This window comes from Nonomuraea cavernae (assembly GCF_040655715.1).
Taxonomy (GTDB): domain Bacteria; phylum Actinomycetota; class Actinomycetes; order Streptosporangiales; family Streptosporangiaceae; genus Nonomuraea; species Nonomuraea cavernae_A.
In genome coordinates this window covers 57672-115342 of sequence record NZ_JBFAKL010000004.1, presented here as the reverse complement: position 1 = coordinate 115342, position 57671 = coordinate 57672, and the positions used below count along the sequence as shown (strand labels likewise).

The window sequence follows — 57671 nt, the reverse complement described above, 5'->3', positions numbered from 1 at the left end:
GCTGATCGGCACCTTCACGGTGCTGGAGGCCTTTTCCGTGATCAGCGACCCGGCGATGTTCGCTGCGGTGGCGATCGTGGCGATCGTGCTCGTGACGGTCGGCTACCCGGTGCTCTTCGAGTCGCTCAGCGGCGGGCGCAGCCTGGGCAAGCTCGCGCTGGGGCTGCGGGTGGTCAGCGACGACGGCAGTCCCGAGCGGTTCAGGCAGGCGTTGTTCCGAGGGCTGGCCGGGCTGATGGAGTTCTGGATGTTCTCCGGGGCGCCCGCGCTGATCTCGTCACTCGTCTCGCAGCGGGGCAAGCGGCTGGGTGACATCTTCGCGGGCACGATCGTGATCTCCGACCGGGGGCCGCGTGACACTGGTCAGGTCATCTGGATGCCGCCGCAGCTGGCCGCCTGGGCCACGACTCTGGAGCTGTCGCAGCTGCCCGAGGGGCTGGTGACAGCCGCCCGGCAGTACATCATCCGCTGGCACCAGCTGTCGCCGCAGGTCCAGCACGAGATGGGCGTGCGGATCGCGACGCAGGTCGCCGCGTTCGTCTCGCCCGCCGCGCCATCGGGGGTGCCGCCGCACGCCTACCTGAGCGCCGTCCTGGCCGAGCGCCGCAGGCGCGACCAGGTACGTCTCGCGCAGCGCGCGGGCAACGGCCTGACGCCTCCCCCACCTGACCCCTCAGCAGGCCGGCCACACCCCGGTCCTTCGGCAGGCTGGCCGCACCCCGGTCCTTCGGCAGGCCGGCCACACCCCGGTCCTTCCGCGGGCCGGCCGGAGCCGGCGTCCGCGGCGGGCCTGCCGTCGGCCGCCCCGCACCCGCAGGCCGGGCAAGGGGTGCCGGATCACCGTTACGACGGGCGGCCCGCCCCGGAGCCGCCTCGGACGACTCCGGGCGGGTTCGCGCCACCCCAGTAACGGCCGCCCGCTCAGTAGGCGTACTGCGTCTGGGCGTTGAGCGCCTTCATGCGCACCTTGGCCGCGGAGCCGAGGCGCTTGTCCGAGATGCGCAGCACGTCCAGGCCCTTCTGGATGTCGCTGCTGTAGATGTAACCGTTGTAGTAGTACGCCGACCAGGAGCCGCCGAGGTTGATCGGCTTGAGCGGGGCCGGGTCGAAGTAGCCGATCTCCGCCGGATTGGCCGAATCGGTGAAGTCCCAGATCGACACGCCGCCCTGGTACCACGCCTGGACCATGATGTCCTTGCCCTTGACCGGGATCAGCGAGCCGTTGTGGGCCACGCAGTTCTCCGCGCTGGTCTGGACCCGGGAGATCTTGAAGTAGGACTTGTGGACCAGTTCGCCACCCTCGATGTCGTAGACGGCGTCCGCGCCACGCTCGGGGTTGAATCCCTTGGTGCAGGTCGCGGCGATGCCGCCACCGAGCTCGTCGGTGAAGACGACCTTGTCACCGGCGTTGTTGAACGTGGCCGAGTGCCAGAACGCGAAGTTCGCGTCGGTGACCCTGGTGGTGACCTTGGGCCGTTCGCGGTCGGAGATGTCCATCAGGATGCCGTCGCCCATGCAGGCGCCCGCGGCGAGGTCCTTCTTGGGGAACACCGTGATGTCGTGGCAGCCGCTGGTCGGCACCAGCAGACCGGGCTGGGTCTCGTTGCCGCCGTCAGGGAAGAGCACCGGCCTGGAGACCACCTTCGCCGCCGTGGGCTTCTTCAGCGGCACCTTGATGATCGAGATCTGGTCATGCGGCGGCTTGCAGCTGGGGTACCTGGCGCCCGGATCGTACGAGGACACGTACAGGTAGACAGACTTGCCCTTCTTGTCCGGCACGAGGGTGTGCGTGTGCGAGCCGCAGGCGGTCTTGATCGACTTGATGTACTTCGGGCGCGACTTGTTGGAGATGTCGAAGATCCGGATGCCCTCCCACGCCTTCTTGGACGTCTCCGAGCTCCCAGTGGCCCTGCAGGAGTCGTTGCTCAGCGGTTCGTCCACCGACAGGAAGAGCAGGTCGCCCTGGACCGAGATGTCGTTCTGCGCGCCAGCACAGGTGACGCGGCTCACGGCTTTCGGCTTGGCCGGGTTCCTGATGTCGTAGACGGTGAAGCCATGGAAGTTGCCCTGGTAGGCGTAGTTTCCCTGGAACGCCAGGTCGCTGCCGTACGCCTCGGGCCCGTCGAACGGCGCCTGTTGGGGGACGTTGGCCACGCGTTTGACGTTGGGGCTCGTCTTGAAACCGTCCGAGGCGTGGACCGGCGACGCCGCGAGGGCCAGCACCGCTCCGATCACCGCCAGAGCACGGCCGAATCTGAACGCCACCGAGGACCTCCTGCAGGGGGTTGGAAGAATGAGCGGCACCCACTATGACAGGAAAAGTCGCTATAAAAACCGAGCATCCCGTACGGCAGAGCCGCGCCAGCTCCGCCGTACGGGAGGTCAGGATGGGTCAGTCGCGGTGGCCCCGGCCTCCGTCGCCGTAGGACTCCTGGGTCTGCACGTTCAGCAGGTCACTGCGGACCCGGCTCGCGCCGTTGGTCAGCGGATCGTTGATCTTGATCACGTCGAGCCCCTCGTGGAAGTCGGACGCGTAGATGTGGCCGTTGTAGTAGTAGGCCGACCACACGCCGCCGCCGCTGTTGTCGGCCCTGGGGCCGCGCTCGAAGTAGCCGATCTCCCTGGGACGCGCCGAGTGGGTGAAGTCCCAGATCGAGACGCCGCCCATGTACCAGGCCTGGACCATGATGTCCTTGCCCTTGACCGGGATCAGCGAGCCGTTGTGGGCCACGCAGTTCTCGCTGTCGGCCTGGTGACGCGGGATCTTGAAGTAGCTCTTGAACACCAGCCCGCCGCGGGCGATGTCGTAGATCGCGTTCGCGCCGCGGTTCGGCCCGATCGCCTCGTTGCAGGTGGCCGCGCCGCCGCCGCCGAGCTCGTCGGTGAAGACCACCTTGCGGGCGTCGTTGCTGAAGGTCGCCGAGTGCCAGAACGCGAAGTTCGCGTCGGTCACCCTGGCCGTGATCCTCGGGTTCAGCCGGTCACGGATGTCGAACAGGACACCGTCACCCATGCACGCGCCGGCCGCGATGTCCTTCTCCGCGTAGACGGTGATGTCGTGGCAACCGGTGGTGGCGGACTTGCCGTCGGGGTAGGGGCCCGGAACGCCGGGAAAACCACCGTCGGGGAAGACGACCGGGGCGGTGGCGACCGCGGCGGCCGTCGGGTCCCGCAGCGGGACCTTGATGATCGAGATCAGGTCGTGCGGCGGCTGACAGTCAGGGAAGGCCTCGTTCGGGGCGTAGGAGGAGACGTAGACGTAGACGTTCTTCTTGCGGTCCTGACCCTTGCCCGGCACCAGCGTCAGGGTGTGCGAGCCGCAGTTGGTCTCGACGGACTTGATGTACCTGGGCGCGGCCTTGTCGCTGACATCGAAGATCCGGACGCCTTCCCAGGCCTCCTTGCGGTCCGCCGGCAGTCCGGTGCTGTTGCAGGAGTCGTCACTGCGCGAGCTGTCGACGGCGGCGAAGAGCAGGTTCCCGTAGACGGACACGTCCATCTGGCCGCCGGGACAGACGACGGAGCTGACCGCCCTGGCCTTCTTCGGGTTCCTGATGTCGTAGATCGAGAAGCCGTTGTAGTTGCCGACGTAGGCGTAGTCACCCTGGAAGGCCATATCGGTGTTGATGGCCCCGGCGATCGGGGCCGGCTTGGGGACGTTCAGCACGTGGGTCACGTTCGGGCTGGTGACCACGGTATCGGCCGGCGGGATGTCGGCGGAGAGGGCAGGAGTCGCGGGCAGGGCTAACGCGATGGCCGCCCCGAGCACGACGAGAGCACGGCTCGGTTTGAACACTGATGGGCCTCCTTGATCACATATGTCCCGGATAAAGAAGACATAAGTGATCAAGTGTCAACCGAATTCCATCTGGCTAGCCAGATGTCATGTTGTCAAGAAATATCCAGAACTGACGTCTTGCTGGGGAGGTGTCAGGAACGTAAGATCCGGCGTCATGCCGATGCGGCGGGAATCGGAACCCCCGCCGCACCTGGCTCATCAGTGACCGTGGCCGCCGGGGCCGCCCGGGCTGCCCTTGCCGTGCTCGGCGTAGGAAGCCTGGGTCTGCGCGTTCAACGAGTCCATCTTGACGCTGTTGGCCTGGTTGGTACGCGGGTCGTTGATCTTCAGCACATCGAGGCCCAGGTTGAAGTCCGAGCCGTAGATGTAGCCGTTGTAGTAGTAAGCGGACCAGAAGCCACCGCTGAGCGCGGGCGCGGTGTTGTCCGGGCCCCGCTCGAAGTAGCCGATCTCCTGCGGGTTGGCCGAGTCGGTGAAGTCCACCACCGAGATGCCGCCCTGGTACCACGCCTGGACCATGATGTCCTTGTTCTTGACCGGGATCAGCGAGCCGTTGTGGGCCACGCAGTTCTCGGTGTCGGCCTGGTGCCGCGCGATCTTGAAGTAGCTCTTGAACGCGAGCTGACCGCCCACGATGTCGTAGTAGGCGTTGGCGCCCTTGTCAGGACCGATCGCCGCGTTGCAGGTCGCCCGGCTGCCGCCACCGAGTTCGTCGGTGAAGATGACCTTCGTACCCTTGTTGTTGAACGTGGCCGAGTGCCAGAAGGCGAAGTTGACCTCGTCGCGCACGGTGGCCGTGACCTTCGGCTGCTCGGGGTCGGAGATGTCGAGCAGGATGCCCTCACCCATGCAGGCGCCGGCCGCGATGCCCTTCTCCGGGAAGGCGGTGATGTCGTGGCAGCCGCTGGTGGCGGACTTGCCGTTCGGGTAGGAGCCCGGGATGCCGGGGAAACCACCGTCGGGGAACAGGACCGGCGTCGAGATGACCTCGGCCGCCGTCGGGTTCTTCAGCGGGACCTTGATGATCGTAATCAGGTCGTGCGGCGGCTGGCAGTCGGGGAAGCTCGCACTGGGCGAGTAGGACGAGACGTAGATGTAGACGTTCTTGCCGCGCTTGTCCGGCACGAGCGTGTGGGTGTGCGACCCACAGTTCGTCTCGACGGACTTGATGTAGGTCGGGTTGCGCTTGTTGGAGATGTCGAAGATGCGCATCCCCTCCCACGAGTCCTTGTTCGCAGCCGACTGGCCGGTGCTGTTGCACGAGTCGTCGTTGCGGGAGGAGTCGACGGACCCGAACAGCAGGTTGCCGTAGACGGAGATGTCCATCTGGCCGCCGGGGCAGACGACCGAGCTCACCAGCGACGTCTTCTTCGGGTGCTTGATGTCGTAGATGGAGAAGCCCGCATAGTTGCCGACATAGGCGTAGTCGCCCTGGAAGGCCATGTCGGTGTGGATGTCGTTCAGCGCTTCAGGCTTGGGGACGTTCGTCACGTGCTGGATGTTGGAGCTCATGACGATCTCGCCGGGAGCCGGGATGTCCATCGCTGCCTGAGCCGGCAACGCGCCACCCACGAGAGCGACGGCGGCCCCGACCAGGACGAGGGTCCTGCGGAGAGTTAACACTCAGAAACCTCCTACAAACGGTACAAATCAACCAAATGGTCACGGTTCGGAGGTGCGTGATGCCAGAGTGCAACCTGTCAAATCTTGTACTACTTTGCAGTCTTTCGCCGATGGGCGTTTTCGCCTAGAGTGCCCACTCTCGACCGAGTTCATAGAGGAGGCCGGGTGCGCGCCGCGCTCATCGTCATCGCGGGCACGGTGATTGCCCTCACGAGCTGCTCCAGCACACCTCCGCCCGCCCCACACGCCGACTCGACCGTTCCGGTGATCGCGCCCGGCAGGCCCGGCGAGGAGGCGAAGACCCTCTCCCCCGGCGAGGCCGCCACCGCGGTCCCCTCGGCCACCGCGAACGCCGCCGACATCACCTACGTCCAGGACATGGTCATCCACCACCGCCAGGCCCTCGACATGGCGATCCTTGCTCCCAACAGGGCCGAGTCCACCAAGCTCAAGGGCCTGGCCTCGCGGATCAAGGACGCCCAGGGGCCGGAGATCCAGTACATGACCAACTGGCTGCAGGACCTCGGCCAGAAGGTGCCGGGCCATCACGCGGCCCACGAGGGGATGCCCGGCATGGTCACCCCCGAGCAGATGGAGGCCCTCAAGGCGGCCAAGGGCAAGGCGTTCGACGCGCTGTTCCTGCAGCTCATGATCGCCCACCACGAGGGCGCCATCAAGATGTCGACAGAGGTGCTGACCCACGGCTCGCACATCCGGATCGAGGAGCTGGCCAGCGACGTCAGCGTCACCCAGACGGCCGAGATCCGCCGCATGCAGGAGATGCAGGCCGCAGCCTGAGCCGGACGCGAAAAGATCCGGGCAGCCCGAACCGGACACATGCGAGCGGCCCGAACCGGACACATCGAGATGCGAGCGGCCTGTGCCGGACGCATCGAGATGCGAGCGGCCCGAGCCGGACGCTTGGAGATGCGAGCTGCCCGAACCCGGTCAGGAGCCGACTCGCCAGGAGTGCAGGTAGTCCTCCTGGTCGCCGGTGAGGGTGTCGATGCCGATGCCCGCCGCGGCCAGCTTGAGCCGGGCCACCTCGTGGTCGATCTCCTCGGGCACGTCGTAGACGCCCGGCGCCAGCCGGGCCCGCTCCCCGGCCAGCCAGGCGACGGCCAGCGCCTGGGCCGAGAACGACATGTCCATGACCGCGGCCGGATGCCCCTCGGCGGCCGTTAGGTTCACCAGGCGGCCCTCAGCCAGCAGGAGCAGCCGCCGGCCGTCGGCCAGAACGTACTCGTCGGTGTTGGGCCGCACGCCACGGTGCACCTCCACCGCCAGCTCGTCCAGCGCCCGCACGTCGATCTCCACGTCGAAGTGCCCGGCGTTGGCCAGGATCGCGCCGTCCCGCATCGCCGCCAGGTGCTCTCCCCGCACCACGTCACGGTTGCCCGTCACCGTGATGAACAGGTCGCCCAGCGCCGCCGCCTCCGCCATCGGCCGCACCTCGTAGCCCTGCAGGGTGGCGTCGAGCGCCTTGACCGCGTCGATCTCGGTCACCACCACCCGGGCGCCGAGCCCCTTGGCCCGCTCGGCCACGCCCTGGCCGCAGAACCCGAACCCGGCCACCACCACGGTCCGCCCCGCCAGCATCGTGTTGGTGGCCCGCATGATCCCGTCGAGCGTCGACTGCCCCGTGCCGTAGCGGTTGTCGAACATCCGCTTGGTCCGCGTGTCGTTGACCGCGACGACCGGAAAGCGCAGCGCCTCCTCGGAGGCCATCTGCCGCAGCCGGATGATGCCGGTCGTGGTCTCCTCGCACCCGCCGGACACGCCCGCCAGCAGGTCGGTCCGCTCTGTGTGCAGGATGTTGACCAGGTCGCACCCGTCATCGAGCACCAGATCGGGCCCGAGATCGAGCGCCTGGTGGATGTGCCGGTAGTAGGTGGCCCGATCGACTCCGGCCCGCGCGTGCACCGCGACGCCGTAACCACGCAGCGCCTCGGCCACGTCGTCCTGGGTGGACAGCGGATTGGACGCGGCCAGCGCGATCTCGGCGCCCCCGGCCTTGAGCGCCCCCATCAGCACCGCGGTCTCCGCCGTCACGTGCAGGCACGCGGAGATCCGCAGCCCGTCGAGCGGCCGATCGGCGGCGAAGCGCTCGCCGATTGCCGTCAACACCGGCATCGACCGGGCCGCCCAGTTGATCTGCCGCTCGCCGCTCTCCGAAAGCTCCAACGCCCTTCCCCCCACGATCGCCGAAGGCCACGGCCCACCGGGATCCGTTGCGGCGCTCAGCCCCGCTCACTGGAACCCGACGATCCGCGGGACCCGGCCACGCACGGCGGGCGGCGCCGGCCGTGCGTGGCCGTGAGAACTGGTCGTACGGCGGCTCCGGAGGAGCCGCCACGCGCACGGCCTCCGCGCCCTCTCCGTGGACCGGCCTCCAAAAACCCCAAAAGCCCCGAAAGAGCTTCGAAGAACTCAGTACCGGTAGTGATCGGACTTGTACGGGCCCTCGATGTGCACGCCGATGTACTCGGCCTGCTCCTTGGTCAGCTCGGTGAGCTTGACGCCGAGCGCGTCGAGGTGCAGCCGGGCGACCTTCTCGTCGAGGTGCTTGGGCAGCGTGTAGACGCCGATCGGGTACTCGTCGGTCTTGGTGAACAGCTCGATCTGCGCGATCACCTGGTTGGTGAACGAGTTGGACATCACGAAGCTCGGGTGACCGGTGGCGCAGCCGAGGTTCATCAGGCGGCCCTCGGCGAGCACGAGGATCGAGTGGCCGTCGGCGAAGACCCACTCGTCGACCTGCGGCTTGATGTTGCGCTTCTCGATGCCGGGCAGCTTGGCCAGGCCGGCCATGTCGATCTCGTTGTCGAAGTGGCCGATGTTGGAGACGATCGCCTGGTGCTTCATCCGCGCCATGTGGTCGGCGGTGATGATGTCGAAGTTGCCGGTCGAGGTGACGAAGATGTCGGCGATGCCGACGACCTCCTCGAGCGTGGTGACCTGGAAGCCGTCCATCGCCGCCTGGAGCGCGCAGATCGGGTCGATCTCGGTCACGATGACGCGGGCGCCCTGGCCGCGCAGCGCGTCGGCGCAGCCCTTGCCGACGTCGCCGTAGCCGCAGACCACGGCCACCTTGCCGCCGATCAGCACGTCGGTGGCGCGGTTGAGGCCGTCGATGACCGAGTGGCGGCAGCCGTACTTGTTGTCGAACTTGGACTTGGTGACCGAGTCGTTGACGTTGATCGCCGGGAACAGCAGCTGGCCGTTCTTGTGCATCTCGTAGAGGCGGTGCACGCCGGTGGTGGTCTCCTCGGTGACGCCCTTGATGGCCTCGGCGATCGTGGTCCACCGCTTGTCGTCGCCGACCGTGCGGTTGAGCAGGTCGATGATGACGTGCCACTCCTCCGGGTCGTCGGCGGTGGCGGGGGGAACGGCCCCGGCCTTCTCGTATTCGGCGCCCTTGTGGACGAGCAGGGTGGCGTCGCCGCCGTCGTCGAGGATCATGTTGGGGGCGTCGCCGCCGGGCCAGGTGAGCGCCTGCTCGGTGCACCACCAGTATTCCTCGAGCGTCTCGCCCTTCCAGGCGAAGACCGGCACGCCGCGCGGGTCGTCGGCGGTGCCGTCAGGGCCCACCACGACCGCCGCGGCGGCGTGGTCCTGGGTGGAGAAGATGTTGCAGCTGACCCAGCGCACCTCGGCGCCGAGAGCGACCAGCGTCTCGATGAGGACGGCCGTCTGGATCGTCATGTGCAGGGAGCCCATGATCTTCGCGCCGCGAAGGGGCTGTGCGGCCGCGTACTCCTTGCGAATCGCCATGAGGCCGGGCATCTCGTGCTCGGCGAGCCGGATCTCCTTGCGGCCGAAGTCGGCAAGTGACAGGTCGGCGACCTTGAAGTCCATCTGTTACCCCTCGCGTGACGATGTGTGTCGTGCACGAGTTTAGGCGGCACCCGAACGCCCTCGCATCTCACAAGGCCGGAATCTGACGCAATAATGTAAGGATGCGCATCACCGAAGCCGCCCGGCGACTGGGCATGTCCCCCCGAATGCTCCGATATCGCGAGGCCCTGGGCCTGCTGCCACCCGTGCGCGAGCAGGGAGCGCACCGAAGGTTCGGCCCCGAGGAGCTGTCGGCGGTGGCGCAGGGCGTGGAGCTGGAGAAGCGGTTCGACGTCTCCCCCGCCGAGCTGGCCTTCGCGGTGCGCGTGCTGAGCGATCCCGCCGTGGCCACCGCCGTGCGCGACCTCGGCGTACGGATCGGCCGCATCCAGGCGCCCCGCCGGGCCCTCGACTTCGAGAAGGAGAAGGCGCTGCGCCTGCTGCGAACTTCCGCTTCCCGGCGGACGTCATAGAGGTCATGAAAGAGCTGCTGATCGCCACAGTGCTCGCCGTCTCGCCGCTCCAGGCGACCGACGTCAAGGTCTACTTCTCCAAGGGACACGACATTCCCGGCAAGGTGGTCGCGGTCACCCGGACGGCGCCCGATCAGGGCGTCGCCAGGTTCGCCGTCGAGCAACTGATCGCCGGGCCCACCAAGGCCGAGCGGCGCAGGGGGCTGCACTCGGAGCTGACCGGGCGACTGCGCGGCACCTCCACCTGCGGCGGGGCCGACTTCACCATCAAGATCAAAAACAACCGGGCCACACTGCGGTTCTGCCGTACGGTCCTGGGCAACGGGATCGGCTCCGACGCCCGGGTGCTGCACATGATCGACACCACGCTGAAGCAGTTCAAAACCGTACGGAAGGTCGTCACCCTCGACAAGGACGGCCGCTGCCTGTTCGACCAGACCGATGCCGGCACGTCCTGCCTGACCGGGCACGAGTGACTCCCCGGCCCTGGCGGGGGATCACTCTGTGCCCGCGTCGGTCAGGCGGTCGTGGCGCGTGAGCGGTCGAGGTCGGGCTCCAGATAGATGACCCGGGCGATCGGCACGGCCTCGCGGACGCGGCGCTCGGCCTCGTCGATGCCGCGGGCGACGTCGGCCGCGGTGTCGTCGCGCGTCACCGCGATCTTGGCGGCCACCAGCAGCTCCTCCGGGCCCAGGTGCAACGTGCGCATGTGGATCACGCGGTCGACCTCGTCGGCGGCTTCGAGCGCGGTGCGGATGTCGGCCTCCATCTGCGGGGTGGCGCCCTCACCGACCAGCAGCGACTTGGTCTCGATGGCCAGCACGACCGCGATCACCGCGAGCAGCACACCGATCATCAGGGTGCCGATGCCGTCCCAGACGCCGTTGCCGGTGACGACGGCCATCGTCACGCCGAACAGCGCGAAGACCAGACCCAGCAGGGCGCCCAGGTCCTCCAGCAGGATGACCGGCAGCTCCGGCGCCTTGGAGCGGCGGATGAAGGAGGTCCACGACTGCGTGCCGCGCACCGCGTTGGCCTCCTTGATCGCCGTACGGAACGAGAACACCTCGGCGATGATCGCGAAGATCAGCACCCCGAACGCCCAGATCGGCGCCTCCACCTGGTGCGGGTCGGAGATCTTGTGCACACCCTCGTAGAGCGAGAAGGCCGCGCCGATCGTGAACAGCACGACGGCCACCACGAAGGCGTAGAAATAGCGCTCACGGCCGTAGCCGAACGGGTGCTCCTTGGTGCGCGCCCGCTGGGCCCGCTTGCCACCGATCAGCAGCAGCAACTGGTTGCCTGAGTCGGCGACGGAGTGAATGCCCTCCGCCAGCATCGACGACGACCCGGTGAAGAACGCCGCCACGAACTTGGCCACCGCGATGGACGTATTCGCGATCAGGGCCGCGATGATCGCTTTGGTACCGCCGCTCGCACTCACCGGTGCACTCCACTCATAAGCATTAATGGCATGAAAAAGGATCCTATTGCGAAATGCGGGCCTTCAGTTCCGTGATCGCCGCCACTGGCGTCGGGTCGATTCCATAGCCGAGCGCGAGGTAGGTGCTCGCGTAGTCGCCGAGCCCGATCAGCGTCGCCACGCGCTGCAACGGGTGCTGCCCCTCGCCCGCCAGCTCGGTGACCGGCACGTCACGGTCACGCGCGAGACGTAGGCAGACCTCGCGCTGCCGGGTCACCCGCGGATGCTCGTCGGCGTCGCGCAGCATCACGAGCCGCAGCGTCCGGGACGGGGTGTCGGCGAAGCGGTCGCGCTGGGAGAGCGGCCCGTCGAAGGCCACCAGCTGGTTGTGGCCGGCCTCGGGCAACTCACCGAAGACGGCCGGATACTTGGCGTTCTCGCCGAGCTGGCAGGCCAGCCGGTAGCCGGCGGCGGCGGCGAGCGGCGAGGTGCCCCAGATCATCGGCAGGCTCTCGGCCAGCTCCATGGCCAGCGTCTTGCCGGGATTGACGAACGACTCGCTGGACGGGCGGCACTGGTGGGCGACGTTCTCGAGCGCCGTGGCCACGTCCTCGAACAACGCGGCATCGGCCTGGACCAAACCGAGCGAGGCGGCGGCCACGATCAGCGGCACCGTCAGCAGCCAGAGGTTGGCCCTCGGCGGGCCGCTCGCGGGGATGGGGACGTAGAGGGCCGAGGACTGCGTGGCCACCGCCTCCAGCGGCGAACCCGCGCTGCCCACGGCGAGCAGCGAGCAGCCACGCCGGACGGCCTCGGCCGCCACGGAGAGCGTCTCCTCGGTGCGACCCGAGCAGGAGACCGCGACGACCAGGTCGGTCGCGCCGACCCAGCCGGGCAGTTGGTAGGAGCGCAGGGTCACGATCGGCATCGGGGCGCCCCGGCCGCAGACCGCGGCCATGATGTCGCCGGCGATCGCCGATCCGCCCATACCGGCGACCACGATCGCGCGCGGCCGGCCCTGCGCCGCCAACCGGTCGATGCCCGCCTCGATCGCGGTCCGGTAGCCGGTGCGCACCTGGGCCGCCGAGGCGGCCACCGCGAGCAGCATGCCACCGGGGTCGCCGTCGGTCAGGTGCTGTTGGTCGTCGAGCCGCTCGGGCTCCCAGATCACGGCTTCCTGGCCTCATCGACGAGCAGGACGGGGATGTCATCCCTGACCGGATAGATCAGGCCACAGCCCGTGCAGGCCAGCTCCTCGGCCTCCGCGCGCAGCGGCGACTTGCACGCCGGACAGGCCAGGATCTCCAGAAGCCAGTCGTCGATCTTCACACTGACACCTTTCTGACGATGGCGAGGACTTCGTCCCTGATCGCCGTCATCGTGGTCTGGTCGGCCGCCTCGGCATTCAGCCGGAGCAGCGGCTCGGTGTTGGACGCGCGCAGGTTGAACCACCAGCCGGACCCGGTCACGGTCAGGCCGTCGAGCTCGTCGAACCGGGCCCGGGACTCGAAGGCCTCGCGCACCTGGCGTAGCGCCTTGTCCTGGTCGTCGACGGTGCTGTTGATCTCACCCGAGGCGTGGTAGCGGGAGTAGGCCGCCACCACCTGCGACAGCGGGCCGTCCTGCTCGCCGAGCGCGGCCAGCACGTGCATCGCGGCCAGCATGCCCGAGTCGGCGAACCAGAAGTCACGGAAGTAGTAGTGGGCGGAATGCTCCCCGCCGAAGACCGCGCCCGTGCGGGCCATCTCGGCCTTGATGAACGAGTGGCCGACCCGGGTGCGCACCGGCTCGCCGCCGTGCTCGCGGACGATCTCGGGGACCCCGAGCGAGGTGATCAGGTTGTGGATGATCGTCGAACCCGGGTGCTTGGCCAGCTCACGGGCCGCCACCAGCGCGGTGACGGTGGACGGCGAGACAGACCCGCCGCGCTCGTCGATCACCCAGCAGCGGTCGGCGTCACCGTCGAAGGCGAGGCCGAGGTCGGCGCCGTTCTCGACGACGGCCCGCTGCAGGTCGATCAGGTTGGCGGGCTCGATCGGGTTGGCCTCGTGGTTGGGGAAGGAGCCGTCGAGCTCGAAGTAGAGCGGCACCAGCTCGATCGGCAGCCCGTCGAAGACGGCGGGCACGGTGTGGCCGGCCATGCCGTTGCCCGCGTCGACGACCACCTTGAGCGGCCGGACGGCGGACAGGTCGACCAGGCCGCGCAGGTGGTCGGCGTAGCCCTGGAGCAGGTCTCTCTCGACGAGATCGCCGAGGTCACCGACGGGAGGCGCGGTGACGCCGACCAGTTCGGCGGCCCGATCGCGGATCTCGGTGAGGCCCGAGTCGCCGCCGATCGGCACCGCGCCCGGGCGGCACATCTTCATGCCGTTGTAGCGGGCGGGATTGTGGCTGGCGGTGAACATCACTCCTGGCAGGCCGAGGCTGCCGCTGGCGTAGTAGAGCAGGTCGGTCGAGCCGAGCCCGGCGTGCACGATGTCGGCTCCGCGCGAGCGGGCGCCCCGGATGAACGCGGCGGCCAGCGGCCCGGAGGACTCCCGCATGTCGTGCGCGACCACGGCCGCGCCGGCCCCCGTCACCTCCACGAAGGCCGCTCCCACGGCCTCGGCGGCCGCCTCGTCGAATTCGTCGGGCACCACACCGCGAACGTCGTAGGCCTTGAAGATCTTGGCGAGGTCGCCCACTCTCCAGCTCCGCCCCTAGGTCGTCTACGTCAGGACGAGCCTACCGGTCACGATGTTGCTGGGCGGACCGGAGAACCCGCAGGTGACCCCGGCGACCGACCTCGACCCCCTGTCCGACCGGCTCCGCGCCGCCGGTGGGGGTCGGCCTGGCGGCCTCTCTGACGGCGTTGGCCAGCGCCTCCAGATCGTCGGAACTCGGGGAGCCGCCGTCGGTGGGGAGGCGGACCACCTCCCAGCCACGGGGGGCGGTCAGCCGCTCGGCGTGTTCGGCGCACAGGTCGTAGCAGTGTGGCTCGGCGTACGTCGCCAGAGGGCCTAGGACAGCGGTCGAGTCGGCGTATACGTACGTGAGCGTGAAGACGGCAGGCTGGCTGCAAGCGGTGCGGGAACAGCGGCGGACGGGGCTCACGGAGGGACCGTATCTGGTAAGAGTGCGAGGCGCCACTATCTGAGCGCTCTTAACGAGCGTGTCGCCACAATTCGGACACCTGTCGCAGCCTTTCCACCCACATGCACCGATGGGTGTCCCCTTAGACTTGGCAGGTGACTGAGAAGCGCGGGCCGAGGCGTCGTGACCGGCACGGCCGCGGCCTGCGGGGCCCGCTCGCCCCCTCTCACGTCCCGCTCGCCCGGTCGCGCAGCGAGCGGTTCGACGACCTGGTGCTCGACGCCGTCGACCGGCTCCGGCCGCAGTGGGGCAGGCAGCTGTCGGTGGTGGAGTTCGCGGTGGAGGAGGTGCCGCCGCTGAGCGAGCTGGGCGACGGCCCGCGCATCGGCACCGAGCCCATCCCGTTCGGCCGCGCCGCCGCCGCCACGGGCGCCGAGCCCGCCTCGGTCGTGATCTACCGCCGGCCGCTCGAAGCCCGCGCCCGCGACCGCGAGACGTTGGGGGCGCTGGTCCACGACACGGTGGTCGAGCAGGTGGCCGCGCTGCTGGGCCTGTCACCCGAGACGGTCGACCCCGGCTACGACGACCGGCGCTAGGGGCGCCTCCGCACCTCCGCTGCTTCCGCTGCTTCCGCTGCTTCCGCTGCTTCCGCGGCTTCCGCGGCTTCCGCGGCTTCCGCGGCTTCCTGCTGATGATCGGGCAAGTCAGCCGTACCTGCGAAAAGGGTCACGCGGCAGTCCGCGTGACCCCTTCGCAGATATCCCTAAACGGCCTGGCGCTTGATCCTTCTGCGCTCCCGCTCGGACAACCCACCCCAGATGCCGAACCGCTCGTCGTGCTCGAGTGCGTATTCAAGACACTCGGCACGAACCTCGCACGATCGGCAGACCTTCTTGGCCTCTCGGGTGGAGCCGCCCTTCTCCGGGAAGAACGCTTCCGGATCAGTCTGCGCGCACAGTGCGCGCTCCTGCCATCCGAGTTCTTCAGCGTCAAGCTGATCTTGTGCGATGACCAGATCGGTCACTGCACACCTCCCTGCCGCCCGCCCGCAATGGAGCCCCCCATGGACGCCTTCCTTATTACCCACCCACAGGAAGGCGTAACAACATGGTTGTAATTACACGCGCGTGCCGTGCGCGGCGTCAAGCGGCATGCCGGTATCCGGGGAAAGGCCTGCCCTCGCCCCGGTGTGCTTGGCATGTGATGTTCGCACCCGGCCTCAGCCCCGAATCTGGCATCGGCCTGGCGTGTTCATTCGCTGTCAGCGGTCGGAACCGTACCAGGGCGGTATAGACGCCCGCCCGTGGCCCACCTTCTCTCTAGCCGTGCTTTGCGGGTCCGTTACCTGCGAGGCTCGTTGGGGGTGTATATGGCTGTGGGGTCGATCGGGTCGTCTCCGTGCCTGGACCGCTCGCCGAGCGCGTCGCCGCCCAGTTGCTGGTCCAGCCTGATCGTGGAGTCCGCCGGCACCGGGCCCGACTGGTGCTGCGGCCGGTAGGTCTGCGGCTCGTACTGGCCCTGCTGGCCCTGCTGGCCCTGCTGGCCCTGCTGGCCCTGCTGGCCCTGCTGGCCCTGCTGCGGGTGGCCGAACGGGTCGTCGTACGGCCTCGGCGGCTGCCCCTCGTCGTACGGCCTGGGCGGCTGGCCCGAGTAGTCGGGCACCCGCAGGTCGGGCTGCGCGCCCGACAGGGAGTGCTGGTAGGTCTCGGCCTGCTGGTAGGCGTCCAGGAGCTGCTGGGAGCGCGGGTCCACCGGCGGATCAGGCTCCTGGTACGCCGGTGTCGAGTACTCCTGTCCCGAGTAGCCGGTGAAGGGCTGGCCGCCCTGCGCGGGAGCCGGCGGGTACGGCACGCTCGGCGCCGTCTCGGCGGCCGGGTAGACCGGGTCGGCGGGCGCGTTGAAGGCGTTGGGCTGCTGCCCGGCCGGCGCCCCGAACCCGCCGCCGTCCTGGGACGGCGCGGAGGAGTGTGCCGCCGGGGGGTAGGCGTTGGGCTGGCTGTCGGCGGGAACGTAGGGGGCCGGCTGGTAGCCGCTGTTGGGAAGCGTCTCCAACGGGGTGTACACCTGGGTCTGGTTGGTCGGCCCGTAGCCCTGGTCGGGCTGCCCGAACGACGCCCCTTGCGGGCCGTGCCCCGAGGACGGGCCGGTCTGGCCGTAGCCGAGCTGGTCCGGCCGGCCCGCCGACGAGCCGTGCTGACCGAGCGGAGCCCCGGACTGGCCGTAGCCCTGCTGGTCCGCCCGGCCGGACGAGGAATCGGTCTGGCCGTAGCCGCGCTGGTCAGGCTGGCCGAACGCGTCCGGCCGGCCTGCCGAGGAACCGGCCGCCTGGCCGAACGAGGAGTCCAGTTGACCGGCCGGCGAGCCGTGCTGGGCCGGCGCGGCGTGGTGCTGGCCGGACGAGGAATCGGTCTGGCCGTAACCGCGCTGGTCAGGCTGGCCGAACGCGTCCGGCCGACCCGCCGAAGGATCGGCCTGCCCATAACCAGGCTGACCGGACGGCAGATGGTGCTGGCCCGGAGAGGTGTCACCGGACCCCGGATCCGGCTGACCGTAGCCCGGCGGATCGGACTGGCCATAGGCGGACCCATGCTGCCCGTACCCCTGCGAAGGGTCGGCTTGACCATAACCGCGCTGGTCCGGCTGGCCGAACGCGTCCGGCCGACCCGCCGAAGGATCGGCCTGCCCATAACCAGACTGGCCGGACGGCAAGTGATGCTGAGCGGGCGACGTGTCACCGGACCCCGGATCCAGCTGACCGTAGCCCTGCGGATCGGACTGGCCATAGGCGGACCCATGCTGCCCGTACCCCTGCGAAGGATCGGCCTGCCCGTACCCCTGCGACGGGTCGGCCTGGCCGTACCCCTGCGACGGGTCGGCTTGACCATAACCGCGCTGGTCCGGCTGGCCGAACGCGTCCGGCCGACCCGCCGAAGGATCGGCCTGCCCATAACCAGACTGACCGGACGGCACATGGTGCTGGCCCGGAGAGGTGTCACCGGACCCCGGATCCGGCTGACCGTAGCCCTGGGGGTCGGGTCCGAACGAGGGATCCTGCGGGGGGTTGTGCTGGTCGGCAGGGGCCGCGGGCAACGCGGCCCTGGGCTGGGGCTGGGGCTGGGGCGCGGGCTGCTGGTAGGACTCCTGCTGCCCGTAGCCGGCCGGACCGGCCTGGACGTAGGGCTGCTGGCCGGGCGCGGGGCCGTCGGGCTGCCCGCCGAAGCTCGGCGGCTGCGGACTGTAACCGGACTGCTGGCCGTACGGGACGGGACCCTGACCGGGGGGCTGGTCGTAGCCCGGCTGGTCGTAGCCCGGCTGGTCATATCCGGGCTGTCCATAACCGGACTGCTGGCCATAGGGCGGCGGGCCCTGACTGGGCGGCTGCTGGCCATAGCCGGACTGCTGGCCGTACGCGGGGGCGGCGTGAGGCGGCTGGCCGTGGCTCTGCGGGTAGGCGGGCCGTTCGGGCAGGACCTGCGGCAGCAGGTAGACCAGGGCGACGGCGGTCAGCGCGAGCAGGGGCACCCCGGTGAGCAGGAACTCCACTAGCGACCGGGCACCGTCGCCGGAGAAGAGGCCGAGGAGCAGCGTCAGAGCGCCGAACGCCGTGGCGAGGCCGAGCGCCCCGGCCGCGATGAAGGTGATGGGCCTGGCCTTGGACGAGGGTGGCCCGACCTTGGTGATCAGGAGCACCGATCCCAGGAGGAGCGCGGTCGTGACCGGGCTGGTGAAGCCACCGAAGTAGATGGCGGCCCGGTCGGTGATGGACAGGTCGACGCCGACCGTGCCGGATGAGCCGATCAGCACTTTGCCGATCGCCTCCAGCACGTTCAGTCCGCCGGCCGCGAGCATCAGCCAGGCGGCCGGCTCTCTCAGCCGGGCAACGTCAAGTTTGCTCACAACTACCCCCATCGACCCTTTAGCCCGAAGGGAGTTTGCCACATCGCTGACTGTCACGGCGGAAGTCCCCAGAACCTCTTCAACCTCAAAAGCCGCACTTCGACCACTATGACGGGTTTTTTGGCGGTAAAGCTGACTCCCCAGACAGGCGTGTCGGAGGCCGGTGGAAGACTGGGCCGCATGCACATCGTCTCCCTCGCAGGGGGCATCGGCGGCGCCCGCTTCCTGCGTGGTCTGCGCGCGACCGCCCCTGATGCCCAGATAACCGTGATCGGCAACACCGGCGACGACATCACCCTGTTCGGCCTGCGGGTCTGTCCCGACCTCGACACGGTCATGTACACCCTCGGCCACGGCATCGACGAGGAGCAGGGCTGGGGCCGCGCCAAGGAGTCCCACGTGGTCAAGGAGGAGCTGGCGGCCTACGGGGTCGAGCCGCAGTGGTTCGGGCTGGGCGACCGCGACTTCGCCACGCACATCGTCCGCTCGCAGATGCTGGAGGCGGGCTACCCGCTGTCGCAGATCACGCGGGCGTTGTGCGTCCGCTGGCAGCCTGGCGTCCGCCTGCTGCCGATGTCCGACGACCGCTGCGAGACCCACGTGGTGATCAGCGACGAGCAGGGCCGCCGCGCGATCCACTTCCAGGAGTGGTGGGTACGCCTGCGCGCCTCGGTCCCCGCCGAGTCGATCGCCCTGGTGGGCGCCGACACGGCCAGGCCCGCTCCTGGCGTGCTGGAGGCGATCGAGGAGGCCGACGTGGTGATCCTGCCGCCGTCCAACCCGGTGGTGAGCATCGGCACGATCCTGCAGGTCCCGGGCATCCGCGACGCGCTGCTGCCGAAGACCGTGGTGGGCGTCTCCCCCATCGTCGGCGGCGCCCCGGTGCGCGGCATGGCCGACGCCTGCCTCACGGCCATCGGCGTCGAGACCACGGCCCAGGCGGTGCTCGACCTCTACGGCGCCGACCTGATCGACGGCTGGCTGGTGGCGCCCGAGGACGACGGCGTCGCCCTCGACGGCGTCCGCGTGCCGGCCAGGCCCATCATCATGCACGACGTCGACGCGGCCACCGACATCGCCCGCACCGCTCTCGACCTCGCCCAGGAGCTCTCCCGATGACCCCCGACAGCACCCCGCCCGTCGTCACATCGCCCGACGTCACATCGCGCGTCGTCCCACCACCCGACACCGACCCGCGCGACGTCACATCGCCCGAGACCCACCCGGCGACCGCCGTGCCGTCCCCCGGCGGAAGCGTCGAGGTGCTCCCCGTGCTCGGCCTCGGCGAGGTACGGCCGGGCGACGACGTGGCCGCCCTGCTGAAGGGCGCCGATCTGCGCGAGGGCGACATCGTCGTCATCACCTCCAAGATCGTCAGCAAGGCCGAGGGCCGGATCCGGCAAGCCCCCGATCGCGCCGCCGCGATCGAGGAGGAGACCGAACGGGTGGTCGCCAGGCGTGGCGACACCGTGATCTCCCAGACCCGCCACGGCTTCGTGATGGCCGCGGCCGGGGTCGACGCGTCCAACACCGACCCCGGCACCGTCCTGCTGCTCCCCGAAGACCCCGACGCCTCGGCCCGGCGCATCCGGGCGGGCCTGCCCCCGGGCGTGGGCGTGATCGTCTCCGACACGTTCGGCCGCCCGTGGCGCCAGGGCCTGACCGACGTGGCCATCGGCGCCGCGGGCGTGACCCCGGTCGACGACTTCCGCGGGGCCGTCGACTCCTACGGCAACCCGCTCAGCGCCACCGTGACCGCGCTGGCCGACGAGATCGCCTCGGCCGCCGAGCTGGTCAAGGGCAAGCTGGCCGGCGTCCCGGTCGCGATCGTGCGGGGTCTCGCCCATCTCGTCACGGCCGGCGACGGCCCGGGCGTCCGGCCGCTGCTCCGGCCCGCCGACGAGGACATGTTCCGCTATGGGTCGCGCGACGTGGTGTTCGCCCGCCGTACGATCCGGGAGTTCTCCGCCGAGGCGGTCGATCCCGCGGCGGTGCGGCGGGCGGTGGCGGCGGGCATCGCGGCTCCGGCCCCTCACCACACGACGCCGTGGCGGTTCGTCCTGGTCGAGTCGGCCGAGACCCGGAGCGAGCTGCTCGACGCGATGCGCGACGCCTGGATCGACGACCTGCGCGGCGACGGCTTCACTGAGGAGTCGATCGCCAAACGGGTCAGACGCGGCGACGTGCTGCGCCGCGCCCCCTATCTGGTGGTGCCCTGCCTGGTGATGGAGGGCTCCCACACCTACCGCGATGATCGGCGCAACGCGGCGGAGCGGGAGATGTTCGTGGTGGCGACCGGCGCGGGCGTCGAGAACTTCCTCATCCAGCTCGCGGTCGAGGGGCTCGGCTCGGCGTGGGTGTCGTCCACGATGTTCTGCCGCCCGGTGGTCCGCGAGGTGCTCGACCTGCCCGGGTCGTGGGATCCGATGGGGTGCGTCGCGGTCGGCCACGCCGCCGCCCCGCCCCGCGACCGGGCCCCGCGCGACCCGGGTGACTTCATCCTGGCGCGCTGACACGATCACCCCGGAGCGGTCAAGAACCATTTACCGTTAGGAAACTTTCCTTTACATTAGGGCGAACCCCCCATGTAGAGGAGCACTCGCATGCGAAGAACCCTCACGTTAGTCGCCGCGGCGGTGATCGCCATGGCCGGCACGATGATCGTCGCGCAGCCCGCACTTGCTCATGGCTACATCAACTCACCCCCCAGCCGGCAGGCTCTCTGCGCCCAGGGCAAGGTGACCGGCTGCGGTGACATCATCTACGAGCCGCAGAGCGTGGAAGGACCCAAGGGCCAGCGCAACTGCCACGGCGGCGTCGCCCGCTTCGCCCAGCTCAGCGACGAGAGCAAGTCCTGGCCCGCGACCTCGGTCGGCACCACGGTCAACTTCAACTGGACCCTCACGGCCCGGCACGCCACCAGCACGTGGGAGTACTACATCGGCGGCACCCGGGTGGCGGTGTTCAACGACGGAGGCCGGCAACCGGGCGCGACCGTCTCCCACACCGTGAACCTGTCCGGGTTCTCCGGCAGGCAGAAGGTCCTCGCCATCTGGAACATCGCCGACACGGTCAACGCCTTCTACGCCTGCGTCGACCTGCAGATCGGCGGCGGTGGCGGAAACCCGACCCCCACTCCGACCCCCACGCCCACGCCGACGCAGCCGACGCCCACACCCACCCCGACCTCGACGCCCGGGGGCACCTGGAAGGCCGGCACCGCCTACGCCATCGGTTCCCAGGTCACCTACGCCGGCCTGACCTACCGGTGCATCCAGGCGCACACCGCCCTCACCGGCTGGGAGCCGCCGAACGTCCCGGCCCTCTGGCAGCGCCTCTAGAACCAACCCCGGTCCGCCAGGGCGGGGGTCTGTTCGTCAAGGCCCGTGAACGAGGAGCGGAGCTGCTGCAGAAGAGGGGCTGTCACTCCAGGACATCCTCCTCATCACAGGAGCTCCGCTCCTCTGCTGCCCGTCGCCTGATGAGCGCCTCGATGCCGTCGAGCAGCAGATCGAGTCCGAAGACGAAGTCCTCGTCCTCCACCCACCCCTTGGCGCCGCGCATGACGCCCGAGCGCATCGCGGCCGACAGGGCCGGGTAGGCCGCGGGGTCGAGCAACTCGGCGAGCACCTCGCCGTAATCGGCGGCTCCGCCGATTACGGCGTCTTCCATCTGCGGGGGCCCGCCGCCGACGCCGTTGAGGAGTGCGGCATCGGTGAGCGCGTAGCCCGTCAGAGTGCTCGCCACATGGATCTTCTCTCCATGATCGAGCCCCGTGCCGTCGAGAGCGGCCAGCGCACGGTCGAACCACAGCAGCCGCCGCGGGCCCAGCGGCGGGACGAGGGGGTCGATGGACAGCAACCACGCGTGCTCCAGCAGGAGGTCGCGCTGGGCCCGGGTCCAGAGGGCGAGGTAGTCCCGCCAGGACCTGCCCTCCGGCTCGGGCGGCGGCGGGGCGACGCCGTCGGCCATGACGGTGAGCAAGTCATCCTTGCTGCCGATGTACCGGTAGAGCGCGGTCGCCGCCACCCCGACCCGCGAAGCCACGCTGGCCATCGAGACGCCGCTCAACCCTTCGGCGTCGGCGATCTCGATGGCGGCGCTGGTGATCGTGGCCAGATCCAGCCGGGGCCGCGGCCCCCGGCGTGTCACCGGCTCCCGCCCCCACATGCGCTCCACCACGGACGGCAGCGGCCGATCCCGCTCCATCGAATCCCCTCCTTGACCCACTCCTAGGATTGTGCATTAGATTAAAACTATGAACGTCATACACAGTACGCCATTCACAGATGCTGTTCTCGCCCGAGGGCTGACGAAGTCCTTCGGCACCACGCAGGTGCTGGCCGGGATCGACCTGACCGTGCCCACCGGCTCACTGCTGGCTCTGCTCGGCCCCAACGGCTCAGGCAAGACCACCACGGTGCGCATCCTGACCACGCTGCTCGCGCCTGATGGCGGCACCGCCACGGTGGGCGGCCACGACGTCACACGCGAGGGCGTCGCGGTGCGCCGGTTGATCGGCCTGACCTCCCAGCAGGCCACCGTGGACGGCCTGCTGACCGGGAGGGAGAACCTGGAGCTGTTCGCCGGCCTCTACCACCTGGGCCGGCGGCAGGCGCGCCGGCAGGCGCAGGAGCTCCTGGAGCGCTTCGATCTGACCGCCGCCGCGAACCGGCGCGTCGCGACCTACTCCGGCGGGATGCGGCGCCGTCTCGACCTCGCGGCGAGCATGGTGTCAGCGCCCCGGATCCTCTTCCTCGACGAGCCCACGACCGGGCTCGACCCGCGCAGCCGGGCCGAGCTGTGGTCGGTGATCCGCGAACTCCTGGCCGGCGGCACCACCATCCTGCTCACCACGCAGTATCTGGAGGAGGCCGATCAACTCGCCGACCGCATCGCGGTGATCAACGGCGGCCGCGTCGTGGCCGACGACTCCCCCGCCGCGCTGAAGCGCCAGGTCGGCGCCGAACGCCTGATACTGCGCCTGTCCCGTACCGAGGACGTCCCCCGCGCCAGATCGGCGCTCGGCGAGACTGGAACGCGTCCCGCCACGAGCACCGAGGCCGGAACACGTCCCGGCACGAGCGAACGCGAGATCACACTGGCCGTCCAGGGCCCCGACCACCTGCGCCACACGCTGGATCTGCTCCATCGCGCGGGCGTCGTCGTCGAGCACGTGGCGTTGTCCGCCCCGACCCTCAACGACGTCTTCTTCGAGCTCACGGCGGTCGCGGCATGAGCGCCGCCCTGACCGCGGCGGGCGACCTGCACCGCCTCGTCGTCCGCAACCTGCGCCGCGAGCTGCGCATCCTCGACGGCCTCATCGTGAACACCGCTCTGCCCGTGATCATCATGGTGCTGTTCGTGTACGTCTTCGGCGGGGCGATCACCACCGGCTCCAGTGGGCTGGCCTACATCGACTTCGTGGTGCCCGCCGTGCTGCTCATGTCCGGCGGGTACGGCGCCGCACTGACCGCCGTGAACATCGCCGACGACATGACAGCGGGCATGATCGACCGGTTGCGCACCCTGCCGATCGGCGGCTGGACGGTCCCCGCCGGGCATGTGGTCGCCTCGGTGATCCGCAACGTAGCGGCGTGCGGATTCGCCCTGCTCGCGGCGGTCGTGCTGGGCTTTCGCCCGGACGCCGCACTCGCCGACTGGGCCCTGGCGCTGACCGTGGTGACGGGATACGTCCTGGCGATGTCGTCGCTGGCGGTGCTCTGGGGACTGCTGGTCAGGTCGACCCAGGCGGCCGGCGCGTTCAGCTTCGTGGTGCTCTTCCTGCCGTACCTGTCGGACGGGGTCGTGCCGGCCGAAACCATGCCGGACGTGTTACGCGACTTCGCCGAGAACCAGCCGATCACTCCGATCGTGGCGACGCTCCGGTCGTTGCTCCTGAACCAGCCGATGGGCTCCTCCGGGGCGGTGGCGGCGGCCTGGCTCGCGGGCATGGTGCTGGTCAGCGTGCCGATCGCGGCACTGCTGTTCCGCCGCAGGACCTCCGGCTAGCGCCGTTCGATCCGCCTGCGCGCGCCGCTCCCCTCACGCCGCCGGCTTGCAGGTGGGGTGGCACAGGCGGCGCGCCAGCGCCGCGAGGAAGACGTCGATGATCTCGTCCGGCTGCTGGGCCACGTGCAGGGAGCCATTGGTGGCGCCCGTGATCCTGGTCAGACTGTCCCGGTCGACGCCGCTGCCGAACGCGATGACGACGATCTGGACGGGCCGGTCCGGGTCCCACTCGGCCTCCAGCCGGTCGAGCAACGTCGGGAGCTTGATGCCACGCCCGTCGTCCTTGCCCGCGGTGATCACCAGGAGCGTGTTGTTCATCTCCTCGCGGTATTCGCTGGAGACCTCGCGGAAGCCGCTCAGGATCGAGTCGTAGAGCGAGCTCTCCAGCCGGGGGTGCGCGTTGATCGTGGCGGTCAGCTGAGTGAGCACGCCCCGCCGGACGAGCTGGCCCGTCTCCGGACGGTCGATGGGGCCGAGCCCCACCCACTGCCGGTAGTCCCTGATCTGGCCCACCTTGTCGGCGAACTCCCACAACCCCATGTGCGTGGAGTCGGGGAAGAGCTGGAGCCCGATCTTGGCCGCCTCCAGCGCGACGCCCACCCGGGTGGTGCCCTTCATGGGCTCGGCCATGTGTTTGGAGGTGTCGGCCAGCACCAGGATGTTGGTCGGCGGGGCCAGCCGGCTCCAGGCGCGCAGCGCCTCGTCGATGTCCTCCGGGGAGACCGAGGAGCGGGTCTTCGGCGTCTCGGCCGGGATCTGCGGACCCGGCGAGATCGGACCCTGCAGGCCGTCACCCGACCGGAACCCGGCCCGGCGCACCATGTCCTGCGCCTCCGCGCCGCTCAGCCAGTCGGCGAAGATCGTCGAAGCCTCGGCCACCACCGGGTCGGTCGCGGTCACCACGTACGGATAGTCGAGGTTGATCGTGCCCTCACGCGGGTGCAGCGCCACGACCGGGTCGGGCGACAGACGCTGGTTGTGCGCCCACACCGACTGCTCCGGCACGATGACCACCGGGCGCTGCCAGAACGTACGGTCGTCGACGGCGGTCAGCATCGTGCGGTAGTCAGGCGCCGAACCGGCCTGGGCCCAGCGCACGAACGCGGTCAGCGCCTTGTCCGCCTCCGGGCCGGTGCCCACGACGTCCCGGGCGGCGGCGACCGTGGCGATGCCCGCGCCGGCCAGCGAGGGGTCGGGCACCCGCACGACGTCCGGCTCGCTCTCGTTGGGCTTGAGCCGTCCCCGCACGGTGGAGGGGAAGACCATCCGCCAGTTCATCTCGGTCTTGCCGACGGAGAAGCGCTGCGCCAGCGAGCCCCGGGTGGCGAACACCAGCGGCGAGGTGGCCACCACGCTCTCGCCCGCGGGCAGCGCGCTCGCGCCCTGCTTGCGGGCCAGCCGGATCCAGGCCGAGGAGTCGGCGATCCAGCCGTCCGGCCGTTCGCGCAGCACGCCCGCCCGGTCGCCGATCAGCGTCCGCAGCACGGTGGCCGGTGGCTGCTCGGTGACCTGTACGAGCACGCACCTGCCGCCGGTCGTGGCCTTGGTCTCGTTGAAGCGCGCGGCGGCCTCCATCGCCACCGGCGCCACGTCGACCGCGGCGGCCACGCTGACCAGAACAGGCTCTCGTGTGGAGCACAGCGCGCCGCCACCGCCGAACACGACCACGAGCGTGCCCGCGACGACGGCCACGACAGTGAGCCCGGCCAGCATGCCTCGCTGGAGTGCCTTCCTTCGCCGCAGCTCTGGACTTAACGCGGCGCGGTGTCGACCCAACCGCACGGGTGAACCTCTCTCCAGGGGAGTGATGATTCTTCCAGCGACTCCCATAGCGGGCGCAAGTGCAATCTAGAACATGTTATACCTACGCCATCGGCAGGACCCTTCGCACGCTCTGGCAGACGCCGTCGCTCGCCTCGGAGGCGGCCAGCCGTTCGGTGCTCGGCCGGCCGTACCCAGTGGTGCGCTGCGTGACCGGCCGCCCGCTGAGCTCTGCCATCTCGCGGAGCTCGCTGATCGTCTTGTACGAGCCGTTCTCCGACCCGGCCATCCGGCTGATCGTCTCCTCCATGAGCGTGCCGCCAAGGTCGTTCACCCCGCCCTGGAGCACCTGGCGGCACAGGTCGTCGCCGAGCTTGACCCAGGAGCACTGGATGTTGCCGATCGCGCCGTGCAGCAGGATGCGGGCCAGCGCGTGCACGGCGCGGTTCTCCCGCGCGGTGGGGCCCGGCCGGGCGACGCCCGCCAGGTAGATCGGCGCGCTGGTGTGCACGAACGGCAGCAGCACGAACTCCGAGAACCCGCCGGTCTCCTCCTGCAACCGCCTGATCAGCTTGATGTGCCTGACCCAGTGCAGGTGGGTGTCGACGTGGCCGTACATCATCGTGGACGTCGTCGGCAGGCCCACCCGGTGGGCGGTGGTGATGACGTCGATCCACTCCTTGGTGGGCAGCTTGCCCTTGGTGAGCACCCACCGCACGTCGTCGTCCAGGATCTCCGCCGCGGTGCCCGGCAGGGAGTCGAGCCCGGCCTCCTTCGCGGCCAGCAGCCACTCCTCGATCGACAGGTCCGTACGGCTCGCGCCGTTGATGACCTCCATCGGGGAGAAGGCGTGCACGTGCATGTCCGGGGTCCTGGCCTTGACCGCCCTGGCGATGTCGAAGTAGGCGCTGCCCGGCAGGTCGGGATGGATGCCGCCCTGCATGCACACCTCGGTCGCGCCGGCCAGCCAGGCCTCCTCGGCGCGGTCGGCCACCTGGTCGAGGCTCAGCGTGTAGGCGTCGGCGTCGGTACGGCGCTGGGCGAACGCGCAGAACCGGCAGCCGGTGTAGCAGACATTGGTGAAGTTGATGTTCCGGTTGACCACGTAGGTGACCTCGTCGCCGGCGGCCTGCCTGCGGTACTCGTCGGCGATGCCGGCCAGCTCCTCCAGCGCCTCGCCCTCGGCCGACAGCAGCGCCACGGCCTCGGCGTCGGTGAGCCCGGCGGGGTCGCTCTCGGCCTTCCTGAGCGCCTGGCGCACCTCGGCGGGCGTGCTCGCGGTGACGCTCCCCTTCGCGGCGGGGTCCAGCCGGTCGCGCAGGGCGTCCCAGTCGCCGTAGACGTGGTCGAAGTCGTCGCGGCGGTCGGCGGTGCGCCCCGAGGTGTCGACCTCGACGTGCAGGTCCACCCGCCCGGAGGGGGCGAAGCCGCCGTCCGGCTCCTGCCACGGCCGCCCTTCGAGCACCGCGTCCTCCCGGGCCAGCCCGGTGACGGGGTCGGCCAGGGCCCGGACGTGCCCGAACAGCCTCGGGTCCAGCCAGGGCTCGCCGGCCAGCACGTACTCGGGATAGATGGTGAGCCGCTCGCGCAGCCGGAACCCGGCGGCCTCGGTGCGGGCGGCCAGGTCGTCGATCTGCGGCCAGGGGCGCTCGGGGTTGACGTGGTCGGGCGTCAGCGGCGACACACCGCCCCAGTCGTCGATCCCGGCGCGGATCATCAGCTCGTACTCGGAGTCCACCAGGTTGGGCGGCGCCTGCAGGCGCGTCCGCGGCCCGAGCACCAGCCGGGCCACCGCGATCGTGGCCGCCAGCTCCTGCAGGTCGGCGTCGGGCAGGCCGCGCATGGCCGTGTCGGGCTTGGCGCGGAAGTTCTGGACGATGACCTCCTGGACGCCGTTGTACTCCCGCGCCACCCGCCGGATCGCGAAGATCGACTCGGCGCGGTCCTCGACGGTCTCGCCGATACCGATGAGGATCCCGGTCGTGAACGGCACGTTGGAGCGCCCGGCGTCCTCCAGCACACGCAGCCGCACCTCGGGGTCCTTGTCCGGGGAGCCATAGTGCGGCTGGCCCTTCTCCTCGAACAACCGCCGCGAGGTCGTCTCCAGCATCATCCCCATCGACGGCGCCACGGGCTTCAGCCGCTGCAGGTCACGCCAGCCGAGCACGCCCGGGTTGAGGTGCGGCAGCAGCCCGGTCTCCTCCAGCACCCTGATCGCCATCGCCCGTACGTAGGAGAGCGTGTCGTCATAGCCGTGCGCGTCGAGCCACTCCCGCGCCTGGTGCCAGCGGTCCTCCGGCCGGTCCCCCAACGTGAACAGCGCTTCCTTGCACCCCATCGCGGCGCCCTGCCGGGCGATCTCCAGCACCTCGTCGGGGCTCAGGAAGGGAGCCTCCAGCTTGTGCGGCGCGGTGGCGAAGGTGCAGTAGCCGCACCGGTCGCGGCACAGCCTGGTCAGCGGGATGAACACCTTGCGGCTGTAGGTGATCACACCTTCCCGCCCGACCGCGGCGAGCCCGGCGTCCCGCACCCGGGAGGCGTGGTCGAGCAGGGTGTCCAGGTGCGCGCCTCGGGCGTGCAGCAACACGGTCGCCTCGGTGACGTCGAGGGTTTTCCCGTCTCGCGCGCGGGCCAGCGCACGACGGAGGGCGGAATCACTGACGAGACTCATGTACGGAACACTACGTGTGTCTGGATTCGCCGAGCGCACTCAGGGGCAGCCGACAGCGCTCAGAGCGGCCCATCGACGCTCAGAGCGGCCCATCGACGCTCAGAGCGGCCCGTCAGAAGGAGCGGTAGTCGCGCGCGGGCATCCTCGGCCCACGCGCGGGCGCTCGCAGGCCGGTGAGCGTGATGAGGACGGCGGCCCGGTGCCGGTGTCCCCGGTAGGGCTCCAGCAGCCGCAGCATCCCGGGGTCGTCGGTGGTCGCGCCGGTCAGCGCGTAGCCGACGATCTTGGCCAGGTGGAAGTCGCCCACGCTGACGGCGTCGGGGTCGCCGACGGCCCGCTGCCGCACCTCGGCCGACGTCCACACGCCGATCCCGGGCAGCGCCCGCAGCAGGCGGTCGAGCTCCTCGGTGGTGCCGGCCCCCTCCAGCTTGGCGGCGTGCCAGGCGGCGGTGGCGATCGTGCGGGCCCGCACGGCCTCGGCCCCCGCCCTGTGCCAGTGCCAGGAGGGGATCTGCCGCCACACCTCCGCTTCGGGGATCACCCGCATGCCCTCCGGCGCGGGGCCGGGGGCGGGCTCGCCGTAGCGGTGCAGCAGCCAGCGCCAGGCCCGCCACGCCTCGCGGCCGACGACCTTCTGCTCCAGCACGGCGGGCACCAGGGCCTCCATGACCCGCCCGGTCCTGCCGATCCGCAGCCCGGCGTGCTTCCTGGCCACGTCGGTCAGCACCTCGTGCTCGACCCGGAATCCCGAGACGTCGTCGTCGGCGCCGAGCAGCGCCGGCAGCGTCTCCAGAAGCCATCCGGCTCCCGGCCCCCACGCCTGCCCCACCACGGTGCCGGCCGCCACGCTCACCCTGAGCGTGCCGGGCCCGTCGGGAGTGCGGGAGGTGCGCCACACGGCCCCGTCGAGGGTCCGGTGCCAGGCGGGGTCACCGGAACCGCGCCGGTGCGGGCTCAGCGCGAGCTCCACGTCCAGCGGCCCCTCGGGCGTCCACCTGCGCTCCCTCACATGTCCAGTGTGCCCGGACTTGAGGCCAGACCGGACGTCGCAGGAGGCTTGAAGCCAGATCAGACGTCGCTGGAGTAGCGGACCGCGCACTCCGGCAGCTCGACGCCCGGCCACAGCCGGACCCCGGCCCGCAGTTCGTTGCCCGGACCCACCACGGCGCCGTCACCGATCACCGCGTCGCTCACCACGGCGCCCGAGCACACCCGCGCGCCCACGCCGATCACGGAGTCGGCCACGGTGGCGCCCGAGCAGACCACGCTGCCGTCGCAGAGCACGCTGCCCGAGACCACGGCCCCGGCCTCGACCACGACCCCGGAGCCCACCGCCGAGCCGCCGTGCACCTTGGCCTCCGGCGAGACGGCCGCGCCGTCGAGCGCCAGGAACTCCCCCGGCGGGCCGGGCAGCGCCGGCGAGCCGAGCCGCCCGAGGACCAGGTCGCTGGAGCCGCGGACGAAGGCGGCCGGGGTGCCGACGTCGAGCCAGTAGGTGCGGTCGGCGTAGCCCAGGACCAGCTCGCCCGACTCGATGAGCCCGGGGAACGTCTCCCGCTCCACCGAGACGACCTCTCCGCGCGGGATCCGGTCGATGACCGACCGGGTGAAGACGTAGCAGCCGGCGTTGATCCGATTGGTCACCGGGTTGGGGGTCTTCTCCAGAAAGGCCGTCACCCGGCCCTCGTCGTCGGTGGGAACGCAACCGAACCGGGAAGGGTCGTCGACCTCGGTGAGGTGCAGCGTGACGGCCGCGTCGCGGCTGAGGTGGGTGCGCACCTGGTCGCCGATGTCGTGGCCGGACAGGATGTCGCCGTTGAGGATCAGCACGGGGTCGGACGGCGCCGACGTGAGCGCCTCGGCGGCGTTGCGGATCGCGCCGCCGGTGCCGAGCGGCGTCTCTTCGGTCATGTACTCGATGGAGAGCCCGAACGCCGCGCCGTCACCGAAGACCGGCTCGAACATCGAGGCTTTGTACGACGTGGCGAAGACGATCCGGCGCACCCCGAACGACCGGGCACGAGCCAGTTGGTGCGCCAGGAACGGCACCCCGGCGGTCGGCAGCAGGGGCTTGGGCGTGCCCAGCGTCAGCGGACGCAGGCGCGTGCCCTGCCCTCCGACCAGCAGGATCGCCTCAAGGGCCGGCAGTGAACTCTCCATCATCCGGTGAGGCTACCGAACTATTCGATGGCTCGTTGATAAGAGCTGAGATGGGCTTCGACCGAGGCTTCCCAGGTGAACTCACGGGCTCTGGCCAGCCCCGCCTCCTGCAGCCGCAGGCGCCTGTCGGGAGAGGCGAGCAGCTGCCCGAGCGCGGCCGCGATGCTGTCGGCGTCGGGCTCGGTGTAGGCCACGGCGTCGCCGCCCACCTCGGGCAGCGACGTGCGGTGGGTGGTGAGCACCGGCGCGCCGCAGGCCATCGCCTCCAGCACCGGCAGCCCGAAGCCCTCGCCGCGCGACGGGAACGCCACCACGACCGCTCCGCCGAGGAACCCGGCCAGGTCGGGCACCCCGAGGTAGCCGGGGCGCACCACCTTGACCGTGGCCTCCACCTCGCGGCACGCGGCGTCGACGTCGACCTCGTGCACGCCGCCGCCGAGCACCAGCGCGGGCGGCTCGTCGAGGTTCTTGACGGCGGCGGCGAAGCCGCGGATCAGGTTGGGGACGTTCTTGCGGGGGTCGAGCGCGCCGAGGAAGGCGACGTACGGCCGGCCGTGCAGCCCGCACCGCTCGGCCGAGCGCCGCCTCTCCAGGTCGGTGGGCGGGTGGAACAGTTTCTCGTCGACGCCGTGGTAGGCGACGTCGATGCGGGTCGGGTCGGCGGCGAGCACGCGCACCAGCTCTTCCCTGGTCGCCTTGGACGGCACGATGACCCGGTTGGCGTGGCGGACGGCGGTGCGGGTCGCCGAGCGGAAGAACGACGCCTTGACCGCGCTGTGCTGCTCCGGGTCGGTGAACCAGGTGACGTCGTGCACCGTCACGACCGTGGGCAGGCCGGAGCGGAGCGGGATGGAGTAGTAGGGCGCGTGGATGACCTGGGCACCGGCCTGGCGGGCGAGCAGCGGCACGCCGGTCTGCTCCCACGCGAGCCGGGCGGCCCGGTTGGTGATCGCGACCGGGCCCGGCATGATGCGGGCCGACGGCGCCAGCCGTTCGTACTTGCCGGCGTCGGCCCGCTGGCAGACGACCACGAGGTCGGCTCCCGCGCGGTCGAGCCCGGAGACCAGCCCGTCCACATATCTGATCAGTGCGCCACGGTCCGCGGGGACCGCCGCCGCGTCGACGAGCACTCGAGGCATTACGTAGATCTTCTCCCCTCAAGATCAACGTGGGATCCGGCGTCCCCCTCTGGGGTTCAGCTTATGACCAGCCTCCCCCAAATCGGGGGTTAAATCACCCATGGCGGCGACGAGCCGCTATCCCAGCCAAACCAGCGCAGATCAGGTCACCCATGATGATGACCATGCGAGAGCAGAGGGCGATCGCGATCGCCGGGCCGGAATCGAGCACGGGTGACAGCACGGCCACCATCGCCACCTCGCGCACCCCGGCGCCGGCGGGCACCACGAAGGTCATGATGCCCAGGCACCACGACAGCGCGAACGCCCCGATGGCGAAGAGCAGGCCCCCCTGCGGGAAGACGAAGTAGAGGTGCAGCCCGTAGCAGATCCAACCGGCCAGGGCCCAGCCGAGCGCGGTCAGCATCCCCCGCCGGGTGAGCGGGCGCTCCAGCGGCTCGCGCTTGAGCCTGCGCAGCCCGAAGCCGATCACGCCGTTGATCACCTTGGGTTCGAGCAGCACCAGCAGCACCGGGATGAGCAGCAGCAGCCAGCCGTAGCGGTCCCAGCCGAGTGTGGCCAGCGTGACGAGCAGCCCGCTGGCCAGCTGGACCGGCATCATCAGAAAGAACGCCGCCGCGCTGCGGGATCGGGGCACGCCCAGGTCGCGGCCCATCTCCATCTGGGCGATCACCGGCCACACGGCCCCGGGGATGTACTTGCCGAGCTGGCCCACGAAGAACACCTTGGTCGCGGGGCGGAACGGCAGCGGCGAGCCGAGGTCGGCCAGCAGGGTGCGCCAGGTGAGCATGGCGCCGAGCAGCGCGGCGATGACGGCGCCGAGCGAGGCGGCGAGCATCGGCACGCTCAGCCGGGCGAACCCGGCCAGCACGGCGTCCCACTGCTTCGCCACGGCCCACGCGCCGAAACCGAGCGCGACCAGCAGGAACCCGAGACGCAGGATCCGCCGGAGAAGCGGGCGCGGAGCCCTGGCCGGGCTCGCGGGCGGGGCTTCCTGGTCTCCGTTCACGGCCGGGTGCGGCCTGGGAGATCCGGGAGATCCGGCCGCGCTCACAGCGGGCGGACCCGCTCGGGCGGCCGCGGCAGCGCGGCGCCCGCCGGAGCCCGCGGCGTCTTCGTCGCCACCCACAGGTAGGTGGGCACGAGCGGCAGCAGCAGTCGCAACACGGCCCGCGGGGTGCGGCCGAGCACGGCCCGCGCCACCCGGCCGAGCGCGCCGGAGAACAGCTCGGAGCCGGCGAAGCGGGCCGGCGTCGCGAGCACGGGGAACGTGTAGTCCCAGACGTGGAAGGCGCGCAGCATCCGGCGCAGGCCCCGGCGGGTGCGGAAGCGTTCGTAGTAGTGGTCGGCGCGGCCGGAGGCGCGCACGTAGCGGTCGGCGAGCGCCGGCGGCAGGTAGGACAGGAACGGCAGCTTGTAGTGGGGCTCCATGATGCCCAGCCGGTTGCCCAGGCCCAGGTAGAGCACCCCGCGGTCGGACAGCACCCGGTGCATCTCGGCCACCACGCCGTCGGGGTCGACCACGTGCTCGTAGATGTGGTTGAACACCAGCACGTCGATCGAGCCGTCGGGGAACGGCAGCGCGGTGCCGTCGCCGCAGACGAACGCCACCCGCTCGCCGAACCGGTCGGCCGCCCGGCGCAGCCCCGGCACGTCGATGTCGATGCCGAGGGTACGGGCCGCGCCGGCGCCGGCCAGCTCGTCGGCGATGAACCCGGCGGAGCAGCCCACGTCGCCGACGGTCAGCCCGGTGAGCGGCCCGTGGAAGTGCTCCAGCACTGCGATGATCTTCGCGGCCTTGCGACGGCGTTTGTCCTCGTCGAGCATGGCCGACTGGAACTCGGAGTATTCGAGCTGCGCGACGCGTTCCTTACCCACGCCGCCCAACAGTACCTGCGCCGGGCGTACCCGGCCGTCGAACCGGCCGCGGCATCGCCCGGCGCACCCCGCCCTCACTCGGCGGCGGGCACGTTCGCGACGACGGCCCGGATCCAGCAGGCCACCAGCCGGCTCAGGAGCGAGCCGGGAGTCTCCGCCACGTCCTGACCCAGGGTGACCGTACGCGTCACCTGGCCGGCGGCGACGCACGTGGTGGTGGCCGCCCCCAGGACGATCCAGAGGTCGTAGCCGTGCGGGAGCAGCACGACCACGAAGGCCACATGGGTGAGCAGCACGCAGGCGAACACCATCGCCCGGGAGGCGCGCGACCTCCCGGACGACCGGCCGGACGGGCTCCGGCCCTCGCCGGACTTACGGATCCCGCCGAACTTCCGGGCCCCGCCGGACTTACGGATCCCGCCGAACTTCCGGGGCCTGCCGCACTTCTGGTCCCTGCCCGAGGCAGGCGTGGTCGACGCGGTCATCGTGTTGTCCTTTCCGCGAATACCGAAACGACGATGGATGGTGGTGTGTGTTGAGTCCAGGTGGGCACCGGTCACGGCCGGTCATGGCCGTCGGCACTGGCCTGCGGAATCCCGTGGAACGGCTGTCGGCAAACAGTGGCGATTCGCGGAAGTTCCTTGTATGGAGTGTGGCATCTTCGGCCCGCCTCGCGCCACATGACCGGAGCGCCGAGGATCGGCCGGTCCATGGGGAAAGCCACGCGGATGTCGGCGGACTTTCTTGGCGCGAAATCGCTTTCGGCCCGGTTGACTTCGGTCCGGAAAAGCGAAGAGGCCCCCCGTTGCCGCGGGAGACCTCTTCATTCCGACGCCCACCTGGACTCAACAGACAGTCGCCTCGGAATCGGGAAGGAACGGCGCCGCCACGCACAATGAGCGGCAACTCCGCCATGCCCCTGTCCGACCACGACCGCCGGACGGCGATCGCAAGTCGAATCACTTAATCGTACATCTCCTAACCAGCCCGAACGGCGCGGAACATCTCGACGAGGCCAAAACCCCTGCTAGGAGTAGGTGTCCACGCACGGAAGGCAGGGCGTCCGATGCCCGCTTGACGGTTTATGTCCCAGTTTGATCACACAGCCCAAGAACCCAATTCCCAATAAATCACGGCAAAGTGCGCTGAAGCATGACAGGGCGACACGGAGCCCGACCGTCAATCCGCACGATCGCCACCCAGAGGACTCGAAACGCCACACCAATTTCGTCTAGATTTCAATTACCGGGCAGTTCGGCCGATCACACGACACCCCCTCCCGAGCATTACCGCACTCCCGTTCGCGCGCTCCCGAAAAACAGAATCACAGCCCTCCGATAACTTCTCTCACAGACAATCGACCGGTCGGCCGATTACCTCCTTATATGGATGTGCATTTCGCCGGGCAAAACCAGCCGCGGATCACCGATCAGACCTCCGGGACCCTGCCGGCAGGAAAGGTAAAATTTCGCGGCCCGGCGTGTTGCCCGGCACAGGTCACGGCGCCGGAAGGCGACCGCCGGAGTTGTTTCACTCTCCGTATTCGTAAAGCGACCATGCGTAAGTATGCGGCCCACCGGAATTCCATCGCCGTGGCCCGGGACGACCTTCCGAAGCTGGGCTCTACCCGCCGGTAGGGGTCCGCGCGTACCCTGGGCGAATGTTTCGCCGCCTGCTGCGCGTATCGCTGGCGCTGGTCGCCATCGGCTTCCTCGGCTACGGCCTGGCGCGCAACTGGGACGCGACCCTGGCGGCGGTCGGCGGGCTGTCGCCGTGGGCGGTGCTCGGGGCGTTCGGCGCGGTCCTGCTGGGCCAGTTCTGCATGCTCGTGGCCTGGCGTCAGGTGCTGGCCGGGCTCGGCTCTCCGCTGTCACTGAGAGTGACCGGGCGGATCATGTTCGTGGGCCAGCTGGGCAAGTACATCCCCGGCTCGGTCTGGGCGTACGCGGCGATGATGGAGCTCGGGCGCGACCACGGCAGCCCGCCCCGGCGGACGTTCGCGTGCATCTCGCTGGCCCTGGTGATCAATCTCGGGGTGGCCATCTCGATCGCGGCCGCGACGCTCGCCTCCCAGCAGGCCGTCCGCGACGCCTGGTATCTCCTGCTGCTCCTGCCACTGATCGTCGTGGGCCTGCATCCCCGGGTGCTCACCTGGGGCCTCAACCTGGCGCTGCGGCTCGCCCGCAAGGAGCCGCTGGAGAGCGTGCTGCCCGGCCGCACGGTGCTGATCGCCGTCGCCTGGACCGCGCTCGGCTGGTTCGTGTACGGCCTGCACATCTGGCTGCTCGCCGGCCGGTGGGACCTCTACGTGATCGCCACCGGGGCCTACGCCTTCGCCTGGGCCACCGGGTTGCTCTTCTTCGTGGTGCCCGCCGGGGTGGGGGTGCGCGAGGGCGCGCTGGTGCTGGTGCTCACCCCGCTCATCGGCACGCCCGCGGCGCTGGCGGTCGCCGTGGTGTCGCGGCTGGCGTTCACGCTGGCCGACGCCGTGGCCGCGGGAGTCGCGTGGCTGCTGGGCCGTCAGGCGCCGAGCAGCGCGCCGGTGTACGCCGACCAGAAGGGCTCGGGGTCGACCGCCTTGACCCCCGACCGCAACCTTTCGGGCTCACCGGAGGCGTAGAAGCGTTCGATCGCCCGGCGGAGCGCCTCGACGTCGCCAGGCTCGACCAGCAGCCCGTCAACTCCGTCGGTGACGTGGTCGGCGAGCGCGCCGACCCGGGTGGCGATCACCGGCACGCCGTGCTCGTGGCCGAGCCACACATTCTGGCTCGCGGTCGCCTGCCGGTAGGGCAGCACCAGCGCGTCGGCCCGCGCGAACAGCCCGGGCACGTCCTCGGCGGCCACGTAGCCGGGCCGCAGCTCCACCCGGTCGGCCAGGCCCAGCTCGTCGACCAACGCCTTCGTACCGTCGAGCCCGCCCCAGAACTCACCGGCCACGGTCAGGCCGACCCCCTCGGGCAGGGCACGCAGCAGCAGGTCGAGCCCCTTGTAGGGGCGGACGATGCCGAAGAACAGCAGCCGGTGGTGCACCCCGGCGGCGGGCGCGGCGTGCGTGGACGGCAGGTGCGGCGGCAGGCCCGCCACGCTCACCGGACGGGAGGTCAGCTCGCGGGCCAGCGCGGCCTGCTGCTCGGAGTGGGCCAGCACGCCGTCGACCCGCTTGAGCAGCGCCTTCATCAGCGGCCTGTCGTACGGCTTGCGCTCGTGCGGCAGCACGTTGTGGCACAGCGCGACGGTCCGCGCCCCGCGCCGTAGCCCGGCCAGGATGCCCAGGTAGGCGGGCACCTGCACCGGGCTGAGCACGGCCAGGACCACCAGGTCGGCCGACCGGAGCCGCCGCCCGGCGGCGAACCACCCGTCGGGCCGGCGCCAGTCGAGCTCGCGCAGTGTCGCGGGGAAGGGCGTGCCCTCGGGCGCGGAGATCGTCTGCTGCCCGGGGTAGAGGAACGACGGATACTGCGCCCGCCACGACTCGATCACCACGTCGTGGCCCAGCGCGGCCAGCCGGTGCGCGAGCTCGGTGGTGTGCTGCGCCCCGCCCCCCTTGTACGGATAGGTGGGGCCGACGATGGCGATGCGCACGCTACTCTCCCCGCGAGCGCACGATCAGGTCGGCCAGCAGGGCGACCGACCCGATCAGCAGGCCGGACAGGAAGATCATCACGGTGTTGGAGGGGAAGTAGAACAACTTCTGGGTCATGTCCCAGACGCCCTTGACGATGCCGATCGCCACCAGCCACAGCGCGGGCGGCATGAGCACCTTGAGCGGGTTGAAGTACATGATCATCCGCAGCACCTGCAGGATGTAGCGGTAGGCGTCGGACACGAAGCTGAACTTCGACGTGCCGGCCCGCTTGGCGTAGTCGATCGGCAGGTAGAAGACGTCGTGCTGGTTGGACAGGAACGACAGCGTGATCGTCGTGACACACGAGAACCCGGGCGGCAGCAGCCGCAGGTAGGGCCTGGCCACCGACTTCCGGAAGGCGCGCAGCCCCGAGTTGAGGTCGGGGATCTTCTGCCCGGCCAGCTTCTCGGCCACCTTGCGGATCACCCACTTGGCCGGGACCCGCAGCAGCTTGTGCGACCCCTCCTCGCTGGTGCGCGCGCCGACCACCTGGTCGATCGTCTGGTCCTTCTCCAGGATCTGCACCAGCTCGGGGATGCGCTCGTTGGGGTAGGTCATGTCGGCGTCGGTCCAGACGACGATCTCGCCTCTGGCCTCCTGGGTGCCGATCCGGCGCACGGTGCCGGAGCCGCCGTTGCGGTGGAAGGCGCGCACCCTCAGGTGCGGGAACCTGGCCGCCGCCTCCTCCAGCCGGGCGAGCGTCGCGTCGGTCGAGCAGTCGTCGACCGCGACGAGCTCGTAGGTGTAGCCGCTCGAGTCCATCGCCTTGGTGATGCGCTCGACCTCGTCGATGACGTGGTCCTGCTCGTTGTAACAGGGCAGGACGATCGTGACGTATGGCGCTTCTTCCACGGTGATTCCACTCTGAGGGGTCTCGGGCGTGTTCACGTGCGTCGAGGTTACTCTGCCCAGCAGGGCCCCGAGCCCACATCACCGCCGCGCGGTGATCAGCCCACGGCCATCCAGACGTTGATCCGCAGCGACCACGTGCCATCCGGCGGGCTGACGAGCGAACGCTCGTCCTGGCGGGTGACCAGGCCCATCACCTGCGTGGGCGACCCGTACGCCGAGACCTGCTCCGCGTTCGCGCCCAGCACGACCGGCACCCGGCCGGCGGCCCTGACGCGGCGGATCAGGCGGTGCACCTCGGCGTCGGGCGCCGTGTCGTCGACCACCCGGCGCACCTGGGCGGACGGGAAGCCACAGGTGCCGCGCACCACCTCGGTGAAGCGCTCGGCGGTCACCCGCTCGACGATCAGCACCGAGCCGTCGGCCGGGATGCGCTCGCACAGCGCCGCCACGGCCGCTCGCTCGCCCCGCTCGACCGGGGTGAACGCGGTGCCGATCGAGGTCACGGCCGGCGGCACGACGATGAGCACGACGCCCAGCACGGCCACCCAGCGCCGGGCCGGCGCCCTGTCGCGCAACAGGCTGAGCCCCCACACGGCGAGCAGGATCAGGCCGGGGATGACGACGGGGACGAGGCGGCGCGAGGCCCACGGATGGTCGGGGGTGATCTCGGGGCGCAGCAGCGTGGTGACGGTGGTGAAGCCGATGATCGCCAGGGCCGGCAGCCAGGCGAACGGCCGGCCGTCCCGCAGCAGCCGGCGCACCAGCACGGCCGCCGCCAGCGTGGCCAGCACGATCACAGGCGCCCCGACGTACCAGGACACCCACTGCAGCGACTGCTCGAAGTACAGCCTGGTGGCGTCGGCGGCCAGCCCGTTGGCCCGCTGGATCTGCTCGATGAACAGGCTGTTCAGCCGGTCTTCGGGCGTCGTCGGTGTACGGCGTACGGTCTGGAACCATGGGCGGGCGGCGAGGACGGCCACGACGAGCACGACCAGCGCCCCGCCGATCTCCGGCAGCCGTCGCGGCAGCCGGATCCGCGCGAGCCACGGCGCCAGAGCGGCGCCGACGAGGGTGAGCACCAGCACGGCGCCGCAGATGAGCAACAGCGGCCGGACCGAACGCGACAGGTAGGTCAGGTAGGGCGCGGCCAGCTCGTAGGCCGCGAACAGCCCCAGCCCCGCCCCGGCGAGCACCCCCGTCAGCAACGGCGCCCCGATCGCCCCCGGCGGCCGGCCGAGCCGGCGCATCCCGATGAGCAGCCCGGCGAACGCCAGGACGGGCAGCACGTCGCGCAGCCCGTCGATCCTGACCAGGACCGCGAGCCCGAACACCAGCCCGGCCAGCGCACCCGCCGCCCGGCGCGGCACGGGCCCGGACATCGCGTCGTACAGCAGGGCGATGCCGCCGAACAGCAGGATCAGCGACGGGATCTCGCTCAACGTGGTGCGCGAGGTGTAGAGGATGGGCAGGCTCACCGCGAACACGAGCGCGGCCGGCGCCGCCCACCGCCCGCCAGCCAGCCGCGCCGTCACCCCGGCCACCAGGAGCACCGCGAACCCGCCCAGCACGGGCGGCGTCAGCAGCAGCCCGCCCAGCCAGGCGCCGGCGGCGTACAGCAGCGGCGGCCCCGGCATGAACTGCGGCACCACCGAGCCGTCCACCCCGTAGAAGCCGACGCTCTCGAAGACCAGCCACGGGTCCGGGCCGCCGAATGCCTCCGCCTGGGCCGGAATCGGCAGCGCGCCGTGCCCCGCGAGCCAGATGGCGTACTGGGCGTAGGTGGCCGGGTCACGCCGGACGACCAGCGCCTCGGCGTGCATGACCAGGTTGAGGGCCGTCGATCCGGCGGCGACGGCGACGACGGCGGCGACCTGCCGGGCGGTGGCCTCGACCACCTCCCCGAGGTGGCGCAGCGCGACCACGCAGAACGCGGCGACGACCGGCACCCCGAGCGCCAGCGCGGGCAGCGGCCGGTAGTGGCCGAGGAGCAGCAGCGCCAGCCCCGACACCAGCCAGCCGGCCACCCCGAGGGCGGGCAGCACCGAGACCACGGCGAGCACCCGGCCCGCCGATGGCCGTCGCGCCTGGTCGAGCCGGTCGGATCCCATCGGTGATCGCGAGGGTATCCAACCGGGCGGAGCGCCGGGGTGACGCGGGGCGGTGCGAAACGCGGGTACCGTACCCGAAGTGCCGGTGAAACGGGAGGTCATGCGGGTGGTCACGGGAGAGCTCGACCCCGCCGGCGCCGGCTCCCCCGGCCCCGGGCGCCGCCGTCGCCCGGCCGCGGGGCCTCGCACGTGGCTGCGGGCGGTCGCGGGACTTCCGAGGCTGCGGCGGCACGGCTGGTTCCTGGCGGTCCTGGCGGCCGGCACGGCTCTGCGCGTGCTCACGATGCTCGGCTACCGCCCGGCGCTGTGGTTTCCCGACTCCTACACCTACATCGTCACCGTCTTCCGGCCGCGTCCCGACCTCGTACGCCCGGCGGGCTACTCGGCGTTCCTCAAGCTGCTGGAGCCGTTCCACTCCTTCGCCGTGGTGACCGCCGTGCAGCACCTGCTCGGGCTGGCCACCGGCGTGCTGATCTACTGGGCCGCGCGCCGGGCGCCCAGGTGGGCGGCCACGCTAGCCACCGTGCCGGTGCTGCTCGACGCCTACCAGATCGAGGTCGAGCACCTGCTCGTCTCCGACACGCTGTTCATGTTCCTGGTCGTGGCGGCCGTGACGCTGAGCCTGGCGGGCAGACGCTCGGCCGTGGCCATCGGGCTGCTGCTCGCCGCCGCCACGCTGACCCGCACGGTCGGCCAACCGCTGATCGTGGTGCTGGCGGGCTGGTTCGTGCTGCGCGGGCGGGTCGGCGGGCGGGTCGGTGGGCGGGTCGGCGAGCGGGTCGGCGGGCGGGTCGGTGGGCGGATCAGGTTCGCCGGGGTACTGCTGGCCGCCGCGCTGGTGCCGGTGCTCGCCTACGGCGCCTGGTTCTACGCCACCTACCAGCGGGTCGGCCTGGTCGGGGCCAACGGCGCGTTCCTCTACGCCCGGACGATGTCCTTCGCCGACTGCGCGAAGATGAATCCGCCGCCGGAGCTGCGGGTGCTGTGCGATCCGCGGTCGGCCGAGCAGCGGCCCCCCTCGCAGGAATACCTCTGGGCCAAGGACTCCCCGCTGGTCGCGCTGCCCGGCATCACGTTCGCCAAGGAGACCGACGGGCTGGCGGGCCGGTTCGCGGCGCTGGCCATCCGCAGTCAGCCGCTCGACTACGCGGGCTCGGTGCTGACGGAGCTCGGCCGCACGTTCGTCTGGGGCCGCCCGGTCTACCCCGACCAGGAGATCTACGGCTACTACGAGTTTCCGTCGGCGTCGCCGCCCCCGCCTGGTCGCTGGGCCGCGCGGCTGGGCGTGGAGATGGGCCGTCGTTACGAGGAGGGCCCGATCGGCACCGAGGTGGCCGAGCCCTACGCCGGCTGGATGCGCGGCTACCAGGACGTGGCGCACCTGCCCGGCGCCGCGCTGCTGGTGATCCTGCTGGTCCCGCCCGTGGTCACGATCGTCCGCCGGCGGCGCGTCGCGGGCCGGCCAGGCGAGCGGGCCGGCGGGTGGCGCGTCGCGGGTCCGCCCGGCTGGCTGCTGCCCTGGTCGACGGCCGTCGTCCTGCTCGTCGTGCCACCGGCCGTGGCGGAATTCGACTACAGGTACGTCCTGCCGGCCGTGCCTCTGGCGTGCCTGGCGGCCGCGCTGTGCGGGAGCCGTGAGCCGTGAGCGGGCAAAAGGCAAAGAGTTTGCCCGTGATATTCCACGAAATGTCCAGCTCTGAGTATGATCTGGCGTTGAAACATCACGCCCGGGTCACGGCTGATCTTCCAGTCCTGGCTGCGGGTACGCCGTACGTGACCTAGTCTCGTGGCGCAAGAAGACCGAGCCGGCGCGCGACGGACTGGGCGAGGGGGCGTATGAACGACTACAGGAGCGCGTCCTTGGCGGACCGCAGGACCGCCCAGACCGATCCCGGCCACCGCGGCACCCGCCGGGCGGCGTCGCCCCCTCCTCCCGAGGACCCGCCGCCACGCAGCCACCGCGGCGGCGGCAACGGCAACGGCAAGATGCGGATCCTGGCCTGGGTGGCCATCGCGACCACCGGCCTGATGGTCGCCGGCTCCCTGACCGGCTACACGCTCTACCGCGACGCCTTCGGCGAGATCAAACAGAAGCCTCTCAACGAGGACATCATCAACCCGCGGCCTGCGGACACCGGCGCGCTCAACGTGCTGCTGGTCGGCTCCGACACCCGGGCGGGCGACGGCAACGCCAGATACGGCCAGGAGACGGCCCGAAAGGCCGACGCCGGCGGCAAGCGCACCGACACCATGATCCTCATGCACATCTCGCCCAACCGCGACGAGGCGAGGCTGATCAGCTTCCCGCGCGACTCGATGGTGCAGATCCCCAGGTGCAAGAACGAGACGACGAAGCAGGAGATGCCGCCCCGCCGCGACATGATCAACTCCGCCTACAACTCGGGCGGCATCGCGTGCACCATCTCCACGCTGGAGACCCTCACCGGCATCCGCATCAACCACTTCGTCGAGGTCGACTTCAGCGGCTTCAAGAACATCGTCGACGCGCTCGGCGGCATCGAGATCTGCCTCAAGTCCGGCGTCAACGACAAGGCCTCCAAGCTCACGCTCCCCCCGGGCAAGAGCCTCCTCGACGGCGAGCAGGCACTCGGCTACGTACGGCTGCGCAAGTACGGCGACGGCAGCGACATCCAGCGCATCAAGCGCCAGCAGAACTTCCTCACCAAGGTGGTGCAGAAGGCCACCAGCGGCGACCTGCTCACCAACCCGGCCAAGCTGCCCGGCTTCATCAAGGCCGCCGCCCAGTCGGTGACCATGGACCCCGACCTGGCCGAGGACCCCGAGCGGCTGCTCGAGATCGCGCAGAGCGCCCAGAAGATTACCGCGGGCGGGGTCAAGTTCACCCTGATCCCGTGGACGCCCGACCCTGAGAACGAAAACCGCGTGGTGTGGAAGCAGCCCGACGCCAACGAGCTGTTCAACGCGATCAAGAGCGACACCGAGGTCCCCACCCCCGAGCCGTCGGCGAGCACCGCGCCGAAGGTCACCATCAAGCCCGAGCAGGTGCAGGTCCAGGTGCTCAACGGCACGACCACGTTCGGCAAGGCCAAGGAAGTCGCCGACATGCTGAGCAAACAGGGCTTCAAGGTCACCGGGGTCGGCAACTACACGGCCGCCGACGGCCAGCCCCAGCCGACCACCCAGATCCGCTACGCCAAGCGGGCCACGACCGGCGCCGACTACGCCAACGTGCTCGCCGGGATGGTCACCCCCAAGCCCGCGCCCACGGCCGGCAAGATCACCCCGTCCACCACCGACGCCTACATCTCCCCGGTGCCCCTGCCCTCCGAGGGGGCCAAGGCCAAGGGCACGCCGGTGATCCAGCTGATCGTCGGCGGCGACTTCAAGGCGGTCAAGGTGACCAAGCTCCCCGACAGCGTCAATAACAGCACGATCACCGCGGATCAGAAGAATGTCTGCACCTGACCCTCCGAGTTCCCTGTGTAAGAGGGGTCTGACGACCGAGGCGAGAGACAGGACCTGTCCGGCCGGGATAATGTAATGCGGGTCGGCGACACCTCTCGCCCGCGTCGTCAAGGGTTTTCGTCAGGCGTGGCGGTTGTCGCGTTCCCCCGGCCCCGAGCGAAGCTGAGCGACTCCGTAGTGTCTGAGACCAAGCACTCTCCCCCGGCCACGCCTCCCGCAGGCCCGGAGGCCCCTGGCGAGAGCTCCGGCCCTGCCAGCACGGGAGCCAGCTGGCCGTTGCCCGAGCAGACCCTCTGGGGCGACCAGACCGATCCACACGGAGTGCGGCCGGGCGACCAGGAGCAGGAGCGGCCCGAAGCCGAGCCGGAGCCCGAGCCGCCCAAGCGCAAGCGCGACCCCTACCTCGACAACGTCAAGTTCATCCTGATCGCGCTGGTCGTGATCGGTCACTCGCTGGTGCCCACGCTCGGCGCCGACTCCGCCAAGACGCTCTACATCTTCGTCTACACCTTCCACATGCCGCTGTTCGTGCTCATCAGCGGCTACCTGTCCCGCAACTTCTGGAACTCCAACGCGAAGACCAACAAACTGGTCGACACGTTCCTCGTCCCATACGTGATCGTCGAGGTCGGCTACGCCGCGCTGCGCTTCTCGCTGGGCCAGAAGTGGTCTCTCACGATCATCGATCCGGCCTGGCTCAACTGGTATCTGCTGGCGCTGCTGTTCTGGCGGCTGTCCACGCCGGTGTGGAAGCGGATGAAATATCCGATCCCGGTGGCGATCGCGATCTACCTGTTCGCCGGGTTCTCGCAGATCTCGGGCGACTTCAGCATGGACCGCTTCTTCGGCCTGATGCCGTTCTTCGTCATCGGGCTGGTGATGCAGCCCGAGCACTTCGAGATGCTCAACCGCCTCTGGATCAAGATCCTCTCGGGCGTGGTCCTGGGGGCCGCCGCCGTCGTGGCCGTCTTCATCGCGCCCAAGGCGAGCCTGAAGCCCTTCTACTACAAGAACAGCTACCAGGACATGGACCTGTCCTGGTGGATGGGCCTCGGCGTGCGCACCGGGCTGCTGGCCTGCGCGCTGGCCATGTGCTTCGCGGTCCTGGCGCTGATCCCCCGCAAGGAGACCTGGTACTCCGACCTCGGCACCCGCACCCTCTACTGCTACCTGCTGCACGGCGTGCCCGTCCTCATCGCCAAGGAGATGGGCTGGCTGGAGTTCCCATGGCTGCACGGGCCGCTCGGCGTGCTGGCGATCAGCGCGAGCTGCTTCGCGCTGGCGATCGTGCTGTGCCTGCCCGAGACGCGCACGGTGTTCAAGTGGGTCCTCGAACCTCGCCTGACGTGGCTGTACCGCCGCCCCTCCGGACAGGCCAAGCGGGCTTCGTCGTCCTGATGGAGAGCTGGGCCGGGCTCGGCACCCCGGCCCGGGCCCTGCCCGTCTAGTGCCGTTCGAGGTCGTAGGTCACGTCGGCCACCCGGACCGTACGAACCCGCGGATCGTCGATGAGCTTCCGCAGCTTCCCGACCGTGACCAGGTTGTCCACGTACGCGTACGCCAGCCCGTCGTCGGCCGCCTTGCGCAGCCGGTCCAGGGTCAGGTCGAAGTGGCGCAGGTTGGCGTCGTCGTGGTCGCGCAACAGCCCGGTCCAGGCCCGGAAATCCCGCACGAAGTCCCGGGACGTCTCGTAGCACATGCCGCTGTCCGGCAGCGGAGCTCTGTCCCACGTGGTCAGGCCCCAGGTGATGGGGATCGCCCTCGGCCGCTGTTCGTAGACGACCTTCTCCGGGCAGGCGCCGTGGTCGCGGCCGAAGCGTACGAGCTCGTCGGAGGTGAGAGGCCGGTCGAACTCGACGACCGCCAGCGCGTTGAGCTCTTCGGGCAGCCTGGCCAGCACCTTCCGGCTGCTGTCCGCCGGCTGGTTTCCGGTCCGGACGTTGGCCAGCGCGGTGCTCAGCGTGGTGTTGGCCGAGTTGCCGAGCGGCAGTCTGCCGACCCGGCCGAAGAAGTCCTGCGTGATGGTGTAGCCGGAGCCGCCGTAGCCGGTGAAGCCGCCCGCGGCGCGGATCGGCCTGCCGCTCACCGTGAACGACAGCGACAGCGGCGTGGCGTCGCAGCAGTGCTCCGTGTACAGGCTGTAGGCCGGGTTGTAGATCTTGAACGCGGTGCCGAGCACGTCGGTCATCCGTTGCTGCCGGTCGCCGCGCTTCTGCACCGCGGTCGAGCCGAGCGTCGCCGCCAGCGCGACGACGGTCAGGGCGGCCAGCACCATGGAGGTGGTCCGCACCAGGCCTCTGCGGACCGCCCGGCGGGTCCTTCGGGGGTCGAAGTCCGGCATGGGCGGCAGATCGCCTTCGGTCATCTCATCTGTGGTCATCGGGAGGCTCCGTAACTGTCGGCGAACGCGGCTCTGGCTCGCCACACCGCGGTCTTGATCGTCGAATGGTTCCTGCCGGTCATCGCGGCCACCTCCACCATCGAGAAACCTTCGAGGTAGACCAGCGTGAGCAGCCTGCGGTGCCGCTCGGGCAGCCGGTCCAGAACGTCGCGCACGTCCAGGGCCTCGATGTGCAGCGGCGGCACGCCGAGCTCGTCCGGATCGGGCAGCGCCAGCTCGCGGCGGCTGCGCCGGACATGGTCGAACAGGACATTGCACGCGATGGCCAGCAGCCAGGCGGCGGCGTTCTCGCCCCGCCAGCCGAGCAGGGCCCGGGTCGCCTTGACGAAGGTCTCCTGCGCGAGGTCCTCGGCCAGGTGGGGGTCGCGGGTCCGGCGTAGGAGGAACCCGCACACGAGCGGCCAGTGCTCGCGGTACAGCTCCTCGATGATGTCGCCCTCCGCGTTCTAGCGATTGTCACACCAGACCAGACGCGAACCGGAAAGGAATGGTCACAACCCTTCCCGATTGATGTACTGGACGCATGGCATCGCATCTGATCCAGGGACGCACGGTCAGCATGCCTGTCCGGGTGAGAGACGCCAGCGTCTGCAGCGCGATGTATCCCGTGCGCGCCGACGCCGCCAGGGCGGTGATCGCCTACTCAGGGCTGGACGTGGCCGAGATCCTCCCCGGCAAGGCCATCTGCGCGCTGACGTTCGTCGACTACCTCGACGGCGACCTCGACACCTACCACGAGTTCGGCGTGGCGTTCCTGATCCGGCCGCCCGGCTCGATCAGCTCCCCCGGTCTGGGCGATCTGCGGCAGGCCGGGGTGTTCATCCACTGGCTCCCCGTCGACCAGCGGTTCACGCTGGAGGCGGGGCGCACCATCTGGGGCTTCCCGAAGGAACTGGCCGACATCGAGTTGCGGCTCGACTCGCCGTACAAACGGTGCATCGTCCGTAAGGACGGCCGGCTGGTGCTCGACATGCTGCTCAAACCCGGCGTGCCGGTGATCGGGTCCGGAGCGATGATGCCGCTCGACGCCTTCACCCACCAGGAGGGGGTGACGCGCCGCGTGCCGTGGTCGGTCCAGGCACGCGGGGTGCGGGTACGACCGGGCGGCGCGCTGATCCGGCTCGGCAACCACCCGGTCGCCAAGGAGCTGAGCGAGCTGGGCCTGCCGAAACGCGCCCTGTTCAGCTCGACGGTGGCGCACGTCACGATGACGTTCGGCGGCGCGGAACCTCTGTAGCCGTCAGGCTGCAGAGGTCAGGCCGTAGCCGTCATGCTGTGGACGTCATGCTGTCGACGTCAGACGATCGGCGGGCGGCCGAGCTTGACCATGCGCCAGGCCGTCCGCCAGGCCATCGGACGGCGCTCTCCGGCGGGTGTGCGGAGCCCCTCGAAGAAGCCGGTGAACCAGGCTTTGAGCGCGACACCGGAGCCCCGCTCGCGAATGAGCGTGAGCACGACCCAGTCGAGCAGGTAGAGGGCCGCCAGCGGCCACGGCAGGTTGCGGCGGGCCAGCCACACGCGGTTGCGGGCGTTGAGCCGGTAGAACTCCGCGTGGCGCGTCGGCGGGACCTGCGGGTGGTACATGACCGTCTCGGCGTCGTACTCGATCCGGTAGCCCTCGCCCAGCAGCCGCCAGGCCAGGTCGGTCTCCTCGTGCGCGTAGAAGAAGCGTTCGGGGAGCCCGCCGACCTGCAGGAAGGCCGAGCGCCGGATGGCCGAGGCGCCGCCGAGGAACGTGGTGACCGGCGAGGAACGCTGCGGGTCGCCCGCGCGCAGGCGGGGGACGTGGCGGCGCTGGCCCGTGCCGCCCTCGGGATCCATCACCCGGAAGGAGATCACCGCGAGGTCGGGCTCGGTGGCGAAGCGGTCTCGGACGTGCGAGACGACCTTCTGGTTGGCGTACCAGCCGTCGTCGTCGAGGAAGAGCACGACGTCGCCCGAGCACTCCTCGACACCGCGGTTGCGGCCGGCCGGAATGCCGGTGTTACTGTCGAGCCGGATCGTTTTCACGGTCGCGGCCGAGCCTTCGGGTGGCGTCGCCGACACCGCGGGCACGTCGGCGCCGTTGCCTACGATCACCACTTCGACGTCGCCGTCGACCTGGTTGAGCGCGGACTCGACCGCCCGGTTCAGCTCCGCGACCCGGTTGCCCATGGTGAGGATGACGCACGAGATCTTCAACGAATCATCGTCCTGACGCGTCGAGAGCACGGGCGGAGCATTCTTTCATGATCACCGAGTCTGCTGGATTTCCTGATATTGGTGGAGCTAAGCGTATCGGAACCGATAGTGAACCCCCACCGAACCGTGGAGGTCCGATCAGTACGACGGACGGGGGCCGCTGACGGTTCCGGCATCGAATCACCCGAGCCGTCTCGACGCGAGAATGCTGACCAGATGCAGGACGACCTGTAGGGCCGCCGCCACCACACAGGCGACGAGCAACACCCGAGTGGCCATGAGATCGCCGGCCACCGCGTCGATCACCGCGGCCACCAGAGCGAGCAGGGACAACTCGATCGGCTGCACGATCCGGTGGAACTTCGTGGCCGACAGCACCCGCCTGCCGAGCCCCAGCAGGCCGGAGCGGAACTGCCCCACGGACGCCTCGCTGGCGGCCGGCAGGCCGCCCTTGGCCCGTGCCACGTCCACCAGGTCGGTCTCGGCCTTGATGAGGATCGCGCCGAGAGCGGCGGCGAACCCCAGCACGGTGTACCAGTCGGGCAGGACGGCCGACGCTCGCCAGCCCAGCCCGGCGAGCACCGCGGCCTCGGCGAAGTAGGCGCCGACGCGATCCAGGTAAACGCCGACCAGCGAGGTCTTGCCGGTCCAGCGGGCCAGCTCTCCGTCGGCACAGTCGAGCAGCAGGTAGACCTGCACGAGCAGCGCGGCGAGCGCGGCGGCCCAGAGGCCGGGCAGCGCGAGCACGACCCCTGCCACCACCCCGGCCACCGTCATCACCCAGGTGAGCTGGTTGGGCGTGACGGGTGTCCTGGTCAGCCACCAGGTGACATAGATGGACATCCTGCGCATGTAGAGGACGCCCGCCCAGTGCTCGCCGTTTCTGCGGTCGAGATGGCCCGCGGGTTGCGCGACCCGCCGGAGCTCAGCGACCGACGGCCCGGACATAGTCCTCCACCCGATCGCGAATCTCGGTGTCGCCCATGTTCAGGTGCTCCAGGATCGTGTAACGGCCGGGACGGGTCGACGGAGCCAGCGCCACGGCCTCGGCGAACTGCGCGTTGGTCAGCCCGATGTCGGCGGGGACGACGGGCAGCCCGTGCCGGCGCAGGCAGCCGGTCACCTGCGCCAGCCTGGCGGTGTCCTGCCGGAGGGAGAAGCAGAAGGCGGCACCGATGCCGGCGAGCTCGCCGTGGTTGGAGGTGCCGGGAAAGAGCTGATCCACGGCATGCAGGATCTCATGATCTCCGCCACTCGCGGGCCGGGACGAGCCCGCGATCACCATCGACATGCCCGACAGGATCAGTGCCTCGGCCAGGACGATGAGGAAGGCGTCGGACTCGATGGAGTCGGCGCGGCCCATCAGCGCCTCGGCGGCGGTGCGCGCCATCGAGCAGGCCAGCCCGTCGATGGGCTCACCGTGCTCGACGTTGCCGAGCTGCCAGTCCTCGATGGCCGACAGGTTGCTGACCACGTCGCCGACGCCCGCCCTGACCAGCACCCGGGGTGCGGACTGCACGAAGTCGAGGTCGACCAGGATCGCCAGCGGCATCGGCACGCCGAACGTGCCCTTGCCGCCCTCGTACACCAGCGACGCGGTGGGCGAGCAGATGCCGTCGTGGGACAGGTTGGTGGCGACGGCGACCATCGGGATGCCCGCCAGCGACGCGGCGTACTTGGTCGCGTCGATGGTGCGCCCGCCGCCGACGCCCACGACCACCTCGTAGGCGCCCTTGCGCAGGTCGGCGCCGAGCGAGACGGCCGCGTCGACCGACCCGTCGGCCACTCTGAAGACCTCGGCCTCCCCCAGAGTGGGCGCGATCAGGCCCTCGATGTGGTCACCTTGGCCGGGGCCGACGGCGACCGCGACCCGGCCGGACGTCGCGACCCGGCTGTCGGCCAGCAGGGCCCCGAGTTGCGCCACCGCGCCACGCCTGACCGACATGGTCAGGGGCGCGGGCAACATTCGCGCTAGAAGCGGCATCCCGCCTCCTCAGTAGCGGACGGCAATGGTGCGAGCCTTCGCCAGGTCGTCGTGGTTGTCCACTTCGACCCAGTCGACCTCGCCGATCGGCGCCACGTGGATCCGCGCGCCACGGTCGACCATCTCCTGGTAGCCGTCCTCGTAGTAGAGCTGCGGGTCGCGCTCGAACGTCGCTCGCAGCGCGTCGGCCAGGCCCTCGGCGGCGCTCGGCCGGATCAGGGTGGCTCCGATGTACTCGCCGTGGGCCTCGGCCGGGTCCATCAGCTTGGTGATGCGCCTGAGCGCGCCGCCGTCGTCGAGGGTCACCTTCATCTCCTCGTCGGCCAGCTTCTTGACGTCGTCGACCGCGAGCAGGATGTCGCTGGTCTCAGGGGCCGACAGGAGCGTCTTCTCGACCGAGACGGGGTGCACGGTGTCGCCGTTGACGAGCAGCGCGCCCTGCGCGAAGTAGTCGCGGGCGCACCAGAGGGAGTAGGCGTTGTTCCACTCCTCGGCCTTGTCGTTGTGCACGAGCGTGAGCTTGACGCCGTGGCGCCGCTCCAGCTCCTCCTTGCGGTCGTGTACGGCCTGCGCCGCGTAACCGATCACGACCACCACCTCGCGCAGGTCGACCGCGGCGAGGTTGCGCAGCGAGATGTCCATGATCGTCGTCTCACCGTCGACCGGCACGAGCGCCTTGGGCAGCGTGTCGGTGTAGGGCCGCAGACGTCTTCCGGCTCCAGCGGCCAGCACCATTCCCAGCAACGTGCACTCCTCAGTCGAACATGACTACGTAGGGCCAAAGGTTAGTTGGCTTTGACCCCTTCGCGGGTAATCAAACCCCTAGTCTGGCGCGACCGGTGGGGTGGCTTCCACCCTGGAGCGGGGCGAGGCGAGCCAGCAGGTGAGACTCTCCCAGCCGAACAACGCCCACAGATAGACCGCGAGCAGCACGAACCCGCCGGTCATGAAGCCGGCGACGGCGGCCAGCGAGATCACCAGCATCCGGCCGTCCCAGCCGAGTGCCGCCGTCGACAACCAGGGCGGCGGATAGACCTGCTGGCGCAACCGGTAGACCAGATCGTAGTGATGGAAGGTCAGCGCGCCGAGCAGCAGGAAGATCAACGCCGGATGCACGTCGTGGGCGAAGCCGCAGGCCGCGATGAACGAGTATTCGATCATCCGCAGGATCGGCGGCACCAGCCAGTCGAACCGGCCGTCGTGCGGGTGGGAGCTGCCCGGTCCGGCCAGCAGCAGCGTCACGAGCGGCGCGAAGAACGCGATGCCGTCGGACCCGGCCACGCCGAGCAGCAGCAGCACACCGGTGACGAACGTCCCGGCGATCACCGGCGGAAGCGGCGGCAACTGGCCCGCCACGAGCAGGCCCATGCCGCGTGAGAGCGGCCCGTCGTCGCGGTAGGTGACGACCTTGCTGTCGGGAACCGGCGTCATGTGCACCGAGATCATCGGGCCGACCTCGCAATCCGGCCGGCGAGCTGGTAAGCCGCAGCCACCCCGCCCCACCCCAGCAGGGCCACGAACGTCACGCGGGCGTTGAACAGCGCCGCCGTGACCGCGATCAGCGCCATCCGCTCCCCGATCGGCAACACGATCATCCGTTTGACCCAGCGGGTGATCGACTCGCGTTCCATCCGCTGGGCCAGCCGCAGCACGCCCGGCCTCGGCGCGTTGTGGCGGGCCGCGTCGGCCGGCTCCAGCAGGGAGCGCGCCGGCTTGGCCCACAGCGCGCCGACCCGCCTCGCGTCGGCCACCGCCCCGCCGTACGAGAAGTCGATGGAGTGGCGTACGACCTGGAGGAGCAGCGCGGCGGCGGCGAGGTACCAGATGCCCTCGGGCCCGCCCGCACCGGACGGCACGCCGGCGGCGTAGCCGAAGGCCAGACCGACGTAGACGACGTATTCCTTCAGCCGGTCGGCCATCCCGTCGGCCCACGCGCCGAGCGGCGAGAACGTACGGGTGTAGCGGGCCAGCTGGCCGTCGAGGCAGTCGAGCACGAACGACAGGTAGAGCAGCACCGCCCCGCAGATCTGCCCGGCGCGGTCGCCCGCCGAGAACCAGACCGCCGACAGCACGGCCAGCGCGACCGAGATGCCGGTGACGGAGTTGGGCGTGAGCTTGAGCCGGGCGGCGGGCCGCACCAGGTGGCGTGACCAGGACGAGACGAAGTAGGTGGCGAAGAAGCCGTCGCGGGACTTGATCGCGCCGTCGAGCCGGACCTGGGTCTCGTCCACCTCGGCCAGCCTGTCGATCGCCGCCTCGGCGGAGGACTGACCGGTGACGCGGTCGGCGTGCAGGGACCCGAGCCGGATGGCGCGCACTCGCACGCCGGACCGCACCAGGCCGACCAGCAGCAGGTCGATCGCCTCGACCGTGGTGACGGGCCCGAGTTTGCCCGTCTCGGCCAGGTCGGCCAGCTCCTCGGCCAGGTCGGCCAGCGTGGCGAGATCGGCCTCGCTCACCTGGAGCACGCCCCGGAACGTGGCGTTGGCCTCGGGAACCGTGTGGAAGGAGCTACCTGAAGCGCCGACCACGCCGTTGTCGTCGCGGACGGGCGGCCGCAACGGGCCCTCGACGGGGTCGTGGGAGACCAGCGCCATCGTGGCGCGAGACGGATCCTCCACCAGGGACGCGAGAGCCTCGGTGTGCGCCACCAGGTCGGCCGGGAGCAGCACGACGGTGCCCGTGGCACTCCTCGTGATCTTGGCGACGACGCGCAGGTCGGCGCCGAGCCCGTCGCCGAGCCCGTCGCCGGGCGAGACCACGTGGACGTCACGGACGGGAAGTGTGGCGAGCTGGTCGTTGATCCGGTCGAGCAGGGTGCCGTCGCCGCAGGAAAGCCGGCAGGCCGGGGTCGTGGCGAGCAGCACCACCGAGGTGGTCGCGCTGGCACGCGTCATGGAGTCGGTCAAAAGCGCAGGTCCTCCCGGTCGCGAGGGAGTGCGTGGACACAGCGTAGCGACAGGGCGACGCGATAACACGGAACCGGGCCGTTACGCTCGCCGTATGAATTCCCGGTTGTCCACTGTGGGCGTGGTTCTGGCGGGCGGTGTCGGCCAGCGTGTCGGGCGCGGCATGCCCAAGCAGCTCATTCCGATCGCCGGACGATCCATCCTGGAGCACACCCTGGCCGTGTTCGACGGCTCGCCGGAGATCGACGAGGTCGTGGTGCTGATGACGCCCGGCTACGCCGACCAGGTGCGGGAGATCGTCGAGCGCCGCGGTTTCGGCAAGGTCGGCGAGATCGTCGACGGCGGCGCGAGCCGCACGGAGAGCACCTGGCGGGCGTTGCGGGCGCTCGGCCCCCGGGAGTGCGACGTGCTCCTGCACGACGCCGTACGCCCCCTCCTGGAGCCCCGGATCATCACCGCGTGTGTCCAGGCCCTCCAGACCCACACGGCCGTCGAGGTGGCCATCCCGAGCTCCGACACGATCCTGGTCGCCGCTCCGGGGCCGCACGGCGAGATCATCGGCGACGTCCTTGACAGGTCGCTGTTGAGGCGCGCCCAGACCCCGCAGTGCTTCCGGCTGTCGGTCATCCGTGAAGCCTACGAACGGGCCCTCGCCGACCCCGAATTCGAGCGGCGGCCCGCCACCGACGACTGCGGCGTGGTGCTGCGCTACCTGCCGGACGTGCCGATCCACATCGTGCCGGGCAGCGAGCGCAACATGAAGGTCACCCACCCCGACGACCTGCACATCGCCGAACGGCTCTTCCACCTGGCCGACGCCGGCGTGCCCGCGCCGGGGCCGGCGGGCCGGCGGGCCGGCCTGGACGGTGCGACCGTGGTCGTCTTCGGCCCCGGGCGCGACCTGGCGCTCCTGGCCGAGCGGGCGGGGGCGCGGACGCACGTGTTCGCCGGGGAGGTGCGCGTCGAGGACCACGACGCGGTCGTCAAGGCACTGGCCACGGTGGGGCGGATCGACCACGTGGTCTACGCACCGGAGGTCCCGCACCTGGGCGGTCTCGCCGACGCCGCCGACGAGACCCTGCGGACCGGCTACCTGGGCCCGGTCAACGTGGCCCGCGCCGCCCACCCCCACCTGCGCGAGACGCGGGGCGGGCTGCTGCTCGGCACCCACGGCCACACCGAAGGCGAGACCGGCCACAGCCTCTGCTCCTCGGCCCGGGCCGCGGTCGCCGACCTGACCCGGGCCCTGGCCGCCGAGTGGGCCGGCGAAGGGGTCCGGGTCAACTGCGTCGACCCCGGAGCGCCGGCTCAGACCTGGCTCGACATCCTGGTCTCCGGCCTCACCGGGCGGGTGACGGGCGGCGCCTGACCGGCGCCGCCCGGTCTCACGAACCTGGTGGGCGGGCGAGTTCGCGCGGGCTCGTCAGGAAGCCCCAGCCCCAGGAGACGTGCATGGTGGCGTACACGAGGGGGAGCCTGAGCTTGACCGCCGCCGGATACCCGCTGCTGGTCAGGAGCGAGCCCGCGAGGATGGCCAGCGCGTAGCCGCCCGGGACGATCAGCGACAGCGGGAAGAACGGCGCGACGACCAGGCCGAGCGCCATCGCCAGCACCGCCGCGGGCGGTGCGAGGTAGCGCAGGTTGATCGTGCCCTCGTGGGTGCGTGAGACCACGTGGCGCCAGCGTCCGTAGTGGAAGTACTGCTTGGCCAGTGCCTTCACGTTGGGCCGGGGCCTGTAGGAGACCCGCATCCGCGGCTGGAACCACACCAGCCCGCCGGTCTGGCGGATGCGGTGGTTCATCTCCCAGTCCTGGGCCCGCTGGAAGTGCTCGTCGTAGCCGCCGACCCGGTCGAGGGCCGTGCGGCGGAACACCCCCAGGTAGACCGTGTCCGCCGGGCCGGCCGTGCCGCCCACGTGGAAGGCCGCCGCGCCGACGCCGATCTTGGACGTCATGGCGCAGGCCACGGCCTTCTCGAAGGCGGTGACGCCCTCGGCGGCCATCACTCCGCCCACGTTGTCGGCGCCGGTCTCCTTCAGCGTCTCGACCGCGACGCGCAGGTAGTCGGAGGGCAGCATGGCATGCCCGTCGACCCTGGCGATGATGCCGTTGCGGGAGGCGGCGATCGCGGCGTTGAGCGCGTTGGGGGTGCGGCCCGTCGGGTTGGGCACCACGACGACCCGGGGGTCGGCCCGGGCGATGGCCTCGGCGACCTCCTGGGTGCGGTCTTGTGAGGGCCCCACGGCGAGGACGACCTCGATCTCGCCGGGATAGCTCTGGGCGAGGACCTGGGACACGGCCTCGCGTAGGTGCCGCTCCTCGTTGAGGACCGGCATGACGACGGAGATGGGCGGCCAGCTATGCGTCTCCGCTGGCGCGTGCGGCGAGTCGGGGAACTGCTTCATGGCGGGGCTCACGCTACTGTACGAGCAGGGGAGGAGGGCAATCGAAGGCCCGATCCTCCGGCAGCACAGAGGGGGACGGGATGCGCGACCCGGGCGAGGAGGACGCTGGGGTGCACGTGGGCGGCGACGCCTACGGCGGCGTCAGGCTCGCGGGCGGTCGCCGGCGAAGGCGTGGCAAAGGCGCCAGGGCCCGTCGCCGAAATGTGATCATCGCCGGCCTGTTGTCCACCGGAGTGCTGGTCGGCACCGGCGTGGTGTGGGCGACTCCCCGGCAGATCGGCTCGGTCGACGCCGGCGTGGCCGAGTCGGCGCCGCGCGGCGCGATGAACATCCTGCTCGTCGGCATCGACAAGCGCGACGACCTCACCCGCAAGCAGCAGAACCAACTCAAGCTCGGCCGCGAGTCGGGCCAGCGCACCGACACGATGATGGTCATCCGCCTGTCCGAGGACCACACCCGCATCACCGTGGTGAGCCTGCCCCGCGACACCTGGACGACCATCCCCGGCCAGGGCGAGCACAAGATCAACTCGGCCTACCAGTTCGGCGGCCCGAAGCTCGCGGTCCAGGCCGTGCAGCACGCCACCGGGCTGCGGATCAACCGCTACATCGAGGTCAACGTCCTCGGCTTCATCGACGTCGTCGACTCGCTGGGCGGGGTGACGGTGTGCACCCCGGTGCCGATCAACGACCCCAAGACCGGGCTCACCCTCGCCGCCGGCACCCACGAGCTGCGCGGGGCGCAGGCCCTCGGCTACGCCCGCACCCGCGCCACCGCCCGCTCCGACCTCGACCGCATCGACCGGCAGCAGCAGGTCATCTCGGCGATGCTCGACCGCGCGCTGAGCGCCGGCACGCTGGCCAACCCGGCCCGGCTGGCCTCGTTCGTCAACTCCACGCTGCGCACCGTCAAGGTCGATCCCGACGACGGGCTGATGGGTCTCGCCACCCAGCTGAGGGATGTCTCCCTGAACGACGTGAAGTTCGCCGACGTGCCGCTGTCCAACGTCGACTTCAAGACCCCGACCGGTGAGTCCGCGGTGCTGTGGGACAAGGACGCGGCGCGTGACATGTTCGCCCGGATCGCCGCCGACGAGGACCTGGCCGAGCCCACCCCCTCTCCCAGCGCCTCGGCCTCCCCCAAGCCGACCGCCCTCACGATCCCACCGGAGCGCATCTCGCTCGTGGTCAAGAACGGCACGCTCATCACCGGGCTCGGCGCACGCAGCAAGACGGCCCTGGTCGCGGCCGGGTTCGTGGTTCCCGGCGAGCCGGGCAACACCAAGCGCAAGGACCACAAGAAGACACTCATCCGCTACGGACCCGATCGCGACGACTCGGCCCGCACGGTCGCCGCCGCCATCCCGGGGGCCGAGTTGCGCGAGGCCGACATCAACGGCATCGAGGTGATCGTCGGCAGCGACCAGCCGAAGATCAAGAAAGTTTCAGCGACGTCCACGCCGACCGCAAAGCCGTCCGCCGGCGCTACACCGGAGACCAAGACGGCAACCCAGAACATCTGTAAAAAATAGGCATAATGATCCCGCCTACGGGCACGTCACACCCATGGTGGTCAGCTGTTGGCGAGAGGATTCGTGCACAGTGCTCCGCGTGGTCGGAGACCTCGACGCGGCGGGCGCCCCCCGCCTGCGGGCGGAGCTCGATCACGCCCTCGCCCTGGCCTACCCGCTCCATGTCGTCCTCGACCTGACCGAGGTTCCGTTCTGCGACTCCGTGGGGCTCGGCGTGCTGGTCGCCGGCCTCAACCAGGTCCAGCGCCGGCACGGCCGGATGATCCTGGTGCTGGACCCCGGCATGATCAGCCACCTGCTGACGATCACCAACCTCGACCGTCACTTCGAGACGAGCGCCTCGATGGACGACGCGCGCACGGCGCTCGGCGCGGCGGCCTAGGCCCCGCACGAGGAGACGGTGGTGTGCGAGACGATGGTCATGTCAGTCGATGCGCACCTCCCTCCGGCCTCGTAGAGCCCCGGGAGAGCCCCTTCAGGTG

Annotated in this window: 51 protein-coding genes (1 of these 51 only partly in view); 18 read left to right on the top strand and 33 right to left on the bottom strand. The window is 70.3% G+C overall.

Annotated features, from left to right (window positions below):
* Positions 1 to 910, top strand: the 3' portion of a protein-coding gene (locus AB0I38_RS07505; protein ID WP_358463513.1) for an RDD family protein. The gene continues 107 nt to the left of window position 1, outside the view; 910 of the gene's 1017 nt are visible here — the last part of the coding sequence; its start codon lies beyond the left edge, outside the window; the stop codon is at positions 908 to 910.
* 11 nt (positions 911 to 921) lie between these two features.
* On the opposite strand, the gene AB0I38_RS07500 is transcribed toward AB0I38_RS07505, so the two are convergent.
* From AB0I38_RS07500 to AB0I38_RS07490, 3 genes are all read right to left on the bottom strand, one after another.
* Complete coding sequence (locus AB0I38_RS07500; RefSeq protein ID WP_436838726.1) at positions 922 to 2265, bottom strand: LVIVD repeat-containing protein; 1344 nt, start codon at positions 2263 to 2265, stop codon at positions 922 to 924.
* 127 nt (positions 2266 to 2392) lie between these two features.
* Positions 2393 to 3796, bottom strand: coding sequence for an LVIVD repeat-containing protein (locus AB0I38_RS07495; RefSeq protein WP_358463510.1), 1404 nt, complete (start codon positions 3794 to 3796; stop codon positions 2393 to 2395).
* 201 nt (positions 3797 to 3997) lie between these two features.
* Positions 3998 to 5422, bottom strand: a complete 1425-nt coding sequence (locus AB0I38_RS07490; protein WP_358463507.1) for an LVIVD repeat-containing protein — start codon at positions 5420 to 5422, stop codon at positions 3998 to 4000.
* Between the two features lie 165 nt (positions 5423 to 5587).
* On the opposite strand from AB0I38_RS07490, the gene AB0I38_RS07485 reads away from it, so the two are divergent.
* Positions 5588 to 6220 carry a DUF305 domain-containing protein gene (locus AB0I38_RS07485; protein ID WP_358463504.1) on the top strand — a complete coding sequence of 211 codons (633 nt, stop codon included), beginning with the start codon at positions 5588 to 5590 and terminating at the stop codon, positions 6218 to 6220.
* Positions 6221 to 6370: 150 nt separating this feature from the next.
* Here AB0I38_RS07485 and AB0I38_RS07480 read toward each other — a convergent pair whose 3' ends face one another.
* A complete protein-coding gene (locus AB0I38_RS07480; RefSeq protein WP_358463502.1) occupies positions 6371 to 7606 on the bottom strand; it encodes an adenosylhomocysteinase in 1236 nt (411 codons plus the stop codon).
* A 246-nt stretch (positions 7607 to 7852) separates the two neighbouring features.
* Positions 7853 to 9280, bottom strand: a complete 1428-nt coding sequence (ahcY, locus tag AB0I38_RS07475; protein WP_358463499.1) for an adenosylhomocysteinase — start codon at positions 9278 to 9280, stop codon at positions 7853 to 7855.
* Positions 9281 to 9381: 101 nt separating this feature from the next.
* On the opposite strand from ahcY, the gene AB0I38_RS07470 reads away from it, so the two are divergent.
* The gene (locus AB0I38_RS07470) at positions 9382 to 9732 is read left to right on the top strand and encodes a MerR family DNA-binding transcriptional regulator (RefSeq protein ID WP_358463496.1); all 351 of its coding nucleotides are present in this window, start codon (positions 9382 to 9384) and stop codon (positions 9730 to 9732) included.
* Between the two features lie 5 nt (positions 9733 to 9737).
* A complete protein-coding gene (locus AB0I38_RS07465; protein ID WP_358463494.1) occupies positions 9738 to 10208 on the top strand; it encodes a GerMN domain-containing protein in 471 nt (156 codons plus the stop codon).
* 41 nt (positions 10209 to 10249) lie between these two features.
* Here the strand turns inward: AB0I38_RS07465 and AB0I38_RS07460 are convergent, their stop codons facing one another.
* The 5 genes from AB0I38_RS07460 to AB0I38_RS07440 are packed head-to-tail and all read right to left on the bottom strand — an operon-like array spanning position 10250 to position 14248.
* Positions 10250 to 11176: a cation diffusion facilitator family transporter gene (locus AB0I38_RS07460; protein WP_358463492.1), complete on the bottom strand. Its 927-nt coding sequence runs from the start codon at positions 11174 to 11176 to the stop codon at positions 10250 to 10252.
* A 43-nt stretch (positions 11177 to 11219) separates the two neighbouring features.
* Positions 11220 to 12326: an SIS domain-containing protein gene (locus tag AB0I38_RS07455; protein ID WP_358463489.1), complete on the bottom strand. Its 1107-nt coding sequence runs from the start codon at positions 12324 to 12326 to the stop codon at positions 11220 to 11222.
* A complete protein-coding gene (locus AB0I38_RS07450; protein ID WP_189126756.1) occupies positions 12323 to 12484 on the bottom strand; it encodes a Trm112 family protein in 162 nt (53 codons plus the stop codon). The genes AB0I38_RS07455 and AB0I38_RS07450 overlap by 4 nt, the downstream gene beginning before the upstream one ends.
* Positions 12481 to 13839, bottom strand: a complete 1359-nt coding sequence (locus AB0I38_RS07445; protein WP_358463485.1) for a phosphomannomutase/phosphoglucomutase — start codon at positions 13837 to 13839, stop codon at positions 12481 to 12483. Before AB0I38_RS07445 ends, AB0I38_RS07450 begins: the two co-directional genes overlap by 4 nt.
* Before the next feature lie 40 nt (positions 13840 to 13879).
* On the bottom strand, positions 13880 to 14248 hold the full coding sequence (locus AB0I38_RS07440) for a DUF3499 domain-containing protein (RefSeq protein WP_189126758.1): 369 nt from the start codon (positions 14246 to 14248) through the stop codon (positions 13880 to 13882).
* A gap of 134 nt (positions 14249 to 14382) precedes the next feature.
* Between AB0I38_RS07440 and AB0I38_RS07435 the strand changes: the two genes are divergently transcribed.
* Positions 14383 to 14823: a metallopeptidase family protein gene (locus AB0I38_RS07435; RefSeq protein ID WP_358463481.1), complete on the top strand. Its 441-nt coding sequence runs from the start codon at positions 14383 to 14385 to the stop codon at positions 14821 to 14823.
* A gap of 167 nt (positions 14824 to 14990) precedes the next feature.
* On the opposite strand, the gene AB0I38_RS07430 is transcribed toward AB0I38_RS07435, so the two are convergent.
* Together AB0I38_RS07430 and AB0I38_RS07425 are read right to left on the bottom strand one after the other, a co-directional pair.
* Positions 14991 to 15251 carry a WhiB family transcriptional regulator gene (locus tag AB0I38_RS07430; RefSeq protein WP_049564653.1) on the bottom strand — a complete coding sequence of 87 codons (261 nt, stop codon included), beginning with the start codon at positions 15249 to 15251 and terminating at the stop codon, positions 14991 to 14993.
* 317 nt (positions 15252 to 15568) lie between these two features.
* A complete protein-coding gene (locus AB0I38_RS07425) occupies positions 15569 to 18124 on the bottom strand; it encodes a hypothetical protein (RefSeq protein WP_358463478.1) in 2556 nt (851 codons plus the stop codon).
* A 180-nt stretch (positions 18125 to 18304) separates the two neighbouring features.
* On the opposite strand from AB0I38_RS07425, the gene cofD reads away from it, so the two are divergent.
* From cofD to AB0I38_RS07410, 3 genes are all read left to right on the top strand, one after another.
* The gene (gene cofD, locus AB0I38_RS07420; protein WP_358463475.1) at positions 18305 to 19243 is read left to right on the top strand and encodes a 2-phospho-L-lactate transferase; all 939 of its coding nucleotides are present in this window, start codon (positions 18305 to 18307) and stop codon (positions 19241 to 19243) included.
* The gene (locus AB0I38_RS07415; RefSeq protein ID WP_358463472.1) at positions 19240 to 20637 is read left to right on the top strand and encodes a coenzyme F420-0:L-glutamate ligase; all 1398 of its coding nucleotides are present in this window, start codon (positions 19240 to 19242) and stop codon (positions 20635 to 20637) included. The genes cofD and AB0I38_RS07415 overlap by 4 nt, the downstream gene beginning before the upstream one ends.
* Before the next feature lie 90 nt (positions 20638 to 20727).
* Positions 20728 to 21465 (top strand): lytic polysaccharide monooxygenase, encoded by a 738-nt coding sequence (locus AB0I38_RS07410; protein ID WP_358463469.1) that lies wholly within the window; start codon positions 20728 to 20730, stop codon positions 21463 to 21465.
* Positions 21466 to 21547: 82 nt separating this feature from the next.
* On the opposite strand, the gene AB0I38_RS07405 is transcribed toward AB0I38_RS07410, so the two are convergent.
* Entirely contained in the window at positions 21548 to 22333 is a 786-nt protein-coding gene (locus tag AB0I38_RS07405; protein WP_358463466.1) for a TetR/AcrR family transcriptional regulator, read from the bottom strand.
* A gap of 49 nt (positions 22334 to 22382) precedes the next feature.
* On the opposite strand from AB0I38_RS07405, the gene AB0I38_RS07400 reads away from it, so the two are divergent.
* Both AB0I38_RS07400 and AB0I38_RS07395 read left to right on the top strand, forming a co-directional pair.
* A complete protein-coding gene (locus AB0I38_RS07400; RefSeq protein ID WP_358463463.1) occupies positions 22383 to 23363 on the top strand; it encodes an ATP-binding cassette domain-containing protein in 981 nt (326 codons plus the stop codon).
* Positions 23360 to 24136, top strand: coding sequence for an ABC transporter permease (locus AB0I38_RS07395; protein ID WP_358463460.1), 777 nt, complete (start codon positions 23360 to 23362; stop codon positions 24134 to 24136). Before AB0I38_RS07400 ends, AB0I38_RS07395 begins: the two co-directional genes overlap by 4 nt.
* Positions 24137 to 24169: 33 nt before the next feature.
* On the opposite strand, the gene AB0I38_RS07390 is transcribed toward AB0I38_RS07395, so the two are convergent.
* The 8 genes from AB0I38_RS07390 to AB0I38_RS07355 form a co-directional block, all read right to left on the bottom strand.
* Positions 24170 to 25918 carry a substrate-binding and VWA domain-containing protein gene (locus tag AB0I38_RS07390; RefSeq protein ID WP_358463457.1) on the bottom strand — a complete coding sequence of 583 codons (1749 nt, stop codon included), beginning with the start codon at positions 25916 to 25918 and terminating at the stop codon, positions 24170 to 24172.
* Between the two features lie 82 nt (positions 25919 to 26000).
* Positions 26001 to 28568 (bottom strand): bifunctional FO biosynthesis protein CofGH, encoded by a 2568-nt coding sequence (locus AB0I38_RS07385; RefSeq protein ID WP_358463454.1) that lies wholly within the window; start codon positions 28566 to 28568, stop codon positions 26001 to 26003.
* A 112-nt stretch (positions 28569 to 28680) separates the two neighbouring features.
* Positions 28681 to 29577 (bottom strand): DNA-3-methyladenine glycosylase family protein, encoded by an 897-nt coding sequence (locus tag AB0I38_RS07380; protein ID WP_358463451.1) that lies wholly within the window; start codon positions 29575 to 29577, stop codon positions 28681 to 28683.
* Between the two features lie 59 nt (positions 29578 to 29636).
* Positions 29637 to 30731 (bottom strand): NDP-sugar synthase, encoded by a 1095-nt coding sequence (locus tag AB0I38_RS07375; protein WP_358463448.1) that lies wholly within the window; start codon positions 30729 to 30731, stop codon positions 29637 to 29639.
* 17 nt (positions 30732 to 30748) lie between these two features.
* Positions 30749 to 31867: a glycosyltransferase family 4 protein gene (locus AB0I38_RS07370; RefSeq protein WP_358463445.1), complete on the bottom strand. Its 1119-nt coding sequence runs from the start codon at positions 31865 to 31867 to the stop codon at positions 30749 to 30751.
* A gap of 94 nt (positions 31868 to 31961) precedes the next feature.
* Positions 31962 to 32876: a lysylphosphatidylglycerol synthase transmembrane domain-containing protein gene (locus AB0I38_RS07365; RefSeq protein WP_358463442.1), complete on the bottom strand. Its 915-nt coding sequence runs from the start codon at positions 32874 to 32876 to the stop codon at positions 31962 to 31964.
* Positions 32877 to 32917: 41 nt separating this feature from the next.
* Positions 32918 to 33745 carry a class I SAM-dependent methyltransferase gene (locus AB0I38_RS07360; RefSeq protein WP_358463439.1) on the bottom strand — a complete coding sequence of 276 codons (828 nt, stop codon included), beginning with the start codon at positions 33743 to 33745 and terminating at the stop codon, positions 32918 to 32920.
* Between the two features lie 74 nt (positions 33746 to 33819).
* Positions 33820 to 34230 (bottom strand): hypothetical protein, encoded by a 411-nt coding sequence (locus AB0I38_RS07355; RefSeq protein ID WP_358463436.1) that lies wholly within the window; start codon positions 34228 to 34230, stop codon positions 33820 to 33822.
* A gap of 1175 nt (positions 34231 to 35405) precedes the next feature.
* On the opposite strand from AB0I38_RS07355, the gene AB0I38_RS07350 reads away from it, so the two are divergent.
* On the top strand, positions 35406 to 36365 hold the full coding sequence (locus AB0I38_RS07350) for a lysylphosphatidylglycerol synthase domain-containing protein (protein WP_358463433.1): 960 nt from the start codon (positions 35406 to 35408) through the stop codon (positions 36363 to 36365).
* Here the strand turns inward: AB0I38_RS07350 and AB0I38_RS07345 are convergent.
* The 3 genes from AB0I38_RS07345 to AB0I38_RS07335 all read right to left on the bottom strand — a co-directional run bounded on the left by AB0I38_RS07345 (position 36266) and on the right by AB0I38_RS07335 (position 40330).
* Entirely contained in the window at positions 36266 to 37327 is a 1062-nt protein-coding gene (locus AB0I38_RS07345) for a glycosyltransferase family 4 protein (protein WP_358463430.1), read from the bottom strand. The two genes, AB0I38_RS07350 and AB0I38_RS07345, sit on opposite strands and share 100 nt — an antisense overlap.
* A gap of 1 nt (position 37328) precedes the next feature.
* A complete protein-coding gene (locus AB0I38_RS07340) occupies positions 37329 to 38222 on the bottom strand; it encodes a glycosyltransferase family 2 protein (RefSeq protein ID WP_358463427.1) in 894 nt (297 codons plus the stop codon).
* Between the two features lie 95 nt (positions 38223 to 38317).
* On the bottom strand, positions 38318 to 40330 hold the full coding sequence (locus tag AB0I38_RS07335; protein ID WP_358463424.1) for a hypothetical protein: 2013 nt from the start codon (positions 40328 to 40330) through the stop codon (positions 38318 to 38320).
* Positions 40331 to 40409: 79 nt separating this feature from the next.
* Here AB0I38_RS07335 and AB0I38_RS07330 point away from each other — a divergent pair, with 79 nt between their 5' ends.
* The 3 genes from AB0I38_RS07330 (at position 40410) to AB0I38_RS07320 (ending at position 45175) form a co-directional block, all read left to right on the top strand.
* Positions 40410 to 41975, top strand: a complete 1566-nt coding sequence (locus tag AB0I38_RS07330; RefSeq protein WP_358463421.1) for a hypothetical protein — start codon at positions 40410 to 40412, stop codon at positions 41973 to 41975.
* Between the two features lie 191 nt (positions 41976 to 42166).
* Complete coding sequence (locus AB0I38_RS07325) at positions 42167 to 43777, top strand: LCP family protein (protein WP_358463418.1); 1611 nt, start codon at positions 42167 to 42169, stop codon at positions 43775 to 43777.
* A gap of 276 nt (positions 43778 to 44053) precedes the next feature.
* Positions 44054 to 45175 (top strand): acyltransferase family protein, encoded by a 1122-nt coding sequence (locus AB0I38_RS07320; protein WP_358463415.1) that lies wholly within the window; start codon positions 44054 to 44056, stop codon positions 45173 to 45175.
* 46 nt (positions 45176 to 45221) lie between these two features.
* Here AB0I38_RS07320 and AB0I38_RS07315 read toward each other — a convergent pair whose 3' ends face one another.
* A complete protein-coding gene (locus tag AB0I38_RS07315) occupies positions 45222 to 46157 on the bottom strand; it encodes a hypothetical protein (RefSeq protein WP_358463412.1) in 936 nt (311 codons plus the stop codon).
* A complete protein-coding gene (locus tag AB0I38_RS07310; protein ID WP_358464138.1) occupies positions 46154 to 46597 on the bottom strand; it encodes an RNA polymerase sigma factor in 444 nt (147 codons plus the stop codon). Before AB0I38_RS07310 ends, AB0I38_RS07315 begins: the two co-directional genes overlap by 4 nt.
* Before the next feature lie 104 nt (positions 46598 to 46701).
* Between AB0I38_RS07310 and AB0I38_RS07305 the strand changes: the two genes are divergently transcribed.
* Positions 46702 to 47415: an acetoacetate decarboxylase family protein gene (locus AB0I38_RS07305; protein WP_358463409.1), complete on the top strand. Its 714-nt coding sequence runs from the start codon at positions 46702 to 46704 to the stop codon at positions 47413 to 47415.
* A 59-nt stretch (positions 47416 to 47474) separates the two neighbouring features.
* Here the strand turns inward: AB0I38_RS07305 and AB0I38_RS07300 are convergent, their stop codons facing one another.
* From AB0I38_RS07300 to AB0I38_RS07275, 6 genes are all read right to left on the bottom strand, one after another.
* Positions 47475 to 48359, bottom strand: coding sequence for a glycosyltransferase family 2 protein (locus AB0I38_RS07300; protein WP_358463406.1), 885 nt, complete (start codon positions 48357 to 48359; stop codon positions 47475 to 47477).
* A 180-nt stretch (positions 48360 to 48539) separates the two neighbouring features.
* Positions 48540 to 49307, bottom strand: coding sequence for a CDP-alcohol phosphatidyltransferase family protein (locus AB0I38_RS07295; protein ID WP_358463403.1), 768 nt, complete (start codon positions 49305 to 49307; stop codon positions 48540 to 48542).
* The gene (locus AB0I38_RS07290; RefSeq protein ID WP_358464135.1) at positions 49285 to 50325 is read right to left on the bottom strand and encodes an iron-containing alcohol dehydrogenase family protein; all 1041 of its coding nucleotides are present in this window, start codon (positions 50323 to 50325) and stop codon (positions 49285 to 49287) included. The genes AB0I38_RS07295 and AB0I38_RS07290 overlap by 23 nt, the downstream gene beginning before the upstream one ends.
* 27 nt (positions 50326 to 50352) lie before the next feature.
* A complete protein-coding gene (locus AB0I38_RS07285) occupies positions 50353 to 51087 on the bottom strand; it encodes a phosphocholine cytidylyltransferase family protein (RefSeq protein WP_358463400.1) in 735 nt (244 codons plus the stop codon).
* A 78-nt stretch (positions 51088 to 51165) separates the two neighbouring features.
* On the bottom strand, positions 51166 to 51789 hold the full coding sequence (locus AB0I38_RS07280) for a DUF5941 domain-containing protein (protein ID WP_358463397.1): 624 nt from the start codon (positions 51787 to 51789) through the stop codon (positions 51166 to 51168).
* Positions 51786 to 53240 carry a CDP-alcohol phosphatidyltransferase family protein gene (locus AB0I38_RS07275; protein ID WP_358463394.1) on the bottom strand — a complete coding sequence of 485 codons (1455 nt, stop codon included), beginning with the start codon at positions 53238 to 53240 and terminating at the stop codon, positions 51786 to 51788. The genes AB0I38_RS07280 and AB0I38_RS07275 overlap by 4 nt, the downstream gene beginning before the upstream one ends.
* A gap of 106 nt (positions 53241 to 53346) precedes the next feature.
* On the opposite strand from AB0I38_RS07275, the gene AB0I38_RS07270 reads away from it, so the two are divergent.
* Positions 53347 to 54621, top strand: coding sequence for a bifunctional cytidylyltransferase/SDR family oxidoreductase (locus tag AB0I38_RS07270; RefSeq protein WP_358463391.1), 1275 nt, complete (start codon positions 53347 to 53349; stop codon positions 54619 to 54621).
* Positions 54622 to 54637: 16 nt separating this feature from the next.
* On the opposite strand, the gene AB0I38_RS07265 is transcribed toward AB0I38_RS07270, so the two are convergent.
* Positions 54638 to 55657 carry a glycosyltransferase family 2 protein gene (locus AB0I38_RS07265; RefSeq protein ID WP_358463388.1) on the bottom strand — a complete coding sequence of 340 codons (1020 nt, stop codon included), beginning with the start codon at positions 55655 to 55657 and terminating at the stop codon, positions 54638 to 54640.
* An 80-nt stretch (positions 55658 to 55737) separates the two neighbouring features.
* Here AB0I38_RS07265 and AB0I38_RS07260 point away from each other — a divergent pair, with 80 nt between their 5' ends.
* Together AB0I38_RS07260 and AB0I38_RS07255 are read left to right on the top strand one after the other, a co-directional pair.
* The gene (locus AB0I38_RS07260) at positions 55738 to 57189 is read left to right on the top strand and encodes an LCP family protein (protein ID WP_358463385.1); all 1452 of its coding nucleotides are present in this window, start codon (positions 55738 to 55740) and stop codon (positions 57187 to 57189) included.
* Between the two features lie 34 nt (positions 57190 to 57223).
* Positions 57224 to 57571 carry an STAS domain-containing protein gene (locus tag AB0I38_RS07255; RefSeq protein ID WP_358463382.1) on the top strand — a complete coding sequence of 116 codons (348 nt, stop codon included), beginning with the start codon at positions 57224 to 57226 and terminating at the stop codon, positions 57569 to 57571.
* Positions 57572 to 57671 lie beyond the last annotated feature (100 nt).

Excerpts from the sequence above, each read along its gene's own strand:
- ahcY (WP_358463499.1), bottom strand. The coding sequence starts at position 9,280 with ATGGACTTCAAGGTCGCCGACCTGTCACTTGCCGACTTCGGCCGCAAG.
- AB0I38_RS07470 (WP_358463496.1), top strand. The coding sequence starts at position 9,382 with ATGCGCATCACCGAAGCCGCCCGGCGACTGGGCATGTCCCCCCGAATG.
- AB0I38_RS07465 (WP_358463494.1), top strand. The coding sequence starts at position 9,738 with ATGAAAGAGCTGCTGATCGCCACAGTGCTCGCCGTCTCGCCGCTCCAG.
- cofD (WP_358463475.1), top strand. The coding sequence starts at position 18,305 with ATGCACATCGTCTCCCTCGCAGGGGGCATCGGCGGCGCCCGCTTCCTG.
- AB0I38_RS07415 (WP_358463472.1), top strand. The coding sequence starts at position 19,240 with ATGACCCCCGACAGCACCCCGCCCGTCGTCACATCGCCCGACGTCACA.
- AB0I38_RS07410 (WP_358463469.1), top strand. The coding sequence starts at position 20,728 with ATGCGAAGAACCCTCACGTTAGTCGCCGCGGCGGTGATCGCCATGGCC.
- AB0I38_RS07405 (WP_358463466.1), bottom strand. The coding sequence starts at position 22,333 with ATGGAGCGGGATCGGCCGCTGCCGTCCGTGGTGGAGCGCATGTGGGGG.
- AB0I38_RS07400 (WP_358463463.1), top strand. The coding sequence starts at position 22,383 with ATGAACGTCATACACAGTACGCCATTCACAGATGCTGTTCTCGCCCGA.
- AB0I38_RS07395 (WP_358463460.1), top strand. The coding sequence starts at position 23,360 with ATGAGCGCCGCCCTGACCGCGGCGGGCGACCTGCACCGCCTCGTCGTC.
- AB0I38_RS07385 (WP_358463454.1), bottom strand. The coding sequence starts at position 28,568 with ATGAGTCTCGTCAGTGATTCCGCCCTCCGTCGTGCGCTGGCCCGCGCG.
- AB0I38_RS07375 (WP_358463448.1), bottom strand. The coding sequence starts at position 30,731 with ATGATGGAGAGTTCACTGCCGGCCCTTGAGGCGATCCTGCTGGTCGGA.
- AB0I38_RS07370 (WP_358463445.1), bottom strand. The coding sequence starts at position 31,867 with ATGCCTCGAGTGCTCGTCGACGCGGCGGCGGTCCCCGCGGACCGTGGC.
- AB0I38_RS07355 (WP_358463436.1), bottom strand. The coding sequence starts at position 34,230 with ATGACCGCGTCGACCACGCCTGCCTCGGGCAGGGACCAGAAGTGCGGC.
- AB0I38_RS07350 (WP_358463433.1), top strand. The coding sequence starts at position 35,406 with ATGTTTCGCCGCCTGCTGCGCGTATCGCTGGCGCTGGTCGCCATCGGC.
- AB0I38_RS07335 (WP_358463424.1), bottom strand. The coding sequence starts at position 40,330 with ATGGGATCCGACCGGCTCGACCAGGCGCGACGGCCATCGGCGGGCCGG.
- AB0I38_RS07325 (WP_358463418.1), top strand. The coding sequence starts at position 42,167 with ATGAACGACTACAGGAGCGCGTCCTTGGCGGACCGCAGGACCGCCCAG.
- AB0I38_RS07315 (WP_358463412.1), bottom strand. The coding sequence starts at position 46,157 with ATGACCACAGATGAGATGACCGAAGGCGATCTGCCGCCCATGCCGGAC.
- AB0I38_RS07305 (WP_358463409.1), top strand. The coding sequence starts at position 46,702 with ATGGCATCGCATCTGATCCAGGGACGCACGGTCAGCATGCCTGTCCGG.
- AB0I38_RS07295 (WP_358463403.1), bottom strand. The coding sequence starts at position 49,307 with ATGTCCGGGCCGTCGGTCGCTGAGCTCCGGCGGGTCGCGCAACCCGCG.
- AB0I38_RS07290 (WP_358464135.1), bottom strand. The coding sequence starts at position 50,325 with ATGTTGCCCGCGCCCCTGACCATGTCGGTCAGGCGTGGCGCGGTGGCG.
- AB0I38_RS07280 (WP_358463397.1), bottom strand. The coding sequence starts at position 51,789 with ATGATCTCGGTGCACATGACGCCGGTTCCCGACAGCAAGGTCGTCACC.
- AB0I38_RS07275 (WP_358463394.1), bottom strand. The coding sequence starts at position 53,240 with ATGACGCGTGCCAGCGCGACCACCTCGGTGGTGCTGCTCGCCACGACC.
- AB0I38_RS07270 (WP_358463391.1), top strand. The coding sequence starts at position 53,347 with ATGAATTCCCGGTTGTCCACTGTGGGCGTGGTTCTGGCGGGCGGTGTC.
- AB0I38_RS07265 (WP_358463388.1), bottom strand. The coding sequence starts at position 55,657 with ATGAAGCAGTTCCCCGACTCGCCGCACGCGCCAGCGGAGACGCATAGC.
- AB0I38_RS07260 (WP_358463385.1), top strand. The coding sequence starts at position 55,738 with ATGCGCGACCCGGGCGAGGAGGACGCTGGGGTGCACGTGGGCGGCGAC.
- AB0I38_RS07255 (WP_358463382.1), top strand. The coding sequence starts at position 57,224 with ATGGTGGTCAGCTGTTGGCGAGAGGATTCGTGCACAGTGCTCCGCGTG.